Origin of the sequence: Paraeggerthella sp. LCP19S3_G8 (assembly GCF_052119225.1) — a bacterium.
GTDB lineage: Bacteria > Actinomycetota > Coriobacteriia > Coriobacteriales > Eggerthellaceae > Paraeggerthella > Paraeggerthella hominis.
This window is the reverse complement of the sequence record NZ_JBQKFQ010000001.1, coordinates 228,655-285,672: the sequence shown is the minus strand read 5'-3', so window position 1 is coordinate 285,672 and position 57,018 is coordinate 228,655. Positions and strand designations below refer to the sequence as shown.

The 57,018-nt window shown below is 64.4% G+C and carries 49 protein-coding genes and 1 pseudogene (2 of these 50 cut by a window edge); 8 read left to right on the top strand and 42 right to left on the bottom strand.

The window, feature by feature from the left end; all coding sequences use genetic code 11:
• The 3 genes in view from rffA to ACTQZK_RS01270 are tightly spaced (at most 2 nt apart) and all read left to right on the top strand, a layout consistent with a single transcriptional unit that may run on beyond the window.
• Nucleotides 1–1,079: the 3' portion of a dTDP-4-amino-4,6-dideoxygalactose transaminase gene (rffA, locus tag ACTQZK_RS01280; RefSeq protein ID WP_216528553.1), read on the top strand. It extends 61 nt beyond the left edge of the window; only the last 1,079 of its 1,140 coding nucleotides appear in the window; its start codon lies beyond the left edge, outside the window; its stop codon occupies nucleotides 1,077–1,079.
• Between the two features lie 2 nt (nucleotides 1,080–1,081).
• Nucleotides 1,082–1,483: an EamA family transporter gene (locus tag ACTQZK_RS01275; protein WP_231088156.1), complete on the top strand. Its 402-nt coding sequence runs from the start codon at nucleotides 1,082–1,084 to the stop codon at nucleotides 1,481–1,483.
• A complete protein-coding gene (locus ACTQZK_RS01270; protein WP_225749241.1) occupies nucleotides 1,470–1,829 on the top strand; it encodes a multidrug ABC transporter in 360 nt (119 codons plus the stop codon). The genes ACTQZK_RS01275 and ACTQZK_RS01270 overlap by 14 nt, the downstream gene beginning before the upstream one ends.
• Nucleotides 1,830–1,949: 120 nt before the next feature.
• On the opposite strand, the gene ACTQZK_RS01265 is transcribed toward ACTQZK_RS01270, so the two are convergent.
• From ACTQZK_RS01265 to ACTQZK_RS01220, 10 genes are all read right to left on the bottom strand, one after another.
• Entirely contained in the window at nucleotides 1,950–3,623 is a 1,674-nt protein-coding gene (locus ACTQZK_RS01265) for an AMP-binding protein (RefSeq protein WP_441898085.1), read from the bottom strand.
• Nucleotides 3,624–3,665: 42 nt separating this feature from the next.
• Nucleotides 3,666–4,367 (bottom strand): helix-turn-helix domain-containing protein, encoded by a 702-nt coding sequence (locus ACTQZK_RS01260; protein WP_441898083.1) that lies wholly within the window; start codon nucleotides 4,365–4,367, stop codon nucleotides 3,666–3,668.
• Nucleotides 4,368–4,440: 73 nt separating this feature from the next.
• Nucleotides 4,441–4,977: a 2-oxoacid:acceptor oxidoreductase family protein gene (locus tag ACTQZK_RS01255; RefSeq protein WP_441898081.1), complete on the bottom strand. Its 537-nt coding sequence runs from the start codon at nucleotides 4,975–4,977 to the stop codon at nucleotides 4,441–4,443.
• Complete coding sequence (locus ACTQZK_RS01250) at nucleotides 4,974–5,813, bottom strand: thiamine pyrophosphate-dependent enzyme (RefSeq protein ID WP_114565748.1); 840 nt, start codon at nucleotides 5,811–5,813, stop codon at nucleotides 4,974–4,976. The genes ACTQZK_RS01255 and ACTQZK_RS01250 overlap by 4 nt, the downstream gene beginning before the upstream one ends.
• 1 nt (nucleotide 5,814) lies before the next feature.
• Nucleotides 5,815–6,879: a 3-methyl-2-oxobutanoate dehydrogenase subunit VorB gene (locus ACTQZK_RS01245; RefSeq protein WP_114565749.1), complete on the bottom strand. Its 1,065-nt coding sequence runs from the start codon at nucleotides 6,877–6,879 to the stop codon at nucleotides 5,815–5,817.
• Between the two features lie 2 nt (nucleotides 6,880–6,881).
• On the bottom strand, nucleotides 6,882–7,088 hold the full coding sequence (locus tag ACTQZK_RS01240) for a 4Fe-4S binding protein (protein ID WP_114565750.1): 207 nt from the start codon (nucleotides 7,086–7,088) through the stop codon (nucleotides 6,882–6,884).
• A 101-nt stretch (nucleotides 7,089–7,189) separates the two neighbouring features.
• Nucleotides 7,190–7,909 carry a nucleotide-binding protein gene (locus ACTQZK_RS01235; protein WP_114565751.1) on the bottom strand — a complete coding sequence of 240 codons (720 nt, stop codon included), beginning with the start codon at nucleotides 7,907–7,909 and terminating at the stop codon, nucleotides 7,190–7,192.
• Nucleotides 7,909–9,687, bottom strand: a complete 1,779-nt coding sequence (locus tag ACTQZK_RS01230; protein ID WP_114565752.1) for an AMP-binding protein — start codon at nucleotides 9,685–9,687, stop codon at nucleotides 7,909–7,911. The genes ACTQZK_RS01235 and ACTQZK_RS01230 overlap by 1 nt, the downstream gene beginning before the upstream one ends.
• Nucleotides 9,688–9,808: 121 nt before the next feature.
• Nucleotides 9,809–10,393, bottom strand: a complete 585-nt coding sequence (locus ACTQZK_RS01225) for a helix-turn-helix domain-containing protein (protein WP_114565753.1) — start codon at nucleotides 10,391–10,393, stop codon at nucleotides 9,809–9,811.
• Nucleotides 10,394–10,651: 258 nt separating this feature from the next.
• Nucleotides 10,652–11,713, bottom strand: coding sequence for a nucleoid-associated protein (locus ACTQZK_RS01220; protein WP_441898077.1), 1,062 nt, complete (start codon nucleotides 11,711–11,713; stop codon nucleotides 10,652–10,654).
• 646 nt (nucleotides 11,714–12,359) lie between these two features.
• Here ACTQZK_RS01220 and ACTQZK_RS01215 point away from each other — a divergent pair.
• The gene (locus ACTQZK_RS01215; RefSeq protein WP_428422112.1) at nucleotides 12,360–12,851 is read left to right on the top strand and encodes a hypothetical protein; all 492 of its coding nucleotides are present in this window, start codon (nucleotides 12,360–12,362) and stop codon (nucleotides 12,849–12,851) included.
• Nucleotides 12,852–12,898: 47 nt separating this feature from the next.
• On the opposite strand, the pseudogene ACTQZK_RS01210 reads toward ACTQZK_RS01215, so the two are convergent.
• From ACTQZK_RS01210 to ACTQZK_RS01190, 5 genes and pseudogenes are all read right to left on the bottom strand, one after another.
• Nucleotides 12,899–13,186 (bottom strand): annotated as a pseudogene (locus ACTQZK_RS01210) (peptide chain release factor-like protein); the annotation flags it as partial.
• A 120-nt stretch (nucleotides 13,187–13,306) separates the two neighbouring features.
• Nucleotides 13,307–15,073 carry a thiol reductant ABC exporter subunit CydC gene (cydC, locus tag ACTQZK_RS01205; protein WP_441898075.1) on the bottom strand — a complete coding sequence of 589 codons (1,767 nt, stop codon included), beginning with the start codon at nucleotides 15,071–15,073 and terminating at the stop codon, nucleotides 13,307–13,309.
• 29 nt (nucleotides 15,074–15,102) lie between these two features.
• Nucleotides 15,103–16,830: a thiol reductant ABC exporter subunit CydD gene (gene cydD / locus ACTQZK_RS01200; RefSeq protein WP_441898073.1), complete on the bottom strand. Its 1,728-nt coding sequence runs from the start codon at nucleotides 16,828–16,830 to the stop codon at nucleotides 15,103–15,105.
• 115 nt (nucleotides 16,831–16,945) lie between these two features.
• Nucleotides 16,946–17,872 (bottom strand): UDP-N-acetylmuramate dehydrogenase, encoded by a 927-nt coding sequence (gene murB / locus ACTQZK_RS01195; protein ID WP_216528562.1) that lies wholly within the window; start codon nucleotides 17,870–17,872, stop codon nucleotides 16,946–16,948.
• A 41-nt stretch (nucleotides 17,873–17,913) separates the two neighbouring features.
• The gene (locus tag ACTQZK_RS01190) at nucleotides 17,914–19,407 is read right to left on the bottom strand and encodes a helix-turn-helix transcriptional regulator (RefSeq protein WP_216528563.1); all 1,494 of its coding nucleotides are present in this window, start codon (nucleotides 19,405–19,407) and stop codon (nucleotides 17,914–17,916) included.
• Between the two features lie 671 nt (nucleotides 19,408–20,078).
• On the opposite strand from ACTQZK_RS01190, the gene ACTQZK_RS01185 reads away from it, so the two are divergent.
• The gene (locus ACTQZK_RS01185) at nucleotides 20,079–21,122 is read left to right on the top strand and encodes a hypothetical protein (RefSeq protein WP_441898070.1); all 1,044 of its coding nucleotides are present in this window, start codon (nucleotides 20,079–20,081) and stop codon (nucleotides 21,120–21,122) included.
• A gap of 232 nt (nucleotides 21,123–21,354) precedes the next feature.
• Here the strand turns inward: ACTQZK_RS01185 and tatA are convergent, their stop codons facing one another.
• On the bottom strand, nucleotides 21,355–21,618 hold the full coding sequence (gene tatA, locus ACTQZK_RS01180) for a twin-arginine translocase TatA/TatE family subunit (protein ID WP_114565762.1): 264 nt from the start codon (nucleotides 21,616–21,618) through the stop codon (nucleotides 21,355–21,357).
• Between the two features lie 538 nt (nucleotides 21,619–22,156).
• Between tatA and ACTQZK_RS01175 the strand changes: the two genes are divergently transcribed.
• A complete protein-coding gene (locus tag ACTQZK_RS01175) occupies nucleotides 22,157–22,879 on the top strand; it encodes a hypothetical protein (RefSeq protein ID WP_441898067.1) in 723 nt (240 codons plus the stop codon).
• Between the two features lie 79 nt (nucleotides 22,880–22,958).
• On the opposite strand, the gene ACTQZK_RS01170 is transcribed toward ACTQZK_RS01175, so the two are convergent.
• From ACTQZK_RS01170 to uvrA, 9 genes are all read right to left on the bottom strand, one after another.
• Nucleotides 22,959–23,711: a formate dehydrogenase accessory sulfurtransferase FdhD gene (locus ACTQZK_RS01170; RefSeq protein WP_441898065.1), complete on the bottom strand. Its 753-nt coding sequence runs from the start codon at nucleotides 23,709–23,711 to the stop codon at nucleotides 22,959–22,961.
• An 88-nt stretch (nucleotides 23,712–23,799) separates the two neighbouring features.
• Entirely contained in the window at nucleotides 23,800–24,699 is a 900-nt protein-coding gene (locus ACTQZK_RS01165; RefSeq protein WP_441898063.1) for a formate dehydrogenase accessory protein FdhE, read from the bottom strand.
• Nucleotides 24,700–24,885: 186 nt separating this feature from the next.
• Entirely contained in the window at nucleotides 24,886–25,647 is a 762-nt protein-coding gene (locus ACTQZK_RS01160; protein ID WP_441898061.1) for a cytochrome b/b6 domain-containing protein, read from the bottom strand.
• Nucleotides 25,647–26,567 carry a 4Fe-4S dicluster domain-containing protein gene (locus tag ACTQZK_RS01155; protein WP_441898059.1) on the bottom strand — a complete coding sequence of 307 codons (921 nt, stop codon included), beginning with the start codon at nucleotides 26,565–26,567 and terminating at the stop codon, nucleotides 25,647–25,649. Before ACTQZK_RS01155 ends, ACTQZK_RS01160 begins: the two co-directional genes overlap by 1 nt.
• Nucleotides 26,568–26,582: 15 nt before the next feature.
• Entirely contained in the window at nucleotides 26,583–29,720 is a 3,138-nt protein-coding gene (locus ACTQZK_RS01150) for a molybdopterin-dependent oxidoreductase (protein ID WP_441898057.1), read from the bottom strand.
• Nucleotides 29,721–30,130: 410 nt separating this feature from the next.
• A complete protein-coding gene (locus ACTQZK_RS01145; RefSeq protein ID WP_114565770.1) occupies nucleotides 30,131–30,979 on the bottom strand; it encodes an alcohol dehydrogenase in 849 nt (282 codons plus the stop codon).
• 128 nt (nucleotides 30,980–31,107) lie between these two features.
• A complete protein-coding gene (locus ACTQZK_RS01140) occupies nucleotides 31,108–32,712 on the bottom strand; it encodes a GNAT family N-acetyltransferase (RefSeq protein WP_441898055.1) in 1,605 nt (534 codons plus the stop codon).
• 231 nt (nucleotides 32,713–32,943) lie between these two features.
• Nucleotides 32,944–34,494, bottom strand: coding sequence for a GNAT family N-acetyltransferase (locus ACTQZK_RS01135; RefSeq protein ID WP_441898053.1), 1,551 nt, complete (start codon nucleotides 34,492–34,494; stop codon nucleotides 32,944–32,946).
• Between the two features lie 159 nt (nucleotides 34,495–34,653).
• Nucleotides 34,654–37,533 (bottom strand): excinuclease ABC subunit UvrA, encoded by a 2,880-nt coding sequence (gene uvrA, locus ACTQZK_RS01130; protein ID WP_441898051.1) that lies wholly within the window; start codon nucleotides 37,531–37,533, stop codon nucleotides 34,654–34,656.
• Between the two features lie 229 nt (nucleotides 37,534–37,762).
• Between uvrA and ACTQZK_RS01125 the strand changes: the two genes are divergently transcribed.
• Nucleotides 37,763–38,107, top strand: coding sequence for a nitrous oxide-stimulated promoter family protein (locus ACTQZK_RS01125; RefSeq protein ID WP_441898049.1), 345 nt, complete (start codon nucleotides 37,763–37,765; stop codon nucleotides 38,105–38,107).
• Nucleotides 38,108–38,202: 95 nt separating this feature from the next.
• Here the strand turns inward: ACTQZK_RS01125 and ACTQZK_RS01120 are convergent, their stop codons facing one another.
• The 17 genes from ACTQZK_RS01120 to ACTQZK_RS01040 all read right to left on the bottom strand — a co-directional run bounded on the left by ACTQZK_RS01120 (nucleotide 38,203) and on the right by ACTQZK_RS01040 (nucleotide 56,012).
• Nucleotides 38,203–40,410, bottom strand: coding sequence for an ABC transporter permease (locus ACTQZK_RS01120; protein ID WP_441898047.1), 2,208 nt, complete (start codon nucleotides 40,408–40,410; stop codon nucleotides 38,203–38,205).
• A complete protein-coding gene (locus ACTQZK_RS01115) occupies nucleotides 40,400–41,239 on the bottom strand; it encodes an ABC transporter ATP-binding protein (RefSeq protein WP_441898045.1) in 840 nt (279 codons plus the stop codon). The genes ACTQZK_RS01120 and ACTQZK_RS01115 overlap by 11 nt, the downstream gene beginning before the upstream one ends.
• Nucleotides 41,240–41,374: 135 nt before the next feature.
• Complete coding sequence (locus tag ACTQZK_RS01110) at nucleotides 41,375–42,403, bottom strand: sensor histidine kinase (protein WP_441898043.1); 1,029 nt, start codon at nucleotides 42,401–42,403, stop codon at nucleotides 41,375–41,377.
• Complete coding sequence (locus ACTQZK_RS01105; protein WP_441898041.1) at nucleotides 42,400–43,068, bottom strand: response regulator transcription factor; 669 nt, start codon at nucleotides 43,066–43,068, stop codon at nucleotides 42,400–42,402. The genes ACTQZK_RS01110 and ACTQZK_RS01105 overlap by 4 nt, the downstream gene beginning before the upstream one ends.
• 75 nt (nucleotides 43,069–43,143) lie before the next feature.
• Nucleotides 43,144–43,614: a hypothetical protein gene (locus ACTQZK_RS01100; protein WP_441898039.1), complete on the bottom strand. Its 471-nt coding sequence runs from the start codon at nucleotides 43,612–43,614 to the stop codon at nucleotides 43,144–43,146.
• A gap of 380 nt (nucleotides 43,615–43,994) precedes the next feature.
• Nucleotides 43,995–44,966: a tyrosine recombinase gene (locus ACTQZK_RS01095; protein WP_441898038.1), complete on the bottom strand. Its 972-nt coding sequence runs from the start codon at nucleotides 44,964–44,966 to the stop codon at nucleotides 43,995–43,997.
• Nucleotides 44,956–46,380 carry a methylenetetrahydrofolate--tRNA-(uracil(54)-C(5))-methyltransferase (FADH(2)-oxidizing) TrmFO gene (gene trmFO, locus ACTQZK_RS01090; RefSeq protein WP_441898037.1) on the bottom strand — a complete coding sequence of 475 codons (1,425 nt, stop codon included), beginning with the start codon at nucleotides 46,378–46,380 and terminating at the stop codon, nucleotides 44,956–44,958. Before trmFO ends, ACTQZK_RS01095 begins: the two co-directional genes overlap by 11 nt.
• Before the next feature lie 122 nt (nucleotides 46,381–46,502).
• Nucleotides 46,503–47,423, bottom strand: a complete 921-nt coding sequence (gene dprA / locus ACTQZK_RS01085) for a DNA-processing protein DprA (protein WP_114565781.1) — start codon at nucleotides 47,421–47,423, stop codon at nucleotides 46,503–46,505.
• The gene (locus tag ACTQZK_RS01080; RefSeq protein ID WP_114565949.1) at nucleotides 47,420–48,913 is read right to left on the bottom strand and encodes a YifB family Mg chelatase-like AAA ATPase; all 1,494 of its coding nucleotides are present in this window, start codon (nucleotides 48,911–48,913) and stop codon (nucleotides 47,420–47,422) included. Before ACTQZK_RS01080 ends, dprA begins: the two co-directional genes overlap by 4 nt.
• Nucleotides 48,913–49,419 (bottom strand): YraN family protein, encoded by a 507-nt coding sequence (locus ACTQZK_RS01075; protein WP_441898035.1) that lies wholly within the window; start codon nucleotides 49,417–49,419, stop codon nucleotides 48,913–48,915. Before ACTQZK_RS01075 ends, ACTQZK_RS01080 begins: the two co-directional genes overlap by 1 nt.
• A 387-nt stretch (nucleotides 49,420–49,806) precedes the next feature.
• Nucleotides 49,807–50,595 carry a ribonuclease HII gene (locus ACTQZK_RS01070; RefSeq protein ID WP_123191365.1) on the bottom strand — a complete coding sequence of 263 codons (789 nt, stop codon included), beginning with the start codon at nucleotides 50,593–50,595 and terminating at the stop codon, nucleotides 49,807–49,809.
• Nucleotides 50,596–50,720: 125 nt separating this feature from the next.
• Nucleotides 50,721–51,068 (bottom strand): 50S ribosomal protein L19, encoded by a 348-nt coding sequence (rplS, locus tag ACTQZK_RS01065; RefSeq protein WP_114565784.1) that lies wholly within the window; start codon nucleotides 51,066–51,068, stop codon nucleotides 50,721–50,723.
• Between the two features lie 144 nt (nucleotides 51,069–51,212).
• Nucleotides 51,213–51,545, bottom strand: a complete 333-nt coding sequence (locus ACTQZK_RS01060) for an AzlD domain-containing protein (protein WP_114565785.1) — start codon at nucleotides 51,543–51,545, stop codon at nucleotides 51,213–51,215.
• Complete coding sequence (locus ACTQZK_RS01055; protein ID WP_441898033.1) at nucleotides 51,545–52,231, bottom strand: AzlC family ABC transporter permease; 687 nt, start codon at nucleotides 52,229–52,231, stop codon at nucleotides 51,545–51,547. The genes ACTQZK_RS01060 and ACTQZK_RS01055 overlap by 1 nt, the downstream gene beginning before the upstream one ends.
• Before the next feature lie 230 nt (nucleotides 52,232–52,461).
• On the bottom strand, nucleotides 52,462–53,505 hold the full coding sequence (locus ACTQZK_RS01050) for a deoxyguanosinetriphosphate triphosphohydrolase (protein ID WP_114565787.1): 1,044 nt from the start codon (nucleotides 53,503–53,505) through the stop codon (nucleotides 52,462–52,464).
• A gap of 148 nt (nucleotides 53,506–53,653) precedes the next feature.
• The gene (gene mtnA / locus ACTQZK_RS01045; RefSeq protein ID WP_441898031.1) at nucleotides 53,654–54,730 is read right to left on the bottom strand and encodes an S-methyl-5-thioribose-1-phosphate isomerase; all 1,077 of its coding nucleotides are present in this window, start codon (nucleotides 54,728–54,730) and stop codon (nucleotides 53,654–53,656) included.
• A 52-nt stretch (nucleotides 54,731–54,782) separates the two neighbouring features.
• On the bottom strand, nucleotides 54,783–56,012 hold the full coding sequence (locus ACTQZK_RS01040) for a (Fe-S)-binding protein (RefSeq protein WP_441898029.1): 1,230 nt from the start codon (nucleotides 56,010–56,012) through the stop codon (nucleotides 54,783–54,785).
• A gap of 192 nt (nucleotides 56,013–56,204) precedes the next feature.
• On the opposite strand from ACTQZK_RS01040, the gene ACTQZK_RS01035 reads away from it, so the two are divergent.
• Nucleotides 56,205–57,018: the 5' portion of a nucleoside hydrolase gene (locus tag ACTQZK_RS01035; RefSeq protein ID WP_441898027.1), read on the top strand. Its footprint extends 71 nt past the window's final position; 814 of the gene's 885 nt are visible here — the first part of the coding sequence; it begins with the start codon at nucleotides 56,205–56,207; its stop codon lies beyond the right edge, outside the window.

Here is a 57,018-nt window from a genome sequence, read left to right as displayed (position 1 = left end):
TCGAAAGCGGGAACGTCTGCGGGGACGGCCCCTACACGAAGCGCTGCAGCGAGTGGATCGAGCAGCGCTTCGACGTGCAGAAATCCCTGCTCACCACAAGCGGCACGGCCGCGCTCGAAATGGCGGCGCTCCTGTGCCGCATCAAGCCGGGCGACGAGGTGATCCTGCCCAGCTACACGTTCTCGTCCACCGCGACCGCCTTCGTGCTGGCGGGCGCCAAGCTTGTGTTCGTGGATATACGCCCCGACACCATGAACATCGACGAAGATCAGGTTGAGCAGGCGATTACCGAGCGCACTCGCGCTATCGTGGTCGTGCATTACGCGGGCGTGGCGTGCAACATGGACGCCATCAACGGCATCGCGCGCAGCCGCGGCATCCTGGTGGTCGAAGACGCTGCCCAGGGCGTTATGAGCACCTACAAAGGGCAGGCCCTGGGCACCATCGGGGACTTCGGCTGCTTCTCGTTCCATGAGACGAAGAACTACTCCATGGGCGAGGGCGGCGCGTTTTTGACCAAGGACCCCTCCTACAACGAAGCTGCCGAGATCCTGCGCGAGAAAGGCACCGACCGGTCGCGGTTCTTCCGCGGCCAGGTGGACAAGTACAGTTGGGTCGACTACGGCTCGAGCTACCTGCCCAGCGAGCTGAACGCGGCCTATCTGTGGGCGCAGCTCGAACGCGCAGACGAGATCAACGACGACCGTCTGGCCACTTGGAACGCCTACTACGAGGCGCTTGCCCCGTACGCCGAAGCGAAAGCGTGCTCGCTGCCCGTCGTACCGCCCGACTGCACCCACAACGCCCACATGTTCTACCTCAAGTGCAGGGACCTCGAGCAGCGCAGCGCGTTCATCGCGCACATGCGCGAACAGGGAGTTCTCTGCGTGTTCCATTACGTTCCGCTGCATTCCTCCGTTGCGGGCAAGAAGTTCGGAAGGTTCTTCGGAGAAGATCGTCACACCACGAAGGAAAGCGAGCGCTTGGTGCGCCTGCCCTTGTACTACGCGCTTCCCGAAGAGCATCGCGCGCACGTCATCGAAGCTGCGTGCGCGTTCTTCGCTTCTGCGGGTCGGTAATCGTGAAGCACGTCAACCTCAAATCGTTCGTTTCGCTGCACCTGCTGTTCGTGCTGTACTCGCTCACCGACCTGTTCGGCAAGATGGCCGCCTCGTTCGCGTTCGACGACGTGCGATTCTACCTGCTCTACGCCGCTGTGCTGGCGGTGCTGTTCCTGTACGCTATCGGCTGGCAGCAGGTGATAAAGCGCCTGCCGTTGACCACGGCGTTCTCCAACCGGGCCATCACGGTGTTCTGGGGACTGGTTTGGGGAGTGCTCTTCTTCCAAGAGGAGCTGAACTTCCTGAAGGTGCTCGGCGCGGCCATCGTCGTGGCCGGCGTGGTGCTGTACTCGCGCGCCGACGCAGCCGACGCGGATCAGCCCGAACCGGCGAAGGAAGCGGTCGACCATGCCCTTCGCTGAGATGATCCCCTACATCGCCATCGGCGCGCTCGGCGTGTTCGTCAGCTCCATCGCGCAGGTCATGCTCAAGAAAGAAGCGGTGAAGCCGCATGGCAGCTTCATGCAGGAATACCTCAACCCGCTGGTGATCGGCGGATACGTGCTCATGTTGGCGTCCACGTTCATGCTGGTGGTGTCGTTTCGCGGCATCCCGCTGTCCATGGCGCCGGTGCTCGAGGCGACCAGCTACCTCTACGTCACCGTGTTCGGCGTCTTCATCTTCAAGGAGCGGGTCAGCCGCCCCAAGGCGATCGCGCTCGCAGTCATCATGCTGGGCATCCTCGTGTACGCAGCAGGCTTGTGGTAGAAACGATTGTCGCCCGAAACGGACGGGTTTCGCTTGGAAACCGTACGGTTCGGGCGAAAATCTATCCGAGAGCGCCGTTGAAGCCGATCGGGCCGGGAAACGAGGCCGGCCCGATCGCCGTTAGTCCTCGATACCGTCGTTGTTGCGGATCAGCTTGCGCTTGATCTTGCCGCCGATGGTCTTGGGAAGCTCGTCGACGAACTCCACGATGCGCGGGTACTTGTACGGGGCGGTCACGTGCTTCACGTGGTTCTGCAGCTCCTTGACCAGCTCGTCGGACGGCTCGTAGCCCCGAGCGAGCACGATCGTGGCCTTGACCACCTTGCCGCGGATCGGATCGGGCGCAGCCGTCACGGCGCATTCGACCACCGCCGGATGCTCGATGAGCGCGCTTTCCACCTCGAAAGGCCCAATGCGGTAGCCCGAGCACTTGATGACGTCGTCGTTGCGGCCGACGAAGAAGCAGTACCCGTCCGAGTCGCGCCACGCCATGTCGTGCAGGTTGTAGTACGCGCCGCCCACGGCTTCGCGCGTACGCTCTTCGTCCTGGTAGTACCCTACGAACAGGCCCGGCGGATACGCTTCCTTCAGGCCCGTGACGCAGATCGCGCCCTCTTCGCCATCGGGAACCTCCACGCCGTCGTCATCGAGCAGCTTGACGTTCAAAAGCGGGGACGGCTTGCCCATGGAGCCGGGACGCGGATCGATCCACGGGAACGTCGCCAGCAGCACCGGGCCCTCCGTCTGGCCGAAACCCTCGCGGATCTTCTTGCCCGTCAGCCGCTCCCACGCAAGCGTCACCTCGGCGTTGAGCGGCTCCCCTGCCGTGGCGAACGTGTGCACGCTCGACAGGTCGTAGGCGCTCACGTCTTCCTGCAGCATGAAGCGGTACATGGTGGGCGGCGCGCAGAACGTGGTCAGCTTATGGTCCTGGATCTTCTGCAGCAGCTTTTCCGGCACGAACTTGTCCATGTCGTAGGCGAACACGGTGGCGCCGGCAATCCACTGCCCGTAGATCTTGCCCCAGCCGAACTTCGCCCAGCCGCTGTCGGTCACGCTCATGTGCAGCGCGTTCTCCTCCACCTGCTGCCAGTACTTCGCGGTGATGATATGGCCCAGAGGATGCGCGAAGTTGTGGCACACGGCCTTCGCCATGCCGGTGGTGCCCGACGTGAAGTAGATGAGCATGATGTCCTTGCTCGTGACGCCGGCTTCGCCCACGGGGCGCTCGAACTCGTCGGACTCGCCCTCGATCAGCTGGTCGAACGTGGTCCAACCGTCTCGTTGACCGGCCACGATGATGCGATTTGCGATGGACGGCGACTCGGGCAGCGCCTCTTCCATCTGCTCGCACACGTACTCGTCGTTCACGCATACGACGGCCTTCACCTGCGCGCTGGCCGCACGGTACACGATGTCCTTCTTCGTCAGCTGCAACGACGCAGGAATGATGGTGGCGCCCAGCTTGCACAGCGCCACGGCGCACACCCAGTACTCCCAGCGGCGGCGCAGGATCATCATGACCACGTCGCCCTTGCCGATGCCCAGTCGCGCGAAGCCGTGAGCGGCGCGGTTCGATAGACGCGCAAGCTCCTCGAACGTGAACGCATGCTCGGCATCATGGTCGTCGCACCACACGAGCGCCTGCTTGCCCGGCTCCACGCGCGCCCATTCGTCCACTACGTCGAAACCGAAGTTGAACGCCTCGGGCACGTCGATCTGAAAGTTCTCGTAAAAGTCCTCGTACGAATCGAACTCGATGCGCGAACAGTATTTCTTCAAGATGTGATTCACGGGCGCAGCTTTCCTTTCTCACGCCTTATCGGTCCAGCAAGGTCAGCGAGAAGCGCTGCGGTGGCTCAGATTGCCGTGAAAGCCCGAGGAAGCGTACCGTGGGTACGCGACGAGGGCTTGGAGCGGCAAGATGGGCCGCCGCAGCGCTTCGCAGCGTCGAGCGGATCCGCCGTTCGGAGAACGGCGGATCGGGCACTCCGCGATGATGGTGACGAACTTGGCGGGCACGTCGCTTCCGCAACGCTGACCGTGCGGATGCTCCGGGTTGAAGTAGATGCTGTCGCCGGCGTGCAACTCGAATTCCTTGTCCTCCCACGTCACGACGACCGTGCCCTCGAGGACAAGGTTGAACTCCTGGCCGGTGTGCGCAACCAGCTTCGCCGGCTCGTCCGACGGATCAAGCACCACCAGCAAAGGCTGCATGATCTTGCCGGTGTAGCGCCAAGCCAGATCCTCGAAGTGGTAGCCGGGGTAGCGATCGACCTCGCGGCCCTCCCCCTTCTTCACCACCTGATAGGTGTTCAGCTTCGCCGCGGTTCCCGTCAGGATCTCGGTGAATTCCACGCCGAAGGTGTGCGCCAGGTGGTAAATGGCGGAAATAGGCACGTCAGCGCCCGTTTCCTCCCATTCGAGGTACTTCTCCAGCGACACTTCAAGCTCGGCGGCCATGTCCTCGGGCGTGACGTCGCACGCCTCGCGCAGGCCCTTGATGCGCAGGCCGATCTCGGCCAGTTCAGCTACCATGTGGCTCCCTCCACCTCACTCGCCCGCGCCGCGCGCGGGCGGGGCGCTCTTGCGATGCGCCCCTCGGCACGACCTACGACTTCATTCCCAGCTCAAGCGCGGCAAGGTTCGCCGGGAGCTTCGCGATCTTCTTCGCGGGCACGCACTTCTCGACAGCCGCCTTAAGCGTCTCTTCGGAACAGAACCCGGTTTCGGCGAACAGCTTCCCTACCAGGATCACGTTCGCCAGGCCCTTGTAGCCGTTCTCTTCGGCCAGCTGCGTGGCCGGAACGGCGAACACGTTCACGCCGGGAAGCTCGGGGATGCGCTGCACCAGCGTGGAGTCCACCACCACGGTGCCGCCTTCCTGCACGCTGCCCTCGAACTTGTCGAGCGAAGGCTGGTTCATGACCACCAGCACGTCGGGCGTCAGCACGAGCGGGCTGCCGATGGGATCGTCGGCCAGGCACACGCTGCAGTTCGCGGTGCCGCCGCGCATCTCGGGACCGTAGGAAGGCAGCCACGAAACCTCGCGGTCCTCGATCAGGCCGGAGATGGCGATGATCTTGCCGGCGAACAGGATGCCCTGGCCGCCGAAGCCCGCCAGAACGGCGTTCATGGTGCGGCTCATCGCGCACCCCCTTCCGTCACCGGATGCGCCACCGGGCAATCGGCGTTGCGCGCCGACGCAGCCTCGGCTGCATTGGCGAACCCGTCGGCCACCACGTCTTTGTACACGCCCAGCGGATAGTACGGCAGCATGTTCTCGCGCATCCACGCAAACGAATCCTGCGGCGTGAGGCCCCAGTTCGTCGGGCACGTGGACACCACTTCGATCAGCGAGTACCCCACGCCGTCGATCTGGTTCTGGAACGCCTTCTTAATGGCCTTCTTCGCCTTGCGCACGTTCTTGGGGCTGTCCACCGTCACGCGCTCCAGGTACGCCACGCCGTCGAGCGTGCTCAGCATCTCGCACACGCGCACCGGGTAGCCCGCCGTGGACACGTCGCGGCCGTACGGCGAGGTCTGCGTCACCTGGTTCGGCAAGCTGGTGGGAGCCATTTGGCCGCCCGTCATGCCGTAGATGGCGTTGTTGATGAAGATGACGGTGATGTGCTCGCCGCGCGTTGCCGCGTGGATGGTCTCGGCCATGCCGATGGAAGCCAGGTCGCCGTCGCCCTGATAGGAGAACACTACGCTGTCGGGAAGCACGCGCTTCACCGCGGTGGCCACCGCCGGCGCGCGCCCATGCGCGGCCTGGACCATGTCGCAGGAGAAAAAGTCGGGGTTGGTGACGGCGCAGCCGACCGGCGCGACGCCGATCGTGTCGCCCTCGACGCCCAGTTCGTCGATGGTTTCGGCCACCAAACGATGCACGATGCCGTGCGGGCAGCCCGGACAGTAATTGGTGATGACGGGAAGGAGCGCATGCGGACGCTCGAACACGATCTTCTCTTCGGCGCTCATGCTACGCACCTACCTTTCCCTGCAGCTCCTCGATCTTGGCAAGCACCTCCACCGGCGTGGGGATGATGCCGCCCGTGCGGCCGAAGAACTCGACCGGAACGCGGCCCGCGGCCGCCAAGCGAATGTCGTCGACCATCTGGCCCATGTTCATCTCGACCGACAGGAACGTCTTGGCGGTGCCCATGACGTGCTCCAGCGCGTCGGTCGGGAACGGCCACAGCGTGATCGGACGGATGAGGCCGGCCTTGATGCCCTTCTCGCGAGCCGACACGACCGCGCTGCGCGCGATGCGGGCGGAGGCGCCGAACGCGACCAGCACGATGTCGGCGTCGTCGACCATGAACGACTCGGCACGCTGCTCGTTGGCCTTGATCAGGTCGTAGCGCTCGAACCGCTCGCGGTTGAGGCGCTCGAGGTCTTCCGCCTTGAGGTACAGCGAGTCCATGATGTTGTGGGCGCGGGCGTTCTTGTGGCCCGTGGTGGCCCAGGGCTTCTCGGGCAGCTGCTCTTTGCGCTCGGGAAGGACCACCGGCTCCATCATCTGGCCCAGCATGCCGTCGGCCAAGATCATGACGGGGATGCGGTACTCGTCGGCCTTGTCGAAAGCCAGGTAGGCGCAGTCGGCCATTTCCTGCACGGTTGAAGGCGCGTACACCATGATCTGGAAGTCACCGTGGCCGGTTGCGCGCGTGGCCTGCCAGTAATCGGACTGCGACGGCTGGATGCCGCCGAGGCCCGGGCCGCCGCGCTGCACGTTCACGATGACGCCCGGCAGATCGCAGCCGGCCATGTAGGAGATGCCCTCGCCCTTGAGCGAGATTCCCGGCGACGAGGAGGACGTCATGACGCGCGCGCCCGCAGACGCGGCGCCGTACACCATGTTGATGGCCGCGACTTCGCTTTCCGCCTGCAGGTACGTGCCGTTTTCCTTCGGCAAGCGCTTGGACATGTACGCGGCAAGCTCGGTCTGCGGCGTGATGGGGTATCCGAAGAAGAATCGGCACCCGGCGCGAATCGCGCTCTCGGCCATCGCCTCGTTGCCCTTCATGAGCACTTTCTCTGCCATAGCTACCTCACCACCGTAATCGCGACGTCGGGACACATGAGCGCGCAGGACATGCAGCCCGTGCAACGCTCGGCATCGATCAGGCGCGCCGGATGGTAGCCCTTCGCGGTGATGCGCTCGTGATCGAGTTCGATGATGTGCGTCGGGCACGCGTCGACGCACAGGCCGCACCCTTTGCAAAAATGATCGTCTACCAGTATTCTCGGCATGATGGAACCTTCCTCGTCTTGTAGGCTCCTGCGCCGCGCCGCGGGCACAGGAGCTCAACGCGCATCAGACGGACAAACCCGCTGAAACGCGTACTCTCGCATTATTCCCAAGGAGTACGTACATATACTTGCACAGGATAGAGCGTTTGCCGACCGTCATTCAGTCCAAAGAGGGCAGTTTTCCGGTCTGCGAGGCTTATCGGGACCGTCGTGCACGCCAAAGGCAGGCCCGCCTGCTCCGCGACCGCTTGCGCGAAGGGCACGCCCTGCCTCACCGTAGCTTCGTCGGTATCCTGCTTGAGGTGCGTGTTGTTCACGATCGCAGTGGCGCGCAGGTGGCATTTCTCCTCCACTTCGCGCAGCACGTCGACCGCCTCGGCCGGGTCCTGCGTAAGGTTGCGGCTGCGATTCACCACGTACAGCATCTCGTAGGGAGCCGCCGCAACCGAACCGGCAAACCGGCCGAGCGCCGTCGCGCCCACGTCGTCGCCCCCGGCGTCGATGATGAGCAGGCGCTCGCGCCCGTCGTCCTTGCGAGCCGACTCGACGGCCGGGCCGACGGCCCCGGACAAGCTGGGGCTGTCGAGCGTGGTTCCCGCCATCACCGGAGCGATCACGGAAATCCCCCGTTCTTCCAGCAGCGCGCGGTAGTCGCTCGAGCGGAAGTAGGGATTCACCACGTCCAAATCGACCAGGGTCACGTCCACGCCGCGCTCGCGCGCGTCAAAGGCCAGGTTGAGCGAGAAGTTCGTCTTCCCCACGCCGTAGTGGCCGCACACGACCACCACCGACGCGTCGGGGGCATAGCGCTGCGCGCTCATCACACGAGCCCTTCCACGGGCTTCGCGCTCTCGTCCACCTCGCGGATGGCCGCACGGCGGATCTTGCCGTTCACGGTTTTCGGCAGCGCCTCGACGTACTCCACGATGCGCGGGTACTTGTACGGGGCCGTGCGGTGCTTGACCCAGGTTTGCAGCTCGCGCGTGAGCGCGTCGGAGCCCGCGAACCCTTCCGCCAGCACCACGGTGGCCTTGACGGCCTTGCCGCGCACCGGGTCGGGCACGCCCGTGACCGCGCACTCGCGCACGGACTCGTGCTCGAGCAGCACGCTTTCGATCTCGAAGGGGCCGATGCGGTAACCGCTCGACTTGATGACGTCGTCGTTGCGGCCGACGTACCAGAAGTAGCCGTCCTCGTCGCGCCAGGCCGTGTCTCCTGTGTGGTACCAGCCGTCGTGCATGGCCGCCGCCGTCTTCTCGGGATCGCGGTAGTACTCCAGCATGATGCCGGGAGCCTTCTCGCGCACGTCGATGCACACTTCGCCCGTTTCGCCCGTTTCGCATCGCGAGCCGTCCTCGCGCAGGATCTGCGTGTTGTACAGCGGGATGGGCTTGCCCATGGAGCCGGGACGCGGAGAAGACCCCGTCAGGTTCGCGATGGTCAGCGGCGTTTCGGTCTGCCCGAACCCTTCGAAGATGGTGAGCCCCGTGTGCTCCTTCCAGAAATCGAACAGGTCGGGGTTGAGCGCCTCGCCCGCCGTGGTGGAGTACGCAAGCGTGGACAGGTCGAACGAATCGATGTCCTCGGCCATCATCATGCGGTACATGGTGGGCGGGCAGCACAGCGTGGTGATGCCGTAGCGCCCGATGAGCGAAAGGATCTCGGACGGATGGAACCGGTCGAAGTCGTACGTGAACACGCACGCCTCCATGAGCCACTGTCCGTAGTACTTGCCCCACACGGCTTTGCCCCAACCCGTGTCCGCGATGGTGAAATGCACGCCTTCGGGATCCACGTTGTGCCAATGCTTGGCCGTGACCAGGTGCGCGATAGCGTATTCGGAATCGTGCAGCACCATTTTCGGATTGCCCGACGTCCCGGACGAGAAGTACATGAGCATGGGATCGGCGGCGGCCGTCTCGCGGCGCGCGAACTCGTCGGAGGCGGCGCGCACCCCCGTGTTGAAATCGAGCCAGCCCTCGCGCACGGCGGGAGCCGCGCACACGCCCTCCGGCCCGGACAGGGCGGGGCCGATGAGCTCGCCTTCGGGCAGCACGATCGCACCCGTTTCGTCTTCGGGCGTCAAACCGCCGCCCGCGCCGTTCACCAGGATCTTCGCCGTGAGCGACGGGCACGACGCCTCCACGGCGTCGGTCACTTCGGCGATGTCGCCCAGCGACGTGGCGATCATGGCTTTGATGGAAGCGCCGTTCAGGCGATACTCCAGGTCGTGTTCCTTGAGCATGAAGGTGGCGGGCACCATGACCGCGCCCAGCTTCGCCAGCGCCGTGGCCACGAACCAGAACTGGTAATGGCGGCGCAGGATCACCATGACGTAGTCGCCGCGACCGATGCCGGCGTCCGCCAGGAAGTTGGCGGTCTTGTCCGACCAGCGCTTCATGTCGCCGAACGTGAACACGTGCTCTTCGCCTTCGGGGTTGCACCACACCATGGCGCGACGATCGGGGTCGTTCAGCGCGATGTCGTCCACCACGTCGTAGCCGAAGTTGAAGGCTTCGGGGCATTTGACCTGGAAATCGGACAGTTTGCCTTCGCAGTCGTAGGCTTCGTTCACGTAACGGAGGTTGATGTTTCTCATAGGTGTTCTTCCTTGCAGGATATGCGGCGGCCAGCCCGCCGCGAGACGGATACGATCATCGAATTGAAGGCGCTGTCAGGCGCGCGATCGCCCGCAGTGCGCGAGCGGCGGTCGGCAGCGCCTAGATAATCGTTTCCCCGTGGGGCTTCATGACAATGGCCAGAAACGTGCACGGCTCGCCTCCGGTGGCGATCATGCCGTGGCCGCGGCCGGAATCGTACATAAGCAGATCGCCGGCTTCCAACTCTTCAACATGGTCCTCGTACGCGAAGCGCATGCGTCCCGAGATGATGTAGTCGAGCTCTTGTCCCACGTGATAGGACAGGTGAATGGGGCGGTCCTGCTCCTCTTCCAGATAAGGAGCGGTTACCAGGAACGGCTCCGCCAGCTTGTTCTTGAAGTGAGGAGCCTTGTGCAGGTACTCGAAGCCTGCGCGGCGCTTGATGGACAGGCCATCGGCGGCGCGCGTGAGCGAGTAGCCGGACAGATGCGGGTTTTCGCCGGTCAGCAGCTCAATGACGTCGACGCCCAACCGCTCGGCGCACTTGTACAGAAACGTGAACGACAGGTCCTGATCACCGGATTCCTGCGCGGCGTACTCCGCCACGGAACGTCCGGTAGCATCCGCCATTTCCTGCATGGTGATGTCGAGGTCTTCGCGTAGCGCCCGAATGCGCCCTGCCACCTCTTCGATGTTCGGCTCCATAGTCGCTAGACCTCCTTCTGGCGAATCGCAGCATCGTCGCCAGCGAGCGTGGTCGGCGGTGCCTGTCGGATGAAAAGTTAATCTATTGTATAGCAACTTGATCGGAAAGAAAGGAGGAAGCCGGAAAACTCTGCCAGCGGCGCAGGGGCAGATGGACAAAATCCCAGAACCGACCGGGCAAGGCGCAGCAACGGGGCATCCCCCTCCCGCTTCGCCACGGCTCGATCGGTCCCTCGCCCCTCCTGAAGCCGCGGGCGCTTAGCGGTTCTCGATGCGCCCGATGTTCTTCAGCTCGATGGAGATCAGCCCGTTCGGCGCGCTGACGAACTCGATGAACTCGGGGCTTTGCGAGTATTCGGCCGGGAACTTCACCTCGATGCCCGTATCGGTAACGATCTTGTGGCTTTTCGCCACGCGCTGGGCCACCGCCTTCTCCACGACCACGCGCTCCGGCAGCGCTTCCTCGGCGAGCGCTTCCTCAAAGCGCTTCTGCAAAGGCTCGTCTTCGAACACCTCGTCAGCAAGATCCCACGGCGCAAGCTCGTCCGACTCCTCGGCGTTTTCGGCCACATAGGCCTTCGCCTTCGAAACCGCCATCGCCGTGTTGGCGCCGTATTCCTCGGCAACTTCTTCCACGATGCGGGCGACCGTGTCGAACACCTCCTTGCTCGACGCCTCCATGGAGCACTGCAGCAACCCGTCGGGGATGAGCCAGCGGTCTTCGCCAGCGATGGTGCGCTTCTTGTCGCAGAACAGCACCGCGAGCGACTTCGACTCGATCAACGCGTAGGAAGCAACCTTTTGTGAGGGGTTCGGAAGGATCGCATGGTGACGCGCCACGTCCACGCGCGTGCCGCCCTCCTCGCCGCGGCCCACCTCGTGCATGAACGCCTGCTTGCTTTCCAGCAGAAGGAGCGCGAAGTAGCGCTTCCCTTCGCCGCGATAGGCCGCCTCGGCCTCCTCGTCGGTCATGTTCCGCACGTTAGAGTCGGCGTCGTCCTCGAAGTCGATGACCAGAAGATCGGTCGACTCGGCCTTCTCCATGCGGCCCAGCTCGGTAGCGATGAACTCGGCTACCTGCACGGACAAGTCGATGAAGTCGCGCTGCCCCAGAAAATACGCGCGAATCTCTTCGGCGAACATGCTGTCTTCGGAGAACTCGCCGCGCTTGTTGTCCAGGTTGCCGAGCGCTTTTTTCGCATGGCTCGTCACGTAGCGCTTGGCGTTCTTACTGTCCAGGTCAAGCTCTTCCTGAGAGAAGACGTTGACGCACGAAACGAAATCGAAAACGTGCAGTACCGCACGGTTCACCTTGAGCATGGATGCCGTCCTTGAAATGTCGGGGTTCCTGTAAGCGACCAACAAGGATACCGGAGCGAGACCGACAAGGCGCAAAGTTCCAAGAATCACCAGACGCGCCGAAGCGGCGAATTACGCGCGCTCGGATGCGGCAGGCGAGCTGTGTGCGGCGAACGACGGGCGGGCTGCGTGCGGCGGCGTGCGGGATGCGCCGCGTGCGAGGATCGCTCGACGCCTGCGCGGCGCCCCGAGCAGCGAGATGCCGGGGCGCTTCGGGGCGCCTTTCGTGCTTGCGATCCGAAAACCCGGCAGGTTTTTCGGATTGAGCATGGGGATCGGCAAGGTTGGCGGGAACGCTTCAATTCGCCGCAGAGATTTCCAGGTTCTGTCAAAACGGACGAGTTTTGCGGGGATTTTCCGCCTCTCGCAGGCAGGTTGCAAAGGGGCATTTTTCATCATGCCTGGTCAGAGACTTGCGTGCTGCATTTATCCTGGTTTGAGGACCAGCAAAACTCGTTCATTTTGACAGAACCTGGACGAAGATGGCGCAGCGAGGCGCTCGCGCCTTTCCGCAGCACCCGGGATCATCTAACGTAAAACGTCATGGTTTCGCCGTTCGCCATCATGTTATGAGGTACGATGGCAAGCACCGAAGAAAGGACCCTCTATGGAGCAGATCAGGCGAAAGATCAAGCGGAACGCGACCATCGCGGCTGTCGCGCTCTTCATCTTGACGGCGGCAATCGCAATCGCCCTCGCGTTCTTCGGCCTACCCTCCCTGGCAAGCCTGAACCCCATTCCCGGAGACCGGCTTGTCGTGAGGACCGTCACCAGCTTGGTCCAGCTGGCGCTCCTTGCGATCCTGTTCGTGTACGTAGCCCTCACGCTCCTTCGCATCGCGCGCGAGCAAACCCCTTTCTCCAAAGAGCTGCCGCGCAAGATCAAAACGGTAGCCGTGCTGCTGCTCGCCGCCGTGCTGCTGCCGAGGTGGCTGGGATATGCGCTTCTCAGCTTCGTCACCGGCCAGACTCACTTCACGATATTCAACGAAACGGGCATCGTCGCCCTGGTTGCGGCGGGCATCATCTTCTGTCTTGGGCAGATATTCGAATACGGCTACCTCATCGAGCGCATCGACGACGAACCGGAGCGCACTTAGGGGGAAACCCGAGCGCCGCCCGTCCCAACGACTCGGCAAAACCGCAGCTACTCCCCCTCCACGCGCCCGCGCCGCGACTTCACCTGGGCGCGGCGATGCTTGTCGGCCAGGCGCGCCTCGCGCGCCCTTCGGGAAGGCTTCGTGGCATGGCGAGCCTTCGGGGGCATCGCCGCGCGCTCGAACGCGGCATGCAGCTTCTGCAAGCACAGCCGCCTATTGCGAAACTGGCTGCGCGACTCGCGCGAAACCACGACGATCCCGCTTGGGCGGTGCTCCATGCGCACCGCCGAGTCCGTGGTGTTCACGCATTGCCCGCCCGGCCCGCTGGCCCGAAACGCCTGCACCTCGCAATCGCGCTCGACCTCGTCGAGCGGGTGACGTGCCCATACGGCAAAGTCTCGGTATGTCGGGCGGTCTTGGTCCATGACTCCATACTAGCAGAAACCGCAAGCGCCTCAGCCCTCGCACGACTCGTCGACGTCTTGCAGCCGCCGCCCCCGGTCGAACGCGAGCAGGCGGCGATAGCGCGAACTCGTTCGCTCGAGCTCGCACGGAGCTCCGTCCAAAACCGCGCGGCCGTCCTCCACGAACACCACCCGATCGCAAGCCGAAGCGCCCAGCAGGTGATGCGTGATCATGATGACGGTGCGATCGGCCAGCGTCTTGAAGAGCGTGGACAGCAGGGCCTGCTCGGTCAAAGGATCCAGCCCGACACACGGTTCGTCCAAGATGACAACGGGCGCATCCTGCAAAAGCACGCGCGCAAGCGCGATGCGCTGCCTCTCGCCGCCCGAGAACCGCAGGCCAGCCTCGTCGACCATCGTGTCCAGCCCATCGGGAAGCCGGCCGACCATGTCGCGCAAGCCTACCTGCTCGAGAACGTTTCGCACCTCGTCAACGGACGCGTCGGGCCTCCCAATGCGCACGTTCTCCAAAAGCGTCATGTTGAACAGGTAAACGCGCTGCTGAATCACGCCGATGTACGCGCACGCGTCGTCGCCCAGGTCGCGCGTCGGCACGCCGCCGAGCGTAACCCGCCCCTCGTCGGGAGCGAGATCGCCTCGCATGAGCGATGCGAGCGTGCTCTTCCCCGCACCGCTGCGTCCCAGGATCGCGACCTTCTGGCCTGCGGGAACCTCAAGCTGCATCCCCTTGAGCACGGGCCGCGCAGATCCCGGATACGCATACGTTACGCCCTCCACCAGCATATCGAGGGGCGCGCACGGCTGCGCGGCTTGCTTCGCAGAGCGCTCGTCGGCATCCGGAAGCTCGTTCAAGCGCTCGAGCGAGTCGCCGTACGAGAACGCGTCGACCGCCGACGCCGACAGCGGCGCGAACGCGTCGATGAGCGGGAAGAAGCCCAGCACGAACGCTGCGATCCAGTTCGCCGTATCGGCGCCCTGCCCGCCGAAGTGCGAACCCGCCCAAACAAGGAGCAGGGCGGCCGTCACGGCGAACAGAACCTGCAGCACCACGTCGCGGCGGCGGGCGAAGCGCTCCTCGGCGGCGGCCAGCTCCCTCATGGAGCGCTCGGCCGCGCGGTAGCGCGTCAGGTACTCGTCGCCGCGCTGGGAGAACACCCAGTCGGACACGCCCAGCACGTTGTCGGTCAGCTCGGCGTACAGATCGTTTCGCAGCGCTTTGTAGCGCATGCGGCGCGCGCCGCATGCCAGCACCGAAACCGCAGGCAGCAGCAGGACCGCCGACCCTAGCATGACAAGCAGCATGCACGCCAGAAACGGCGAGAAGAACCCCGCAGCCGCCACCAGGGCGAACCACAGCGCCCAGGCGATCACCGTCGGGAACACCGTTCTCAAATAAAGGTTCTGCAAATGCCCGATATCCTCGGACAAAAGACCCAGCACATCGCCCGTACGATGCGTCGCGCGGAAGAACAGAGCATCCTTCTCAAGCGACCGGTACAGCTTCAGGCGCAGGTCGGACGTCATGCGCAGCACCCAGTCGTGGCTGCACAGCCGCTCCAGGTAATGAAGCAGCGGCTTGCCTATGCCGAATATGCGCACGAAGATGAGCGGCAAATTAAGGGCCAAAATGGATTCGGGCACACCGGCGGCGCCGCTTATCAGAAAGCCGGAGGTGAACATGAGGCCGGCCGCGAAAGCGAACGTCGCGAAGCCCAGGAACAGCGCGAGCGCAAGCACCTTGCGGTACCGCTTGAAGAACGGCACGACCCAGCGATCCTCGCGCCACGTCCTGCGCATAGCCCTCGCCCCCTTCGCATCCACGCCGCTCATGCGACATCACCGCCCAACCGAGACGCAAGCCGCGCATACGGCCCGTCGTGCACGGCCAGCTCTTCGGGACGACCCGCCTCCACCACGCGGCCCCCGTCGACCACCAGCACGTAGTCCATATCGGACATCCAATGCAGCCGGTGGGTGGCGAAAAACACCAGGCGCCCCTCCATGAGGGGCAGCATGCGCTCCTTGAGCTCCCATTCCGTCTCGATATCCAGGTGCGCCGTCGGTTCGTCGAACAAGAGAATCCGCCGATCAGCATCCAGAAACGCGCGCGCAAGGGCTATCCTTTGCGCCTGTCCGCCCGAAAGGGACCGGGCCCCCTCGCCGATAACCGTATCCAAGCCGTCAGGAAGCTGGGAAACCAGATCGCCAAGGCCCATCGCCTCGACTGCGCAGGAAACGTCCGCCTCGTCGGCATCGGGGCGGTAAAACGCGATGTTCTCGCGCAGCGTGGCATGGAACACGTACGGATTCTGGGGAATGTAGACCGTCTGCCGCTGCCAATCGACCCGATGCAGCCCGGCCGCAGTCGCGCCACCCACGCGAAACGACCCCGCACTTGGATCGGCGAAGCCGCCCAGCAGGTTGACCAGGGTGCTCTTGCCAGCGCCGCTCGCACCGACGATGCCCACGCGCGCGAAGCCGCGCACCTCGAACCGCACGTCCTCGAGCGCCTTGAAACCCGGGTACGAGAAACCCACGCCGCAGGCGGAAAACGTGCAGTCCGGCCCCCAGGTCGGCACGGGATCCGAAGCATCGTCGACGGGCGCGGCCTGCGGCTCGTCGACGATGCCGAGGATCGAAACCAGCGCGTTCTTTCCGTCGAGCGAGGCGTGGTAGTCGGCGGCGAACTCGCGCACCGGCTTGAAGTACTCCGGAACCATCACCAGCACCACGAGCGCCGGGAAAAAGGCAAGCGTCCCGTCCACCAGGCGAAACCCCAGCATGATCGCCACAGCCGCCAGCGAGCCGGTTGCGAACAAATCCAGCACGGTGCTCGACAGCGTGGCCACGCGCAGGGTTTTCATGGTTGCTTCGCGGAAGCGCTCGCTCGCCGCGTAGATGCTGCTGCCGTAGGAGCGACCGCGACCGAACAGCTTGAGCGTGTCGATGCCGCGCAGCGCGTCGATGAACGTGTTCGACAGCATCTGAAACGTCGCGTGCTGCTTGGCGGCCTCGTCCTGCGCCGTATGTCCCAAGATGACCATGTACAGGATAATGAAGGGAAACGCCACCAGCGCGATCACGCCCGAAACCCAATCGAGCGGGAATATCCAGCACAGAAGCACCAGGGGGATGACCACGACGCCCACGGCCTTCGGCAGAATCAGGCGAATATAGGTCTCCACCTGGTCGACGCCCTCTAAAACAAGGGTGGTCACGTTGCCCGTCCCGTGCTTCTGCACCACCGCCGCGCCCGTTTCGAACACGCGCGAGAGCAGCCGCTGGCGCAGTTCGTCGGCCCGCGCGGCCGCGTAGCGATCGAGGTACGTTTCCTGCGCGTACAAAAGAACCTGCCGCGCAACGAAGCATGCGACGAACAGCGCTATCCAGAAAACCTGGTCGGACACCGAAGCGCCCTTCCACAAATCCACGATCGCGGCAGCAAGGGCCCAAGCTTGCCCCACCACGGCGAACGCACGCGCGCAGGCAAATGCGACCAATACGACAAGCGCCGCGCGCACGCCCTGTAGCGCGAAGATAGCCTTGTCTATCAACGCCCGCCCCCTCGTCTGCGAAGCATCGTCGCTCTCGATTATTTGTTACTTCTTTTATATCATATAGAGACGGGCAGGCGCAAGCGCTTCGCCGGCACGCTGCTCGCAGCGTTCGTCAGCGCGCTTCCTCCCGAAAGCCCCACATCCGCACCTCGGGCTGCAGCCTAACGCCCGCGCTCGCCTGAACGCGATCCTGCACGTCGGCTATCACGCGGCGCACGTCCGCGGCGCTCGCTCCGTCCACGTTCACCACGAAGCCGCAATGCTTGGTCGAAACCTGCGCCCCGCCCACGCGATATCCTCGCAAGCCGGCATCCTGCACCAGCTTTCCTGCGAAGTAGCCCTCCGGGCGCTTGAAGGTGCTGCCCGCACTGGGCAGCTCGAGCGGCTGCTTCTCGGCCCGACGCCGCTCCAGATCCTCCATGCGCTCCGCAATGGCCGCGGGATCGTCGAAGGAAAGCTCCACAACCGCGGACAGCACCACGTAGCGCTCGTCGTCCATCATGCTGTGACGATACGACCAGTCCGCTTCCTCGGCGCTCACCTCCACGATGCGGCCATCCGGCGTCAGACAGCGCAACGACCTTGCCACGTCGCGAAACTCTCCCCCGTAAGCGCCGGCGTTCATGATGGCGGCGCCCCCGACGGTACCCGGAATTCCGCTGGCGAATTCGTATCCGGCCAGCCCGGCCTCGCATGCTACGCGCGCGACCTTCGCGTTCGAAGCGCCCGCGCAGGCGCGCACGATGTTGCCCGAAACGCTCACGTCCGACAGGTTGTCGGCGATGCGCACCACAACGCAGCGCAGACCCTCGTCGCTTACCAGCAGGTCGCTGCCCAGGCCCACGATGCGCACCTCGACGCCCGCCTCGCGGCACGCCCGCAACGCGAAGGCAAGGCCCTCTTCGTCGCGAGGCTCCACCAGGCAGTCCACCGGACCCCCGACGCGAAATGTCGTGAGCTGCGCCATGGGCACATCGAACCGCACGGCTTCGTCGCCCAAACGGCGAAGCAGCGCGCTCTTCAATTCTTCGTCAACCATGCAGTCCTCCTTGCACGCCGGGGCGAAAGCCCTGAAGCGCGCTACTTGCCGCCAAGGCGGCGCACCGTGCGCTCGCCCAGGTCAATGAGTTCCTGACGCCCATGAGTGCCCGTCTTCGCGTAAATGCGCCGCAAATGCGTGTCCACCGTGCTCTTCGAGATGAACAGCTCGCCCGCTATGCGCTCGCCGGTGCGGCCGCGCAGCGCAAGCGGCAGGATTTCGGACTCGCGCTTCGAAAGCGCATGATCCTGGGATATGGCCCGACACGCCTCGTCGAATCGATCGGCGTCGCGCACGATCACCGAGAGCGCGCGGAAGTCGCGCTCGGTGAACAGGAACAAATACGCGTACAGGGCCGCTAGCCCTGCGAACGCGGCGATAGCGTACGGAGCCTGCTCGACGGGCTCGAACAGCTCGATGGCGTTGCCCAAGGCGATTCCGGCCATCTCGCCCAAGTAGAGCATGGCGAAGCCCCGCGCGAAGGACAGCGCCGCATCCTGGCCGGTCAGCTTCGCCATCACCAGGAATAGGGAAACCAGCACGTACGTAAGCCCCAGATAGCCTGCCAGCATGATGGACTCGCCCGGAACCCCGAACGACCCCAGAACCGGCACGAACAGAAAGCCGGCCATCATCACCAGCACGGCAAGGCGGTACACGCCGTCGAGGGGGCCTTGCTGATCGGCGGCATCCGAACCCGCCGAAGCCCCGCTCGAGATCAGCTGGAGCGCCGCCACGCAGAACAGGACCAGCAGCAGCAAGCTGGCCGAGAACGCCGGCGTCGAAGCCATGCCCGGATCCGACGCGAACGTTTCCATGAAACCCGCGGTCAGGCCGAACAACCCGGTTCCCGCGATGATCTTCTTCGACAGGCGCGCCGTTTCGTCATGCTGCTCGCGCGTGGCGACCAGATCGCCGAACCTGAAGCTCTGCAGCCCGGCGGACGGCCCTTTGCGCGACGAAGCATCCTCTTCTCGCGCGAAAGGCTCCAAGCCGCGCAGCGCGAACGCGCTTCCCAACGGCAGCAGCTTGAGAGCGAGCAGCGCATGCTCGACCGGGATAAGGGAGAACACCAAGCACAACCCCGCAGCGACCGCCGCGGCAATGAACACCTCGGGCACGCAGCGATCAACCGGGCGAACACCGAACGCACGGCCCCAAGCAGCCAGCATGAACCCGGCGGGCACGCCCACGAGCAGCCCTTCCACGGCGATGCCCCATGCACCCGTCCCAGCCAAAGACGACACGACCGACCCCAGCACCAGCAGCCCCGCATAGCACCAAAGCAGCGTGCGGGACAGCAGCGCATCGCGCGCGCGAAGAGACGCGTTGCGCAGCATCGCGAACGAAAGCACCATGAACGCCAGGGTCAGAAGCAAATCGGCGCGCTCGAAAGCGAACTCCCCCTCCCCGAAGGCGCGGTTGGCGCCCAGGTAGAACAGGGAGAACACGAACCCCTGATTGCAGGCGAACCCCAAGATGGCCCGCACCGCGGACGGCTCGGTTATCCGGTCGAGTCGCAAGCCGAGCTGCACTGACCCCTCCATTCCATTCGATACGATACGCAGTACACATCCATGATAGCAGGAGATGGGAACCGCTCGCGGGAACCGTCCGAACTCCCGCGAGTCTCCGAAGTTCAAAAGCGCAGACGTGCCGGGAGCCCATACCCCTCCCCCCATGCGGCACGGCACGGCACGGCACGAAAGTTTCGTCCGCCTGCAAGCCCCGATAGGCCGCCGCGCACGAAAAACCGCCTTCGCTGGCAGGTTTTGACGGTTAGGGGTCGTCTCTTCCGCCCTTCGTTTTGCAGAGCGCAAGCGCTTCGACATCGTACCTGGTCAGAAGCCCGGTCGAAAGCAACGCCGGAGAAAGGATGCCCATAGCGCGCGCTCGACGACCTCAAACCGTCAAAACCTGCCAGCGAAGGCGGTTTTTCGTGCGCAACCACGCGAGGCGGCGAAAAAGAAGGCTCCTGGCGCGCAAGGGCATCCCTCCCCGAACCGCTGAAGCAGACGTGCTGAGAATACCCTGCAGAACGGGCCAATCGAACGATGTCGACAACAACCCGGCATCGAAACGCCCGAACCCGTAGGGGGATCATTCCGCCGCAGTCTTGACGAGGCGCTTTTTCGATAGCCTATAATCGTTTCAAGGGTCCTACGGAAACGCGACGCCTGCACCTTTCGCGATCAAAGGATTCGCCATGAAACGAGCTTCGATACTCTTTCTCGTTGGCACGATGGTCTTTGCAGCAATCGGCCTTTACGGCTGCGCTTCGAACGACGAACGGGATGCTTCCGCCAACGCCTCTATCGGCATCATCGAAACGCGCGAGACGGCCAAGACGAGCAGGGTCGTTCTGTACGATAAGGAAATGAACGAGGTAGCGCAGCTTCCTTTGAACTATGCGGCAGTGGGCAACGTCTTTTGCGATCCCCTGGTTTGCAACGGCAGCCTTTTCACCATGTCCCTGGGAAGGAGCAAGGCCAAAGACGGCAGCGCCGTGCTCCAAGTTGATCTAGACTCCCTCTCCACCAAGGCATACGCCGTAGACCAGCCGACCGTGAACGACGTAGCTGCGAGCGACGAATACGTCTTCACCTGCAACGCGACGAGCCACGCAACCCGCATCGATCGCTGCCGAATCGACGACGGGAGCGTATCGAGCGCGTCCGTCGAAGGAGTTTACGTGTCGAAGCTCGTTTGGCACGAAGACAGCCTGTACGCTTTCGCATCGTCTCTTGACGACGGCTCTTCGACGATCTTGCGCTACGACGAGAACCTGACCCTCGAGGAATCGATCGATTGCGGCGCCTACGACTCGGACGTCTACCGGACGGTTGCGCATGACGGAAGCATCTACTATTGCGGCACCGGCTTGACGGGAAGGCAGATCGGCGTGCTCGATACCGAAGACAACACGGCGGGCGCCATTCAATTGAGCAAGGGCGGCGCTTCGAGCATGGCCTTCGCGAACGGCAAGCTTTACGTCGCCCACTACAACGTCGTCCAGGGGCAAGACGACAGCGCGCTCAGCATCGTGGATCTGGCGACGGGAGCCATCGAGGAGCATGCTTTCCCGCATGAAGCGCAGCGCATGGTTGTAACCGAAGGCTCGATATACGTGCTTGGAGATTGGGCGATGCACCGATACGATGCCGAAAGCATAGAACCCCTCGGAAGCAGGTCGATCGAGAGCATGCCCGGCAGCCATGGCTATCTTTCGGGGCTGTTCTCCGTGAGTTAAGACCGCCGCCGAAACAACCCGCATGGCTGCGGCGCTCTGCCAAGCGACGCGAAAGACGATCCGTTCCCCATCGAACACGAACGAAAGCAGGAGCCTCGCGGGAGCCGCCCGAACGCCCGCGAGGCTTCCTGCTCCCGAAAACGCAACGCCCCGCGGCACGGATGCGGCGGGGCGTTGCGGGCGCGAGGGAGGGAGGGGTCGCGCCGAAAATAGAGAGTGATCAGGTTGGTTGCTAGGCGGTCTGCGAAGTCTTCTTCGCGCGCACCGTCTTCTTCACGGGCTGAGCGGCAGGCTCGTCGTCTTCCACGACGTCCTCGACCGCCAGCTCCACGGCGTCGGAGGCGTCGTCCTTGCCGCCGCCCATGCCTTCGCGCAGGTTCTTCACGGTCTTGCCCAGGGACGCACCCAGTTTGGGGAGGTTCTTCGGGCCGAAGATGAGCAGCACGACAGCCAGGATGATAACGAGCTCGGGAACACCCATACCAAGAATCTTCATGTAAAGCGCCTCCTACAGCGTTCTGGTGGCGCGCACCTCCTTGATGGGCCGCACCGGTTTCGATGGCGTTCACTATGCCCCATCGAAGGCGTACCGGCTATCATGCAAACCTGTGATTTTGTACTCAATACCCTGTTTTTCCTTGTCATGCAAACGGGGTACGATATGCGTCATACCAGGTCAGAACGCTGCGCAATGTACTGCTCACAAAACTTGGAACGCGCTTGCGCTTTGCCGCCCCCTGCCCGTGCCGCAATCTCCGCGCCTTCGGTTTTCGGACCGATCCCCCAACCCGAAACCGAAGCGCGCCCAACGGGAACGCGCCGCTCGGCGAACACGCTGCGCTCTCCGGCGCGAGAGCCCGCAGTGCAGGAGAGCCGTCGAAACTACTGTGAAGGATTCGAGGACTGCTTGTGACGGTTCCTCGCACATTCGCGCGCTTATGACATGGGGCGTTGCCGTTTTGTTACCATTTCGCCTCGCGGTCGCAACCACACCAGAACAACGAACCCTACGCGGCCGAGGAAAGGATGCTTGCATGGCATCGCGCTCTACCCGTTTCTCCTGCGCGGTCGGAACCGCGCTCGCCGTGGCGCTCGGCGCCGCGTGCGCGCCGGCCGCTTACGCCGCCGAACCGCAGCCCTTGTTCGGAAAAACCGGCGAATCCCTCCCGTTGAGCCAAGCGGCCTTCGTCGACCTTTTGCCGTTCGCGCACGAAGACTCGACCCCCGACCTCGATCAGGTGCAGGCTCTTGCCGAGCAGAGGATGGCCGAAGAGACCGCACGGGTCGCCGCCGAGCGATCCGACAAGCGGCTCGACTACGATCCCGCGCTCATCGCCGCCATCGGCAACCAGCTCAACGGCGGCCACACCATCTGCTGCCCCGCCTACGCGTGCGCTTACGGCGACGCGATCCTTACCGGCCAGGCAAACGGACACGAGGCGTACGGATGCGGGTGCTGCACCTGGCCCGGATGGGGCGGAGGAAACTCCTCGTTTCGCTCGCTCGGCTCCGACGCGGCCCTGCTGCGCGAAGCCTACGACGAGATCGCCGCAGGCAGGCCCACCGTCATACACGTATCGGGTCCGTACGGCGAGCATTGGATCTGCTTGATGGGATACCAAGACGTTCAGGACCCCGACAACCTGACGTTGGACAACTTCCTGGCCCTCGACCCCGCGAACGGAGAAGAGCACGTCGCCTCCTATCGCTACGCGCCGTACGGCGACGCCTGCCAGCACGTAAGCGACCTGCGCTGACGCATACATCGCGACGAAGGGCCGCCTCAGTGAGCGGCCCTTCGTTTCATCGTTTCATCGTTCGATCGCTTGGAATACCTTACCCCGCGATGCGCTCGGGGCACGACAGCACCCTCAGGCGGCCGTCGCGGCAATGCGAGACGAGCGTGACGCCCAAAGAAGCCGCGCGCCGGGCTGCTTCGTCGGTAGCCGACTTGCGCGACACCAGCACGGGACACCCGCCGCGGTACGCCTTGAGCGCCATCTCCGCGCTAATGCGCCCGGTGATGAACAGGGCCTTGTCGCGAACGTCCACGCGATCGAGCCACGCCTGCCCTATCAGCTTGTCCATGGCGTTGTGGCGCCCAATATCCTCGCGCACCAGCAGCAGGCGGTCCTCCCCCGGCGCGCCCAGGCCGCAGCCGTGCACGCACTCGCCCGTATTGCGCCGCGGGCTTCTTTCGCACAGCTCGTCCATGCAGGACAGGAGCGCGTCGGCATCGAAGCGCGCGGTCGTCGACAACCGCGCCGCATCCGGCACGCACGCTCCGCTGCGCATCAGCGCCGACTGCGCGCAGCCCGCCGACGTCACGCGATGCAGCGGCACGTAGCCGTCGGCCGCGCGCTCGCCGGAAGCCACGTACACCTCCGCCTTCTCAGGATCCGCCGTGACCTCGACCAGGCGATCGCGATCGCTCAGCAATCCCTCCGACAGCAGATAGCCCACGGCAAGCTCGTGCAGCCCGTAGGGGCTTCCCTGGCTGACCGCCACCGGGGCGTCGTTCAAGTAGATGCGAATAGGTCGCTCGGCCGTCTCCCGCGGGACGGGCGCGGCGTACTCCACGATGGCCACAAGCGGCCTCCTTTCGTTCGTTTTCCCTGCACTCGGCGCGCAGCCGAGCGCACTTTGCGCGCCCGCGGCTGCGGATGCGCCGATGCGATCAGCGCTCGCCCGCCGCTTGAGCGTTGGCCTGCTGATAGGCGATCAAGTCCAAGCGCGCCATCACCACGTCCTCTACCTCGAAGGAGAACGGCGCCAGAACGTCTTCCTGGTACACGGTGCGCACATAGCCGCCGCATTCGTCGCAGGTTGCTATACGGTGCGCGTCGTCGCCCTCCACGTTGAAGTAGTGCAGGTGCGCCTGGTTCTGCGTGCCGCACCGTGCGCAGCGAACCCGCTCGAAATCCCACGCGGTGCCGCACTGGCCGCACCACAGCTCTTTGCCGCGGCCCTGAACCGCCTGGGTGTCGCCCACGCGCGCCACCGTAGCGGCGCCGCCGCACACCGGGCAGCGCATCGGATGCGGCTCGGCCGCGCCCGCCTTGCGCAGCGCGGAACTGACCTGGGCCGCCGGCCCGTCGAGCAGCGCGCGCAACGCCAAGGATGCGGCCAAGGCCCCTACGCGAGCAGGGTCTTCGTCCATGCCGTCATCGCGCAGAAGCTCTCCGAACGACTCGACGTACGCAGCGGGATCGCTCCCCGCGCGCGCCACGTCGCTCGCCGCGACCACTCGATCCCATTTCGTGCGCGCGAACGCCTCCTGCACCGTAGCAGGAAAGCCGCCGCTGTCCAGCAGGCACGCCGCCGTGCGCTCGATTGCGTCGGCAAGCGTTTCCGAGTCGATCTCCACCGGCGCATGGGCGAGCACCGGCCCCGATGCGGCATGCCAAGCAAGCAGGTCCTCGGCGGCGGGCACCTCGTACGACAACGCGGCGGCCTCGGCTGCCACGTTGTCCTGCACGCCCCACACCTCGCGGAAGAACGCCAAACGGGCCGCGTCCGCGTCTTCAGATTTCGTCTTGTACGCGGCAATGGCCGCGTCGATCCGCTTCAGGTTCATTCCTGGTTCCCTCTCGTCGTATGTTCTCGTCATGCATCGAGCATCAGGTTATCCATCGGGACGCTCTGCGCGAAACTTCGGGCTTGCCCAACGGCAAGCGCTCGAGAGCGCCCCTGTGGAAGACCTGCGCCGTGCCGGGCGGGCGCGAACCCGCCCGGCAACGAAAGCCTCTACTTGTAACTACTTCTACTTCTCCACGATGTTCTTGCCGCTTGCGATCTCCTCGCGTGCCCAGTGGCCCCAGTGGTACAGGGCGTCGGACTCGGACACCATGCCGTCGCCGAACATCAGCTTGGCCGTGCCGCGATACGGCTGGAAGATGCCCGCGCCCAAGAAGATGTGCGCCAGGCCGAACACGGCGATGAGCAAAAAGCCCACGTCGTGCAGGAACAGCATCACGCCGTACACGCCGCCGCCGAAATCGAACACCGTCGTGCCCAGCAGCAGGATGACGCCCGTCACGCCCATGAGCGCGCCGGCGAACCACAGCATGCCGTCGGCGAAGCGCTGGCCGGACTTCAGCTCGCGCTGGTCGGGCATGTGGATCCACTTCGCCATGAACAGGTACGGGAAGAACAGCATCATCCACTTCTTGTCGTCGGAATCCCACCGATCGAACAGGTTCTTGAAGACGTGCTTCACGCCCTTCGGAGCCATGATGGCGCTGATCAGCGGCACCGCCACGAACACGACGCCCAGCACGCGGTGCGACATGCGAATGGCGAACACCGTGTCCGCGCCCACCGCAGCCGCCAGGGCCGGAACGAACACGAACAAGCCGGAGATGCACAGCAGGATGCACGCGATGATCGTGATGCCGTGCGTCAGGCGAGCCTGCAGCGAATGGCGCTTGATGTAGCGCTGCTTGCCGCTTGCCGCCATCTGGTCCAAGAAGGCCTTGTTCTTGGCGGCTTCCTCAGCGGAAACCGCAACGGGTCCCTTGCTCATCAGTTGCCTCCCTTCTTGCCCGGAAGGTTTTCGGTGATGTGCTCCATCACCGTCTCCTCGTCCTGGCCGTCGCCGTGCTTGAGCACGTTTCCGCTGTCGACGGACAACGTGTCCTCCGTCTCGGCGTTGTACGCCAGCTTGTCGCGCTTGTAGCCGATGCCCAAGACGAACATGGCGGCCAAGCCCGCAACCGTCAGGCCCGTAACGGCGCCCGTGACCGGCTTCATGATCTGGGTCAGACCAACCATGGGGTTGACCTGCGGGTTCTCAACCTGGCCATGAGCCTCGACACCATGCTTGAGAACCTGGATCACATGCAGGCCCCCGATTTCGTCCTCGCCGTACACGCACGCGTCCGCAAAGCCCTTGCCCTGCAGGTACGCCACGCGCTCGCGAGCGATGGCCAGCATCTCCTCGCGGTCGCCGAACTTGAGGGCCTCGGGCTGGCACGTGGTCACGCATGCCGGCTGCATGCCCTGCTCGACGCGGTCGAGGCAGCCCGTGCACTTGTTGATCTTGCTGTTGGGACCGTGGTAGCGCGGCACGTCGAAGGGGCATGCCGACTTGCAGTACTGGCAGCCGATGCACTTGGACTCGTCAACGGACACGAAGCCCGTTTCCTCGTCCTTGGCAAGCGCGCCGCCCGGGCAGATGGTCGCGCACGGAGCGTCCGCGCAGTGCTGGCACGAACGGCGCCCGAACGACCACATGACACCCTTGTCTCCGCCGGCCTCTTCATGGAAGCTGATCAGAAGACGCGTGTCGCCGTTCAGATCCATCGGGCTTTGGTACGACCCCGTCCAAGGGTTGCCGTTCTTTTCCAGCGTGGAGGGCAGGTTGTTCCACATCTTGCACGCCACCTGGCACCCACGGCACGCCGAGCACCGGGAGGAGTCGAACAGGATTGCTTTCTCAGTCATTTCTCATCCCCTCCCTTACGCCTTCTCGACGTCCACGAGGAACGCCTTGTACTCGGGTACGAACGTGTTGGGATCGCCCACGTTCGGCGGCAAGTCGTTCACCACGTCGCCCGTGCCGAACTCGCCCGCCCAACCGAAGTGATGGGTCATGCCCACCTGGTGAACCGTCTGGCCGTTCACCGTGAACGGCTTGAAGCGCGGCGTCACCAGCGCATGCACCTTGACCGAGCCGCGGTTGTTGAACACGCGCACCAGGTCGCCGTTGGCGATGCCCTTTTCGGCTGCCAGCTCTTCGGACATCTCGATGAACTGCTCGGGAGACGCCTCCAGCAAAGCCGGACAGCAGCGGGTCTGGCCGCCGGTCTGCCAATGCTCGGTGACCGAGTAGGTGGTCACGGCGATGGGATACTGGCTGCGGTCGCCCTTCTTCACCGACTCGTACTCGGCGAAGCGGATGCACGGCGAGTTCTGCGAGCCGTTCATCTGGTTGTCGGCCGGGCTCTCGAAGGGCTCGTAATGCTCGGGAACCGGACCGTCGTTCATGCCGTAGCTGATCAGACGGGCATTTTGCTCCCACAGCATGAAGAACGCCTTGTTGTTCGGCGGAACGGGAGTGCCGTTCTTGACCGTTACGAAGTCGGCCACGTCCACCTGGTCCCACTTCTCGCCGGTCCACTCGACCAGCTTCTTCTGCGGGTTCCAAGGCTTGCCCGCCAGGTCGGCGGACGCGCGGTTGTACAGGATGCGGCGGTTCGACGGCCAGCAGTACGCCCACTCGGAGTTCAAGCCGATGCCCGACTTGTCCTCGGTGTTGCGGCGGCCGATAGGCTGCTCGGCCGGATCGAGCGGGGCCTTCTTGTTGGCCCAGAAACCGGTGTAGATCCACATGGCGCACGCCGTGGTGCCGTCCGCCTGCAAATCGCCGTAGGTGCCCAGCAGATCCACATCGGCCTTGCCGAAGTCGGACGAGGCGATCTTGTAGCCGTTGAGCGCCCATGCCACGGGACGCGGGTCGATCTTGCCGTCCACGTAGTAGTCCCACTTCGCGTTCAGAATGGGATCGGGGTTGGCGCCGCCCTCCTTCTTGTACAGGTCCACGATGCTCGTCCACAGAAGGTCGCAGATCTCGTAGTCGGGCTTCGCTTCCTCCCACGGATCCACGGCCGCGTAGCGGTACTGCAGCCAACGGCCCGAGTTCAGGATGATGCCGGGCTTCTCGTAGATCAACGCGGCGGGAAGGAAGTACACCGTCGTGTCGATCTGGGAGGCGTCCATGTCGGGAGCTTCCCAGAAGGTGGCGGATTCCGTGATAACCCAGTCGGCCACGACCAGCCAGTCGAGCTTCGCCATGGAGCGGCGCACGTTTCCGGCGTTCGGAGCGGAGTGGCACGGGTTCATGCCCCAGTTGAAGTAGCCCTTGATAACGCCCTTGTTCATCAGCTCGAACGAGCTCATGATGGTGTAGTCCGGGCTCTTGGGAACCTTCGGCCACCAATCGTAGCCGTAGTCGTTCTCGACCGTGGCCGCGTCGCCCCACCATTCCTTGAGCGAGGACACCAGGAACTTCGGCTTGTTGGTGTAGTAGCCGTCGGCGTAGGTTTCCTTCTCGCACCAATCGCGCAGCGTGGGCGTGCCGTACTCGGTCGGCCACTTGAGGTAGGCCGGGTGCTCGTGCACCATCATGCCCATGTCGGTTGCGCCCTGCACGTTCGGCTCGCCGCGCATGGCGTTCACGCCGCCGCCCGGCATGCCCGCGTTGCCCAGCAGAAGCTGCAGGATGGACATGGCGCGGCAGTTCTGAGCGCCGTAGTGATGCTGCGTCTGGCCGAGCGCGTACAGGATGGTGCCGGACTTGTCGGGCGCGCCCGTTGCGGCGTACGTGGCGTACACCTTCTCGAGCAGGTCCTTGTCCATGCCGCAGATGCTGGACACCGTATCCAGGTCATAGCGAGAATAATGCTTCTTGAACTGCTGGAACACGCACATCGGATCCTGGAGGGTCTCGTCTTTCTTGGGCGTTTCCAGCGTCAGGGGCGTGAACGCCGGCGTGCCGGGCTTGTTCACCCACGCGTAGTCGCCCGCAGCCGAGGTGTCCCACTGCGTTTCGGACTCCACTTGGTAGTGCCAGCTATGATTGTTGTACGTGGCCGTCTTGTCGTCGAAGCCCGAGAAGATGCCCGTGTTCACGTCGAACGAGTATTCGGAATCGAGCAGGTACGAGGCGTTCGTGTAGTTCAACACGTACTCGTGCTGCCACAGGTCGTTTTCGATGATGTAGTTGTACAAGCCGCCGTAGAAGGCGATGTCGGTGCCCGAGCGGATGGGGCAGTAGATGTCCGCCATCTCGGCCGAGCGGGTGTAGCGGGGGTCGACGACGATCCACGTCGCGCCCCGGTCGAGCGCCTTCTGCACCCATTTCGCGGAAACAGGGTGGTTCTCGACGTTGTTGGAGCCGATCGTCATGATGACGTCGGCGTTCTGGTAGTCGCACCAATGGCCCGTCATCGAGCCGCGACCGAATGAAGCTGCCAGACCGGCAACCGTGGGGCTGTGTCAAACACGAGCCTGGTTGTCGATGGCTATCACCCCTAACGAGCGCATCATCTTCAAGATAAGGTACTCTTCCTCGGAGTTCTGCTGGCTGCCGCCCAGGCTTGCGATGCCGGGCGTGCGGTTGACCGTGACGCCGTTGGACGTCTCCTCGAACGTGGCGTCGCGCGTCTGCTTGACCCAGCGCGCGATCTCCGCAATAGCGTCGTCCCAGGTGATGTCTTCCCATGCGGAAGAACCGGGGCGGCGCACCAGCGGCTTCGTCTTACGGTTCGGGTTCTTGATGACCTCGCGCGTCTGAGGATCAACCACGTTGCGCAACTGGAACATCGTCGCGCCCTTCGGGCACAAGCCGCCCTGGTTGATGGGATGATCGGGGTCGCCTTCGAGGTTGATCAGCTCGCCGTCGCGCGTCGAGCAGATAACCCCGCACCCACCCGAGCAGTAACAGCAGATGTTCGTGTACTCCTCGGTGTTCACGAGCTTCCAGTCTGAAGACGGCTCTACCGCGAACGCCTCCGACTGAGAGGACAGCTCAAACGCCATGGTCGCAGCTGCCGCTGCGCCAGCGGCTTTGAAAAAGCCCCTGCGTGACAGGTTCATGTCCTCGTTCTCCTTCCTTCTCGTCCAGTGAATGCACGCTTCGGGAACCAACGAGCGAAACGGCGCCGAGGGCATGGGAGACGTCGTCTTGTTCGCATGGTGCCCGGTTCGCATGCAGGGCCGCGGGCAGCAGCCCTCCGCTGCCTCGCTGTCGCGATCGTACCATTTCGGCCGAAAGCCACCTCATCAGTTTCTGATGAAACGGGGGGCTTTATGCGCGTACATGCGTAACCGGGCTGTTTTTACTCGGTGAACGGCATTCCATCAAAAATGCCCTCTGACGAGGTGCGAAGGCCAACGGCGTGTTTCCGGTGGCAGACGGCGCGCAGGAAAACGGGAGCGGTAGCAGCGACCCTTCCGGGAGACGAACGAGGACTCGTCCGCGCATTGCATACAGCAAGAACGAGTTATTACAGGTCCTCGATGACCTTGGCGGAAACCACGTTGCTCGGCGATATGAGGATGGCGCCGACCTTGCCGATTTCCGGCGCGTCGACGTAGAAGGTTCCGGAAAGCGTTTCGCCCATGACGAACAGCCCCTCGTCCTGCGTCGACACCACGATGTCCACCCCGGATACTCCCTCGAGATGCGCCTTGTCGTTAGTCACCGCCACAATGAAGTCGACCTTGTGCTCGACGAAATACGCCACCTGCTTCTCGAGGGCGCGCTTCGACAGCGGGCGGTCCACGCTGAACACACCGAACCGGTGCGCGCCTTTCTTGAGGATGGTGCCCTCGGCGTAGCGCTCGGGAGATTCCGTATCCAGCTCGAACACCGTAGCGCCCTTGCCCTCGTAGCTTGCACGGGCTTCCTCGACCGTCAACGGCTTCTTCGCTTTCGATGCCGTAGAACTGGCCGCCGACGACGCCGTTTCAAGCGCGCTGTTCTTGCGAGCCGCTTCGTCAAGCGCCTCGGGCTTCGCGCGCGCGGCATCGGCCTCGGAAGCCGAAGCAGCTGCCGAAGCCGCCGATTGCTCGCCCTCGGGGCTCTTGGACGCTTCGGACTCTTGGGGAGAAGCCGACCCGACGCCCGCGTCCGGGACAAGCGCATCGTCAGCATCGGGGTCCTCGGGCGGGACCGTGCCCGCGTACACGATGGCCGTGTAGCCGTCCATGTTGCCGAACGTGTCGTCGATGTTGGAAGCCGCAACGTTCCACGAATGCCCGGCGACCAGGTACCATCCCAAGCCGCCCAAACTGAGCACGATCAAGGCGGCGAACACCGCCAGCGCTATTTTTTCACGTGATTGAGGAGACATAATGCCGGTTATTATACCCTTGCGCGCGCAGGCCGGCGGCGGATGCGCAAACCAGACAGAATCTCGACAGGTTCCAACGTTGGCGCGCGCCTTTGCCGATACGTCCGACCAAGGCGCGCGCTAACCTGCTACCAGCACTTTTCGTAGACCACCCTGCGTTTCACGCGGCCCAGCCTATCGCGTATCTCGATATCGCCGCAGAACACGTAGCCGCACTTCTCAAGCAGCGCGCGCATGGGTTGGTTCTCCGGGTACACGTCGGCGCGCACGCTGCGCCGTCCGGCATCGCGCGCAATGCGCTCCGCCGTGCCCAGGATATAGGCGCCCACGCCGCACCGGCGCGCCTTCTCCTGAACGCACACCCAGTGCAACGCGGCGTAATCAGGCTCGCCATCAGGCGGCTCGGGCGAATCGGTGAGCCATCGCGCGCCCGTCGCGCGCCCGTACGCGGGATCTCCCGCCGGGTTTACCGCGAACATGCCCAGCACGCGCTCGGCGGGCTTCTCCGAATCGCCGTCGCTCGCCTCGCCCGCCGTCACCACCACGTACGTCTTGCCGGCGTCGATCGAGCGCATGATGCGCCGCGACGACGGGTACTTTTTCAGCCCTTCGTCAACTCCAAGGCGCGCGATGGCGCGATGGGTCTCCTCCTGCAGCAACTGCACGCGCCTGAAATCGTCGCGCGTCGCCCGGCGCGCGGCGTAGTATCCCAGCTCGGACGCACGGCCTTGGAACAGCGGAAGATCTTCGGAGGCACCGTCGTAGGCAGCCGCCCCCTTGCCGTTGCCGCTGCCGCGATCGGTGACCAGAAACACCATGGCGATGATCATGATGCAGCCCACGATGTCGAACATGCCAACCGGCGTGCCCAGCCATACCGCGGAGATGACCGTTGCCGACACCGGCTCCACGCACCCCACCAACCCGGCGCGCACGGGACCCGCGTCGGTGATGCCCTGCAGGTAGAACAGGTACGCGGCGAACGTGCCCACGATCACCATGGCGGCCATGACGCCGACCATCATGGGGCTCACGGTCACGGGAATAGTCCACGGCTGCACGAACACCGTCGCCACCACGCCGCCGATGAGCATGGCCAAACCCGTCACGATGAAGCTTCCCCACTTCTCGAGCACCTTGCCGGGAAGAAGCGTGTAGAACGCCAGGGCGAGCGCGGAAACAAGGCCCCAGAACAGGCCTTGCGCAGGAATGGCCAGCGATCCGAGGTCGCCCTTCGTGGCTATGACCACCGTGCCCGCGATGGCCAGCACCAGGCCGGCGGCCTCGCTCATCCTGGGCAGCCGCCGCGTGCGTAGGCACACGTAGAACATGATGAGGATAAGGCCGAGCCGCTCCAAAACGGTGCCGGTGCCGGCGTTCGTGTAGGAGATGGCCGTCAGATAGCTTATCTGGGTGAGCAGCACGCCGAGCAGCGCGAACGCGGCGATGCGTCCGACCGAGCGCACGTCGCGCAGGGCCGCGAACAGGTTGCGCGGCTCGCGCACCATGCACACCACCAAGAAGATGACCGCAGCCGACAGCAGGCGCACGCACGTAATCCACGAAACGGGAACGGCGGCGTCCCCGGTGAGAAACTGGGCGCAGGTGCCGGAGAAGCCCCAGCAGATACCGCCCAGCGCGGCGAACACGACGCCTCGAAAAATGCGCCCGCGCGACTGTTCGCTCGAAGAACCCCCATCGTTCGCGCTCGTCGCCTCAGCTACCTGGCTCATTCCGACCCTCCCCTCGTGCATTCCGCCACGCCGAGCGAGGCGCTTCGGGGCATGAGGTCGGGGTGCGTGCTCTCCGGCTGACTGTCCATCGATTCGTCGCGTTCGATCGGGGTGGCGCTTGCCTGTTCGTCAGCACATTCTCGCACGCGCGAACAGCTCCGGTAAAGAACTTTCTGCATACTTTGGAAACTTTTTTGCAGTTGAGCGAAAACTCCCCGTCAAACGGCCGTTTTAGAGCTGCGAGCGTAGAACCCTCTCGTAGGCCACGCGATGCTTCTCCCGCCCGAACACGTCGCGTATCACCATGGCGCCGCATCGCTCGTAGCCGTGCTTCTCCAAGAGCTTCTGCATGGGAAGGTTCTGCGGGTACACGTCGGCGCGCACGCTCGAACGGCCTCCCGCGCGCGCGATCTGATCCGCCTTGTCCAAAATGAACATGCCCACGCCGCGCCTCCGCGCATGCCGGTCAACCGAGACCCAGTGCAGCTCGGCGTAGGGCTGCGGGCTGGCCTTCGTGTCGGTGAGCCACGCGCCGTCAAGCTCGTTGTCGTAGTTCTTGTCGGGCGAGAACGACACCGCGAACACCGCGATGACGCGGCCGTTGCCGTCCTCGATCACGTGCGTGGTGCCGTTCTTTATGCTGTGCATGAGACGGCGCGCCGAGGGGTACTTCTTGCTGCGCCCCTCGTCGATCCCCAGTTCGGCGAACGTCTCGTGCCCCACGTCCAGCAGCGCCGCAACGCGATCGAAGTCCTCGCGCGCGGCAGGGCGCGCGGAGTAGTAGCCCAGAACCGACGCCCGGCCGGCGAACAGCGGCGGATCGTCGAAATCCGCAGCCAGCGCGCCTGCCGCATCGCCGGGCGCCGCTTTCGGCTCGCGCTCGGTCACCAGGAAGATCATGACCACGATCATGGCGCAGCCCAGCATGTCCCACGCCGAAACGGGGGTATGCAGCCAAAAGAGCGCCAGCAACGTAGCCGACACCGGCTCCACGCAGCAGAGCAGGCTCGCCTTCACCGGGCCGGCATCCGCCACGCCCTGCAGGTACAGCATGTACGCGCCCAGCGTGCCCACCAGCACGATGGCCACAAGCGCCGCCAGCGCGCCGCCCGAAAGCTGGACCGGCACCGTCCAGGGCTGGAACACCGCAGAGGCCGCCGAGCCGCCGAACAGCATGGCCAGGCCCGTCACCAGCATGGCGCCCCATTTCTTCAGGACGCGCACGGGCATGAGCGTGTAGAAGGACAGCGCGACGGCAGACAGAAGGCCCCAGGCCAGGCCCTCCACCGGAATGGCCAGGCCGCCGAAGTCGCCCTGGGTCGCGATGACCAGCATGCCGCCAAGGGCAAGCAGCAGGCCGCCCGCTTCGCGCAGCTTCGGGAAGCGGCGCTTGCGCAGGCACACGTACAGCATGATGAAGACGAGACCCACCTGCTCGAGCGTGGTGCCCACCCCCGCGCTCGTGTACTCGATGGCGTACAGGTAGCTGATCTGCGTGAGCACGACGCCGAACACCGCGAAGGCGGCTATCTCGGCAAGCGAGCGCCAGTCGCGAAACACCGCCACCAGGTCGCGCCAGTTGCGCATGGCGGTTATGGTCAGGAAGAATGCGGCGGCTATCAGCATGCGCACGCAGGTGATCCATGTTGCCGGCGCGCCGTACTCCATGAGCAACTGCGCGCAGGTACCCGAAAAGCCCCAGCAGATGCCGCCCGCCAACGCGCACGCCACACCGCGCGCCACATGGCGCCTTCCACCCGTCGCCGCTACCGCTTCCGCCACGTCTCCTCCGACTCTTGATCGATTCCGAATGCTTCCCCGGCGCCGTCAAGCGCCAAGGCCGCCGCGTATAGTCTCACGCGCGACGGCCTTGGTAAAGACAAGAATCGGTAAATTCTCGCAATATATGCATTGCGCCGCATAAACGGCGCGATCTGCCCGTTAGCCGAGCATGCGCTTCACGAACGACCCGGTGTGGCTGCCCTCCACCTGGGCCACTTCCTCCGGCGTGCCCTGCGCCACGATCGTGCCGCCGCGGTCGCCGCCTTCGGGACCCAGGTCCACGATGCGGTCCGCGCACTTGATGACGTCCAGGTTGTGCTCGATGACGAGCACCGTGTTGCCCGCGTCCACCAAGCGCTGCAGCACGATGAGCAGCTGGCGCACGTCCTCGAAGTGCAGGCCCGTGGTGGGCTCGTCCAGGATGTAGAACGTCTTGCCGGTTTGGCGGCGCTGCAGCTCGCTGGCCAGCTTGACGCGTTGAGCCTCGCCGCCCGACAGCGTGGTGGCGGGCTGTCCCAGGCGGATGTAGCCCAGGCCCACGTCGAACAGCGTTTGCAGCTTGCGCTTGATGCCGGGGATGTTCTCGAAGAACGCCAGGGCGTCCTCAACGGTCATGTCGAGCACGTCGGCGATGTTCTTGCCGCGGTACGTCACCTGCAGGGTCTCGCGGTTGTAACGCGCGCCGCCGCACACTTCGCACGGCACGTAGATGTCCGGCAGAAAGTGCATCTCGATCTTGATCTGGCCGTCGCCCTTGCACGCCTCGCAGCGGCCGCCGTTCACATTGAAGCTGAAGCGTCCGGGCCCGTAGCCGCGCGCCTTCGACTCCTGCGTCGAGGAGAACAGCGCGCGAATGTCGTCCCACAAGCCGATGTACGTGGCCGCGTTCGAGCGCGGGGTCCGCCCGATGGGGCTCTGGTCGATGTTGATGACCTTGTCGATCTTGTCCAGGCCCGTGATCTTGCGGTACGCTCCCGTGCGGCGATGCGCTCGGTTCACGCGGTTCGCCAGCGCCGGGGCCAGCGTGTCGGTGACCAGCGAGCTTTTGCCCGAGCCCGACACGCCCGTCACCACGGTCAGCGTGCCGAAGGGGATTTCGAGGGTGACGTTCTTCAGGTTGTTCTCGGTCGCGCCCGTCAGCTTGAGCGACCCTCTGCGCGGCTTGCGGCGCGTTTCGGGAACCGCAATGGCGCGACGCCCCGACAGGTAGTCGGCCGTGAGCGACCCTTCCGTGCGCATGACCTCCTCCGGGGTGCCGGCTGCCACCACTTCCCCGCCGTGCTCGCCCGCGCCCGGGCCCATGTCCACCACGAAGTCGGCGCTTCGGATGGTGTCCTCGTCATGCTCGACCACGACGACGGTGTTGCCTAGGTCGCGAAGGTGCTCGAGCGTGGCGATAAGGCGCTCGTTGTCCCGTTGGTGCAAGCCGATGGACGGCTCGTCCAGAATGTAGAGCACGCCCATGAGGCCCGCGCCGATCTGCGTGGCCAGGCGGATGCGCTGCGCCTCGCCGCCCGACAGCGTGGCCGTGGCGCGTTCGAGCGTCAGGTAGTCCAAGCCCACGTCGACCAGGAACTTCAGGCGAGCCTTGATCTCCTTCACGATAGGCCCGGCGATATGGCCGTCCTGGCCGTCGAAGGAAAGCCCCTCGAAGTACTGCAGGGAATCCGCCGCGCTCATCTCCGTTACGTCGTGGATCGACTTCCCGCCCACGGTCACGGCGAGGATCTCCGGCTTCAGGCGCTTGCCGCCGCACGTCTGGCACGGCACCACGGCGAAGTAGGTGGCCAGCTTCTCGCGCTGGGAATCGCTTTGAGCCTCCTGGTAGCGGCGCTGCACGGCGGCGAGCGCGCCCTCCCACTCGATGTACCAGTAGGTTTCGCGCCCGTCCACCGTCACGTAGTCGACGCGCACCTTCTGACCGTCCAGCCCGTGCAAGATGGCGTCCTGAGCCTTCTTGGGCATGTCCTCCCACGGGGTGTTCTCGTCCGTGCCCATGTGCTCGGCCACCGCGCGCAGCACCTGGGGATAGTAGTTGCCGGTCTTGAACGGGGCGATCACGCCCTCGGCCAAGGTGAGCGACGGGTCGGGAACCACGAGCGACGCGTCCACCTCCTCGCGGCTTCCGATGCCCAGGCAATCCGGGCAGGCGCCGTAAGGGGCGTTGAAGCTGAAATCGCGCGGCTGCAGCTCGTCCATGGAATGGCCGTGCTCGGGACACGCGAGCGCCAAGGAGAAGATATGCTCCCCCTCGCCCAAGCCGCCCGTGGCGCCGCTCGACTTGCCGCCGCCCTCGCCGAGCGGCTTTCCGTCCTCGCCCAGCACCTGCACGAGCACGCGCCCCTCCGCCAGCTTCGTCGCCAGCTCCACCGCTTCGGCGATGCGGCTCGTCGCGCTCTCCTTCAACTGCACGCGGTCCACCACCACGTCGATGAAGTGCTTGATCTTCTTGTTGAGCGTGCGCGGCTCGCCGTCGAGCTTCACGATCTCGCCGTCGATGCGAACGCGGCTGAAGCCCTCCTTCTGCAGATCGGCGAACAGCTTCGTGAACTCGCCTTTGCGGCCGGCCACCACCGGCGCCATGATGATGGCCTTCGCGTTGGGCGCGAGCGCCAGGATCTCGTCGGTCACCTGGTCGGTGGTCTGCTTCTTGATGACGCGCCCGCACTCGGGGCAATGCGGCACGCCCACGCGCGCGAACAGCAGGCGCAGGTAGTCGTAGATCTCGGTGGTGGTGCCCACCGTGGAGCGCGGGTTCTTGCTCGTGGTCTTCTGATCGATGGACACCGCCGGCGACAGGCCGTCGATGCTGTCCAGATCCGGCTTGGACATCTGGCCCAGGAACATGCGCGCGTAGCTCGAAAGGCTCTCGACGTAGCGGCGCTGGCCTTCGGCGTACATCGTGTCGAACGCGAGGCTCGACTTGCCGCTGCCCGACAAGCCCGTGATGACGACCAGCTCGTCACGGGGAATTTCAAGGTCGACGTTTTTCAGGTTGTGCTCGCGGGCACCTTTGATAACGATAGCGTTCTGTCCCATATGCGCTTCCGCTCTTTCTTCCTGTATCGTTCGACAGGCATCCTCCGCCCCCGGTTCAAGGGGGCAAATATAGATACCTGGAAACTATCATTTCCATGCAATCGATCATTGTAGCGCACGCCGCGCGGAGATGGTGCAAAAACATTTGTTCGTATGTTCTTGTTCAAGGTTTGCGCACATTTCGTTCGATACGGAGCCGCAGCGCGCAAGCTGTGGTACAGTGCCGCCTATGGAAGACACCCCCCGAACAGCCAAGCGGCGCGAGCGCGAGAAGCGGACCATTTCCCAGATGGTCGCCCTCTACTGCGCGGAAAACCACGGAAGCGCCGAGCGCACAGAGCGCGCGCACTGCGGCGAAGCCGTATGCCCCGCATGCGCGCACCTCGACGAGTACGCCGCGCTGCGCACCGAGCGCTGCCGCAAGATGGACGTGAAAACCTCGTGCGAGAAATGCGGCAACCAGTGCTACAAGCCCGAAATGCGCGAGCGGATCCGCACCGTGATGCGCTACGCCGGTCCTCGCATGCTGAAAAAGCATCCCGTGGCCGCCATTCGGCACCTGCTTGGGAAATAAGCCGTCGGCCCCCTCGCCTCTGTGAGACAAGGGGGCCGACGACATGATGCGGGACGCCCGAACGGACGCCCCGCACGTTCGATCACGCAGAGAGCCTATCCCAGAAGCTTCGATCCGAGCGATCCCTTGATGACGCCCCGGCACGTGAAGTACGTCACCGCCAGGTAGCTTCCGTACACGAGCACGGTCAGCGCGCCCGTCATCAGAATGGGGCCGCTCACGGACACGCCCAACAGGTCGAACATGCTCGAGCCGATCACGCTGACGGCGCACACCGCGTGGCATACGGCAAGCCCAAGGGGCGCCAGGAAGTACACGAGCACCTGCGTGCGCAGCGACCCTAAGATCATGCGGCGATCGCAGCCGATCTGCGCGAGCACCCTGTAGCGCGGCAGGGAGTCGCTCGTCTCCGACAGCTGCTGGATGGCCAGCATGGCCGCCGTGGTGATCAGGAAGGTGAACCCGATGTAGAGCGCCAGGTACGTGATGAGCATGTTCATGCCGCCCGCCTGCTCGATCACCTCGGCCTTGGTCATGACCGTGGTCACGGGCCAAGGCTGCGACCCGTACGACCAGCCGGCGTTCGCTTGCTGGTCGTCAGGCGGAAACGCCTGAGCCAGGGCATCGTTGAGCATCTTGTCGCCCTGCGCGTCGTCCACGGAGTAGTTCACGTCCAGATAGCTCACGTAAGGCATCACTTCGGACGCGCGCACCTCGGCGATCACGGAGTCGGGCACGACCACGATGCCCGCATCGTTGACGAACGGAGACGTGGCCAGCACCTGTTCCACGTACGCGCCCGTCGCCGTGAGCGTACGGTCCGCCACGTTCACCTGGCGTCCCTCTTCCGCCATCGCGCGCGCCAGCTCCTTGATCGCGGTCACGGCGTTGCTCACCGCATAGCCGTCCTCTCCCACGCTCACCGGGTCTTGGCCGGTCAGCGTGCGCACGGCGTTGAACTGCGACTCGCCCACGACCACCAGCGATTGAGAACGCATGCCGCTGTCATTCAGGGAATTGCCCGTGCCCACCTGGTAGCGGTCCATGAACTCGCCGTACGTGGTGGTTCCTTCGGTCGGCTGGTACAGGTCGGCCTGAACCGATTCCTTCACGAAGTCGTTCCACGAAGGAACATCGGCGGAAATGCGCGCAGCGATGTCCCAGTTCCAGGATCCGCCCTCTTCGCGCAGCTGTTGAGCGCGCTCCTTTTCCCGCTGAAGGTAGGCCTCGGCCTCCGCGGGATCCTCCTCGCGCATCCTTTCAAGGCGATCCTGCGCCAAATCGCTATGGCCCAAGTACACGTTGGCCGTAAGCGTGGCGTCGAACTGCGTGCTTCGCTCGAGATCCCCCGTGAACACGCTCACCAAGCCCGTTCCCGTGGAGAACACGGTCAACGAGAAGAACAGCATGACGCATATCACCGAAAGCGACAGGAACGCCGTGTTGACCTTGCTGGCGATCTGGCGCATGGTGAACATGGCCAGCCCCTTGAAGTACACGCTGCGCGTGCGCTCGACCACGATGAGCGCGAACCCGGCCGACGACCAGAAGAACAGGAGCGTTCCCGCCAGCATGAGCGCGGTCGCCAGATAGAACTGCCATCCGAGGTCCACGAACCCGCAATCGATGAGCGTCTTGTACGCCGCAGCCAGCAGCGCCACGGACGCGACGAACCCGATCAGGCTCACCCAGGGGCTGCGCACGCGGAAACCCTCGTTGCGGCTTTTCGCCGACAGCAGGTCGATCAACTTGTAACGCCTGATAGACAGCGTATTGAACGCCGCAACCACCACGAAGATAATCGTGAAGCACATAAGCGTCTGGGCGAACGCCTCCGGAGAGAATACGAACCGGTACTGTTGCATGGGAATGTTGAAGAGCCCCGCCGTGAAAAACGACAGCCCCTGCGACAGCGCCACGCCCAGCACGAGGCCCACGACGAGCGACACCGCGCCCACCGCCACCGTCTCCATGAGCACGATGGCCGACACCTGCCCGGGCTGCATGCCCAGAAGAAGGTAGGTGCCGAACTCCTGCTTGCGGCGCTTGATGAGAAACCGGTTCGAATAGATCACCAGAAAGCCCAGAACGAAGGCGATCAGAACCGAGAACATGCTCAAGAACTGGCCCGTCAGGTTGAAGATGCTCTCAGTTGACGCGCCCTCCAAATCGAACAGGATCGACTGGCTCTGCACGGAGTTGAACGCATAGAACACCGCCACGCCGAACACGAGCGTCACGAAGTAGATGGCGTAGTCGCGCACCGAGCGGCGAACGTTGCGAACAGCGAGTTTAGCCAGCATCGCGCACGTCACCGCCCAGGAACGTGACCACTTCCATGATGCGCGCGAAGAAGGCCGACCGCGACGTGTCGCCGCGTCGGATCTCGTTGAACACCGCGCCGTCCTTGACGAACAGGATGCGATCGGCGAACGAGGCCGCGAACGAGTCGTGCGTGACCATCATGATGGTGGCGCCCAGGTCGCGGTTCATCATGGTCAGCGTGTCGAGCATGGCCTGGGCGCTGCGCGAATCCAAGGCGCCCGTGGGCTCGTCGGCCAAAACGATCTTGGGATCGGCCACGATGGCGCGCGCCGCAGCGACGCGCTGCTTCTGGCCTCCCGACATCTGGTAGGGATACTTGCCCAGCACTTCCGACACGCCGAGCGTGCGCGCCACGGCCTCTACTTTAGGTTTCACCGTGGAAGCCGGCTCGCCCTTGACGGTGAGCGCCAGCGCGATGTTCTCGAACCCGGTCAGGGTATCGAGCAAGTTGGAATCCTGGAACACGAATCCCAGATCGTCGCGGCGAAACTTCGCGAGCGCACGGGAGCGCAGCGTGGTGATGTCGCGCCCGCCTACCAGGATATGCCCGCTCGTCACCGTATCGATGGTGGCGACGCAGTTCAGCAGCGTCGTCTTGCCGGAACCCGAAGGTCCCATGATCCCCAGAAACTCGCCCGGCATGACGTCGAAACTGATGTCGTTGATGGCATGCGTCACGGAATCGCGGCTGCCGTAGACCTTCTGGATCTGGCGAACGGACAGAATGGGTTGCGCGCCTCCTACGGGCGCGACTTTGCCGTAGCCGCCTGCGGCGGCATCCTGCGGCGTCGCGTACACTTCAGTCATGGTTGCTCCTTTGCGTTTTTCGGACTGCAACGATAGTACGCCGCGTGGAAACGAAGAGCCATCGGGCGAACTTACACTGCCCTTACGAATTTGAAAGGTTCGAAGTCGCGCGGAAAAGGCGCAGATGATCAGCGGCTACCGGCTTGCATCCAGACGGCGGCGGTCGTGCGGGAACCGCATCAGCACGCGCGTGCCAACCCCCTCTTCGGAAGCGATCGCCACGCCCAAGCCCATTTTGCGGCACATCTGGGACACCAGGTACAGGCCCATGCCGGTGGAGCTCCCCCGCTCGCGACCGTTCGAACCGGTGAATCCGCGCTCGAACACGCGCGGCACGTCGGCAGCGGGAATGCCGCGACCGTCGTCGGCGATCTCGAGCATCGAGCACGCGTCCTTCGTGCCCGCATCGACCTCGCGCAGCGAGAACCGAACCGAGGTCGCCCCGTACTTCGCCGCGTTCGACAGCACCTGCCCGATGATGAAACCGAGCCACTTGCCGTCTGCGAACACCCGCACGTCGTCGTCCAGCTCGATGATCGGCAGGGTCCCCCGCTCGATCAGGTAGCGGGCGTTCTTCTTGCAAGCTTCGCGCACCACCTGGGCAAGCGCGGTCTCGCGTATGGCGTAATCCCGCTCGACCGACGTGGAGCGGGCGTAGTACAGGGCCTGCTCGACATAGGATTCGATGCGGTCGATCTCTCCCTTGATCCTGGATCCCTCGCTTCCGTGAAGCCCCGACGCCATGAGCGCGGCAGCGGCGATAGGCGTCTTCACCTCGTGGATCCACAGCTCCACGTACTCGCGGTAGGCCTCGGCTTCCTGCTTGTGGCTCGTCACGTCGTCGGCCGCCGCCTTGCCCACCCGTTCGAGCGCGCGATAGGCAAGCCGGCCCTCCAGAAACGACGGCTCCTCCATGAGCGCCGAGGCGTAATACGCCTGGTCGAGCTCTTCGGACAGAGTTTCGAGCTCTCGGCAGAAGCGCCGGCGACGGGCGTAGTCCAGCGCCAAGGCGATCGCCCAGCACGCTCCGACGAACGTTGCGGACAGAACCGCCGCATCGACGCCCTGGCCCAGCACCGCGAACATGCCGGCCACCCCAAGGGCGCACGCCGCCCCGACGACGATGAACACCGCCCGGTCTTTGCAGTAGGAACCCGGCGTCATACCAGGTAGCCCTGACCCCGCCGCGTAACCAGGAAATCGTCGGGCACCCCGATAGACGAGAGGCTTTTCCTCAGGCGGTTGATGTTGACGGTCAGGGTGTTGTCGTCGATGAACGCATCGGATTGCCACAGCTCCATCATGAGATCCTGACGCGAGATGATGACGTCGCGATTCGACATGAGAAGGTGCAGGATCTTCAGTTCGTTTCGCGTGAGCTCGGTGGATTCGCCCTCGTACGAAACCCGCCCGCGACCGGCATCGAGCACGACGCCTTTGTGCTCAATGCGAGAAGGCGGCTCCTGTCGCTGGACCCGCCGCAGCACCGACTGGATGCGGGCGAGCAGCACAGCGGGATTGTAGGGCTTGGTCACGTAGTCGTCGGCACCCAGGTTCATGCTCATGACCTCGTCGAACTCGCTGTCGGACGAGGTGAGCATGATGATGGGAACCTGGCTGGCCCGCCGTATGTCTCGGCATACGGCATGCCCGCCGGGCCCCGGCAGCTTCAAGTCCAAGATCACGCAATCGGGATCGTCGGCAAGCGCCGCCTCAGCGATCCGGCCGAAGTCCGTGCTCGTCGAGGCGAAGTGCCCCTGCAGCTCGAGCAGGCGCATAAGCTCCTCGCGCAGCGACGCATCGTCTTCGACCACAAATATCCGAGCCATGATCCTCCTCCGAGCAGCGCCCGACGGCGTTCGCTTCCCAGAACCGCGTCGAGAAGCCTTCCGCAGTCCGAAACGCTAGTCCTTGTCGTGATGCGCGTACGTTTTCGGCAGCACCGGGCAGCCGGCTTTCGCGCTTTTGAAGTACCGCAGGACGAAGCTCACTCCCGCCACCGCCAAGGCCGCGCCCAGCCCGGTGTAGAAAAACGCGATGAACCAGTCGGGCACCAAGCCCGAAGCGCGCAGGGCGATGCCAAAGCCCATCATGCACGCCATGACGATGTAGCCCTTCTTGTCGAAGAACTTGAGAACGTGCGTTTTGTCCTCGCTGTAGCCCCGGATGCGCTCGGCGTGCTTGCCCACCATTTTCGAGAACACGAAGATGTGAAACAAGGTGAAGATCAGCAACGTCCCGCCGACCAAGGCCCAGAACAGCCATCCCGTTTCCTTGAAGTACGCGGCAATGCCGATGTTTGCGATGTTGATGCCCGCGACGAACCACACGACGCCTGCCACCAGCAGGAGCTTCTCGGTCGATATCTTCAGCATGAGCTCGTCCCTTCACCGCGGCAAACCCGTCATTGACGCTTCGCTATTATAGGCTTCTTGCGCATGCTTGCAAACAGAAGCGCGCGTCCGGCAGGCTTGCTCGGCAGGTCCGTTTCGGCGAGTTTCGACGCCCGATCAAAGCCAGAACGCCGAGCAGCCGCCGAGAAACGGGACCAGGGAAAGCACCGCTGCCGCCGCGCAGCCGAACGCCCTCATCTTCCTGCTCATACGCTTCCTCCCGCCGATTCGCCCGGATTCTCCCTGTGCGCGGCGAAGCCGCCAGACCCAGTATGAAGGGTGCGGATCCGCAGCCTACGCGCCGGCGGCAAAGCGTCAAGCAGCAGTCACGAGACCGCAACCAGCTTGGCGAAAACGAGAGGTCACCCGCGCGGGTGGGCCTGCGCGTGAACCTTCTTGAGGCGACCGGGCGTCAGGTGGGTGTAGATCTGCGTCGTCGACAAGCTGGCGTGCCCGAGCATTTCCTGCACGGTGCGCAGATCCGCGCCGCCCTCCAGCAAATCCGTAGCAAAGGTGTGCCGCATGTCGTGGGGGGAAAGCGTCCCGTCCAGCCCGGCCTGGCGCACCGCGTCCTTGAACATCTTGCGCATGGCGTCCGTGCCCATCCGGTTTCCGCGCGTCGACACGAAGAAGTAGTCACAGGCGCGATCGCCCAGAAGGTTGGGGCGCGCGATCAGGGCGTAGGTGCGCATCGAGGCCACCGCCATGTCGTGCAGCGGGATGATGCGCTCCTTGGATCCTTTGCCGAACACCTTGACCTGGCCGGTTGCGAAGTCCACGTGCGCCGAGAGCAAGCCGGACGCCTCAGAGACGCGCGCGCCGCACGCGTACAGGAATTCGAGCAGCGCTTGGTTGCGCATGTCCGAATACGACTGGCCGCGCACGTTGCCGGCCGAGTCCCGCTTCCCGTACACGGAGAGCAGCTTCACCATATCGGCAGGTCGGATCACGTGAGGCAGGCTTTTGGGCTGCTTGGGGCCCTGCAGCACGCTGGCGGGGTCCTCGTCGGCCGCGCCCGTCACGTTGAGCCAGCGAAAGAAGCTGCGCAGAGCCGACAGCCGCCGGTTGATGGTGGTGCGCGAGTACTGCGCGTGATCGAGCTCGCCCAGATAACGGCGAAGCTGGCGATGGCTCGCATGCAAGGGATCGATGTCCTCGCGCCATGCCCAGCGCGCGTAGTCCATCAGGTCGATCCGATAGGCGCGCACCGTGTGGACCGAGGCGTTGCGCTCTACGCGCATAGCCTCGCAGAACGCCTCGACCATGGCTGCGGCAGCCGGGTCGCACTCAGGCCGATCGACGGCGTCAAGCGAGCCGCCGATCTCAGCGGGCATCGACGCGCGCCTCCCCATGGCCTGCTTCAACGTCGGCTTCGGCCGACGGCAGCAAACCGCAAGCGGCAAGGCTGTCGCGATACGCCAGCAACGCCCGCTCGCCGCGCTCAGCGTACGCAGCGTAGCGATCGCGCTTGTTGCGGATATGCTGGTCGAGCGGAGCCATGATGCCGAAGTTCACGTGCATGGGCTGGTAGTCCACCGTAGCAGGATCGGTCGCGTAGGCCATAAGGGCACCGAACGCCGTGTCGCGCGGAAGCTCGGGCAGGTTCTGCCCCTTCAGGAACGCCGCCGTCGACAGGGCTACGTGCAAGCCTGATCGGATAGCCTCGCAATACCCTTCGGTGCCGGCAAGCTGTCCGGCAACGAACACCGGGACCGTCGAACCGGGCAGCGCGTCAAGGCGAAGACGCAGCTGCGCATCCAGCAAGCGCGGGGCATCGACGAACGTGTTGCGATGCATCACGCCGTAACGCGCGAACTCCGCGTTCTCCAAACCGGGGATCATGCGAAACACGCGACGCTGCTCGGGAAACGTCAGGTTCGTCTGGAAGCCCACCAGGTTGTAGCTCATGCCCTGCGCGTCTTCCGCCCGCAGCTGCAGGGCGGCCCAAGGCCGCCGGCCCGTGCGGGGGTCGGTCAACCCCACCGGCTTGAGCGTTCCGAACCGAGGCGCGTCCGCGCCCTTGCGGGCGATCTCCTCGATAGGCTGGCACGCCTGGAACAGGTCGCGCGTCTCGAAGTCGCGCTTGATGACGCGCTCCGCGTTCACCAGCTCTTCGATGAACGCCTCGTACTCCTCGCGGCTGAACGGCGCGTTGAGGTAGTCGCCCGCGCCGGCTTCGGCGTCCTCGTAGCGGCTCTGGCGAAACAGCTTGCTGAAATCAAGGGAATCGGCCATGACGATGGGAGCGGCGGCATCGTAGAACGCCAGATGCTCTCCGCCCGTGAATCGAGCAAGGTCCTCGGCAAGCGCATCGGAGGTGAGCGGGCCCGTGACGACCACCAGGGCGTCCGTTCCCTGCGCGTACGCCGCAAGGCCGGTCGCTTCCTCCCGAACCAGCTCGATCAAAGGATGCGCCGCGATCCGCTCGGTCACGTCGGCGGAAAAAGCGGCGCGATCGACCGCAAGCGCGCCGCCAGCGGGAACCGCGTTGCGCTCGGCTGCCGCATAAACCTGCGAGCCAAGCAGGGCAAGCTCGCGCTTGAGCATGCCGGCGGCGCTTTGCGGCTTCGTGCTTTTGAGGGAGTTCGAGCACACGAGTTCAGCGCAGTCCGACGACACATGGACGGGCGTAGACGAAACCGGGCGCATCTCCACAAGCCGGACGCGAACGCCGCGGTCGGCAAGCTGCAGCGCGGCCTCGCTTCCCGCAAGCCCGGCTCCAAGTATGGTTACCGTTGAATTAGACATGCCTGCAAGGATACCAAACCCCGGCCGCGCACAAGGCAAAAACCGCGAAACTCCCCCGCTTCGCCGCAACAGCCCCTTCGAAGCCGCCGAAACCGGGCATGAGACCGCTCCGAACACGCGCGTCATCGGACCACCGGTCCCCACCGGCCGTCCGGATGCCGCGCGAAAAGGCCCGCGCGCTCGCCTTCGACAAGCCGTTGCATGAGCCAAGGAAGCGCGTCCTCCCCGTCGCAGCACTCGCGCGCAAGATCCATCAAGCGCTCCATGCCCAAAGACTCCGCGCGCAAGGCGGCCGCCACCGGATCCTCGTCTTCCGCGCTTGTCCCTTCCGGGCAAAAGCGCTCCTGCTTCAAGCAGCCGAACAGCGAGAACAGCGCGTCCTCGAAAGTCTCGTCGTCGATCACCGGCGTCGCGCCCTGATAGAGCAATCGATTGGCGCCGCGCGACGAAGCCGCTGTGATGGCGCCGGGAACCACCAAGACGTCGCGGTTCGCAGCCAGCGCCTCGTCGGCGGTCGAGAACGTCCCGGACGGCAGCCCCGCCTCCACGATGAGCGTGGCTCGCGCGAGTCCCGCTATAAGGCGGTTCCTCGTGCGGAACTGATGAGGCAAAGGCGGTTTTTCCCATTCATGCTCGGATGCCACCGCACCGCCGGCATCGACGATCTGCTGGAACAGGCCGCTGTGCTCGGCAGGGTAAGGGCGATCGCATCCTCCGCCCAGAAACGCGACCGTAAGCCCTCCCGCATCGAGCGCCGCTCGATGGGCGGCGGCGTCGCAGCCGCGCGCGCCGCCCGACACCACGCACACGCCGCGTTCGGCGGCAATACGCGCGAACCGCTGGGCGCAGCCACGCCCATAAGGGGTGGCCTTGCGGGCTCCCACGATGGCGATCCCCTCCTGCAAAGCATCTGCGCTGCCAACGACGTACAGCTTCTTCGGCGGGTTGGATACGACCGCAAGGGCCTTCGGGTAGGCACCTCCGCCCAGCTCGAGCACGTGCCGCGGACCCGAAAGAGGCCGCCCCTGCACGCGCGCGCTCATGATTCCCCTTCCCGAAGCCTGAATCCCACCGCTTCGCACAAATGCCGTCGCTCCACGCGATCGCGCTCCTCCATGTCCGCCACCGTGCGCGCCAGCGCAAGCGTGCGCATGATGGCCCGGCCGCTCATGCGGCTCGCCTGGGCAACCTCTTCGAGGAACTTCTCGTCGTCGTCCGAAAGGCCGCAGGCCCGCACAAGGGCCTCCGACGTATCGGGCCTGCTCTCGGCGGCTCGCGCGCGCCTCCACGACGAGAACTCCCGCGCCCGCAGCACGTCGCGGCGCAGTTCTTCGGAGCCGGTCCCGCACCCGGTTGCCAGCACCTCGCCTGGAGGTATGCGGCGCACGTCGATATGTACGTCGATGCGATCCATGATGGGCCCGCCGATGCGCCCTTGGTACAACTTGATCTGACGCTGAGAGCACGTGCACGGCTCCTCCTCGTCGCCGTAGTACCCGCATGGGCACGGGTTCGACGCCGCCACCAGCATGAACCGAGCCGGAAAGTCGATGTTGCCGTCCGCCCGCGTAACCGTAACCCGGCCCGCCTCCAAAGGCTGGCGTATCCCCTGAAGCGCCGAAGGCGAAAACTCCGCCAACTCGTCCAAGAACAGAACGCCGTTGTGGGCCAAGGTTATCTCGCCCGGGCGAACGGGAGACCCGCCTCCGACCAAACCCGCCAGCGTAGCCGAGTGATGAGGCTTCCGAAACGGGCGCGCGCCACCGAGCACGGCTTCCAGGCTTTCCCCCGCCACCGAATGCACCACCGCCGTTTCAAGCGCCTCGTCTTTCGACAAAGGAGGCAGAATGGAGGGCAGCCTCGAGGCCAGCATCGTCTTGCCCGAGCCGGGAGGACCCATCATGAGCACCCCATGGCCTCCAGCCGCAGCTATTTGCAAGGCCCGCTTCGCCATGCTGTGGCCCGCAATGTCGCGAAAGTCGGGCAATGCCTCGCTGCCCTTGGCAAGCCGCCCGGTCATGACGGGAAACGGAAGCGTGCGGAAGTCGGAAAGGCTCTGTACACAGCGATGCACCACGCCTTTGACGGCGTACAGCCCCTCGGAGGGCGCGGCAGCCAACGCGCAGCCTAACCGCTTCGCGCACAGCGCGTGAGCGAGCAGGCCGGCAACCGGCCTGACCGCACCCTCCAACGACAGCTCCCCCACGAACAAGACCCCTTCCGCCGCCTGCGGGTCCACCTGCCCCGTAGCGCACAAGATGCCCGCAGCAATGGGCAGGTCGAACCCCGTTCCCGTCTTCCTGAGCGTGCCCGGAGCAAGGTTCACCACCACTTTGCTCGCAGGCATCGTAAACCCGCATGACCGCAGCGCGGCCTTTACGCGCTCCCGCGACTCCTGCACCGACGCGTCGGCCATCCCCACGATAGCGAAACCGGGGATCCCGTTCGAAACGCTTACCTCGACGTCCACCGCCACCGCCTCGACGCCGCGAACCGCAGCGGCGCGAACCGTGCAGCGCCCCCTCGCAGCCATCATGACGAATACGCGTTGATGTGATGGCGGATCATAGCGCGATCGGGCGCAACCAGCACGATGGAGACCACGTCGAAGCGCACCGGCACGTCGACCACGTCGTAGTCCCTCAAAAACAAAGCTGCTATGTTCTCGTAGCGCTTTCGCTTTTCAGGGTCCACCGCCTCCGAGGGAAACCCCTTCTCGCAGCTCGACCGCGTTTTCACCTCCACGAACACCACCCACTCTTCATCTCGCGCGATGATGTCGGCTTCCCCTGCCGAGCACGTCCAATTCCGCTCGACGATCTCGTAGCCCCGTCGATACAGGAACCGGGCAGCGGCATCTTCGCCGCGCTTCCCAAGCTCGATGTTGTGCGAGTCGGCGCCCGCAGCGGCGCCCGATCCCTTCTTGCGCCCCCGACCTCGCTTCCTCCCCCGATCGTCCCCTGAACGAGCCTCCAGGCTCGTTTCCTCGTCGCGCGCCGGCGCCGCAACCCGCTCGGCAACTCCCGTTCGATCTTCCATGACCGTTCCCCCTTTCGTCGTGGCTCTATCATAGCGAGCGCACCTAGCGGAAACATGACGTGCGTCTAGCGCCGACCCTGCGCGAATCTGCTCGAATCAGCGCGGGTTCCAGCCAAGATGCAGCGCGTTTCGCGCGCGAACCCAGCAAGAATCCAGCGCGTTTCCAGCGCGCTTCCAGCACGAATCAAGCAGGATTGAAAACATCCAGGTCAGACAAGGGGAAACCAAAAGGATGCCGTCCGGGGGCCGCGGTTGATGCAGTCCGGCGCGCGAAGCCCTGCGCGCCGCATTCCGCGCTCTGCGTCAACGCCCGATCAACCCCGGCAGCGGCGGGCGGAAATGCAACGAGCCCCGTCGAAGCATCCGACGGGGCTCGGGGAGAAACCGTTAGAACAAAGCAGGCTGCGTGAACGCCGTGCAGAACGAGACGCGATGGATGGGCGTCAAGCCGTACCGCTTGATTGCCTCGATATGCGCGGCGCTCGCATACCCTTTGCACGAATCGAATCCGTAAGCCGGATACTCTTCGGCGTAACGGCACATGAGCGCATCGCGCTCCACCTTGGCCACAATGGAAGCCGCAGCGATGGAGGCGCAGCGGCCGTCTCCCTTCACCACGTTCACTTCGCGCGGATCCATGCGCAAGGGATTGCCGTCAAGCAAAACCACATCAGGACGCGCGCCCGCGCGCTCCACGCTTGCAACGGCCCTCCGAAAAGCGGTGACCAAACTTGCAGTCATGCCGCACGCATCGATGTCGGCAGGCTCCACGTACTCGACCGTCCAAGCAAGCGCCGTCTCTTTGATCTGAGCGGCTATACGCTCCCGCGCTTCGGGCTTGACCTGCTTCGAGTCGTTCAATCCCTCGATAACGGGCTTGTCGGGGAGCACGACCGCCCCTACGGCCAACGGACCCGCCAAAGGACCTCGCCCCACTTCGTCAAGCCCCACGATCACCTGCGCGCCGCGCGCTGCGGCCAGCTCGCGCTCGTACGCGTACATCGAAGCCAATCGCTCGCGCTCGGCAGCCTGCGCCGCAAGACGCTTGCGCGCGCTCTCCATAGCGGCGAGCACCCCTTTGCGCGTCTCAGCCGCCAAAGAGCGCTCCAGCACGGCGAACTCGGCTTCGTCAGCCTGCTGCAATCGTTGCTTTATGTCGGCCACCGTCAGTCCCATGCGTTCCCTCTCCCTCTCCGATTTCTATCGGCGCTCCCGCATCATAGCAGAAGCGCCGCATGCAAAAGAAGAACCCCTCGCTCCGTGTGAAACGAGGGGTTCTTGTACAGGTTGCTTCGCAGAGCTTAGCGGAAAGACTTCTCCTTGATTTTGGCAGCCTTGCCCACCTTGTTGCGCAGGTAGTAGAGCTTGGCGCGACGCACGTCACCGCGACGGACGACCTCGATCTTCTCGATCTTGGGGGAATGCACGGGGAAGGTGCGCTCCACGCCGATGGAGAAGCTGATCTTGCGGACGGTGAACGTCTCGCGGTTCGAAGCGCCCTGGCGGCGGATAACGTCGCCCTGGAACACCTGAACGCGCTCGCGGTTGCCCTCGACGATGCGGTAGTGGACCTTCACGTTGTCGCCCACGTTGAATTCGGGGACGTCCTGCTTGATCTGCTGCTGTTCAATGGCGCGAATGATATCCATGACCCGTTCCTTCTTATATGTTCAGTGAAAACTCGTTCGTGTTGTCTCATAAAGACACGATTGGACAGTATACCTCGATGTGCTTCTGCTTGCAAGGCAATTCCTTGCCTTATTCGGAAAAACTTGCCTACCTCCAAACCCCGCCTAGAAAAGCATGAGCACCGCGTACGCGGCGACGCCCGATACGGCGCACCACAGAAGAGACTTGGTCTTCCATGCCACCAGCGCAACCACCAGCGCGGCAACCAAAGGAGCGGCGGCAGGCCAGAGGCCCGCGTCGAACATCCCGGGCGTGAGCAGGTCGTTCGCCACCAATGCGGCAAACGCCGCCGGCGGTATGAACCCAAGCGCGCGCTCGACGTTTTCGGGCAGGTTGCGCCCCTTGAGCACGAACAGGGGAACCACGCGACATATCAGCATGGTCACCGCGCAGCACGCGAACACGACGAAGAAGTCGCCCCATCCCATGGCTTCCATTATCCGCGCCCCCTTGCCCACGTGAACAGCAGCGCCGCAGCAACGCCCGCAAGCGACCCCACGAGGATCGCCGGACCGCCGAAGCCCGCAGCCTTGCACGCGAACACGCCCAGCACGGCCACGCCCGCGGCTATCACGTTAGCGGCCGACACCTTCTGGGTGACCAGCAGGCAGATGAAGATGGAGGTCATGGCGAACGCCGCAATGGCCAGCGGAATGCCGATGGCGTTGCCCACGAGCACGCCCACCACGTTCGAAAGCGCCCAAGAGCTTTGGGAGAACAGGTTCACCATGGTGGCGCGGCCGACCGACCACTCCCCCTCGGCGAACTTCGACACGTTCACCCCGTAGCTTTCGTCGGTCACGGTAGCCGCGAACAGAAACGACAGGCGCTTCTTCACGCCGCGGCACGCCGGCGCGAACGCCGCCGAGTAGAGCATCTGGCGCGTGTTGACCAAAGAAACGCTCGCGATGATGGATGCGACGGGCGAAGCCGCCAGCCACATATTGGGAATCATGAACTGGCCCGCACCGGAATAGAACAGCGCCGAGAGCAAGAACACCTGCAAGGCGTTCAGTCCGATGGAGTCGCACAGGATGCCGCAGGGAATGCCGATGGCAACGTAACCCAACATGATGGGCAACGCCGCTTGAAACGACTGTTTTATGTGATCCCCGGTAAGCATAGCGTCCCGATTATACAAGTTTTGTGCAGATGCGCAATGGGGGAATCTCGCTTGCCGTCAGCTTGCCGCCAGGAAGCCCGATTTGCAGCGAACGCAACGGATTGTCGCCCGAAACGTACGGAATCGAAGAGAAAAGCGTACGTTTCGGGCGACAATCCGCCAGCGTGAACGCATCAGCGCGAAACGGCCGCGCAGGGCGAGCAGCAAACCGCGTACCAACGCGCTGCGCATCAAAAATGCAGGGAATGCGGAATGAAAAGCTGCTGGTAGAGGTTCTTGGCGTAGCGGTCGGTCATGCCGGCCACGTAATCGGCCACGGCGCGCAGGTCGTCGCTTTCGGGAATGTCGCGGTACTCGCGCGGCACCTCTTCCACGTGATCGACGTAGTAATCGAACAAGTCCTCGATAAGGTGCGTCGCCTTCTCCACCTCGACCGTGACGGTCGGCGCGGTGTACACGCGCTCGAACAAAAACTCCCGCAGCTCCATCATCGCGTCCCATACCGTGCTGCTCATGCGAATGTCGTCGACCGCGGCGGAGGTCTCCACCATGTCGCGCACAAGGGTCTCTATGCGCGTAGAGTGGTCGGACCCTAAAACGGCGTGCGTGGCGGCGGGCAGGTCGGACTCGGAAAGGACGCCCGCGCGAATAGCGTCGTCGATGTCGTGGTTCACGTAGGCGATCCGATCCGCCGTGCCGACGATGCGGCCCTCCAGCGTTTCAGCCCGCAGATCGCCCGTGTGGTTGAGGATGCCGTCGCGCACCTCGGCCGTGAGGTTCAAGCCCTTCCCGCCGTTTTCGATGCGCTCGACCACGCGCAGGCTCTGCTCGTTGTGCCGGTACAGCGCCGCTGCCTGAGAAGACGTCGGATCGATGCCCTTGTGGCGGGCAAGGCAGCGCGCCAAGGCCGACTCTCCCGTATGCCCGAACGGCGTGTGCCCCAGGTCGTGCCCGAGCGAGATGGCCTCGGTAAGGTCTTCGTTCAAGCCCAGGGAACGCGCGATGGTCCGCGCGATCTGAGCCACTTCGAGCGTATGCGTGAGGCGCGTCCGAAAATGATCGCCCTCCGCCGCCAGGAACACCTGGGTTTTATGCGAGAGCCGGCGAAACGCCTTCGTGTGCAGGATCTTGTCGCGGTCGCGCTGGTAATCGGTGCGCAGAACGTCCGGCTCGGCCGAGCGATCCCGGCCTTCGCTCTGATCGGCGAACGCCGCATCTGCGGAAAGCGTCTCGTGTTCTCGCTGCTCTTGGTCTTCGCGATGGATGACATGCATGGAATCCTCCTTGCAACCGACGTCCTGAACGGCATTGTACCAGATGCAGCGCCGTTTCATCAGGGGAAACGAAACGACGAGACAGGACTTGAAGCGGGCTTGAAGCGAAGCAGGAGGCAAGCTGGCGGCCCCTGCCCCGCCTTGTCGCCTAGTCCGACAGCTCGTGCGGCAAGAAGACGCCTCGCTCGGTGACGATGCGGGAAACGTAGCGCGCGGGCGTCACGTCGAACGCCGGGTTCCACACGTCTACGCCGTCGATGGGGCAAGGCAGCACTTCGGACGGATCGCGCTCCTCGATGGGGACGAGCGAACCGTCCGAAATGGAGAAATCGATGGTGGAAGTAGGAGCCGCCACGTAGAAGGGAACGTTGTGCTCGGCGGCCAGCACGGCAACGCCGTACGTGCCTATCTTGTTGGCCACATCGCCGTTGGCGGCGATGCGATCGGCCCCAACGACAACGGCGTCCACCTGGCCCTTCGCCATGAGGCTTGCCGCCATGCCGTCGCAGATGAGCGTGGTGGGAACGCCCGCGCGGGAAAGCTCCCAAACGCTCAGTCGCGCGCCCTGCCCCACCGGCCTGGTCTCGTCCGCGTACACCCGCTCGATCCCGCCGCGCTCGGCCGCCGCGTACACCACGCCGAGCGCCGTGCCGTAGAACACGGTCGCCAAGCTGCCGGCGTTGCAGTGGGTGAGCACCCGCGCGCCCGCAGGAAGCAGGGATGCCCCGTGCGCGCCGATGGCCCGGTTCGCCGCCTCGTCCTCGACTTCCATGCGCTTCGCTTCGCCGAACAGGGTCTCGGCGACCTCGGACGGAAGCGCGCCCTCCCGCAGCGCCTCGCGCGCAAGAGCCGCGACGCGCTCGACGCCCCAGGCAAGGTTGACCGCCGTGGGCCGAGCGCCCGCAATCCGCTCGGCAACCGACTCGAGCAGCTCCCAGAAGCGCGGACCTTGCTCGGCGCATCCATGCGACGCGGCCTCCGATGCTCCTTCGTTGCATGCCCACGCAGCCACCGCGGCCGCCCCCGCTACGCCGATAGCCGGCGCGCCGCGCACCGCAAGCGTCTCGATAGCCCGCACGGCGGCACGCCAATCATGCGTGCGGACTATGGAAAGCTCGCCCGGCAGCAGGCGCTGGTCCACGTACGCGAAGCACGCGCGACCGTCGCCGTCGCGTTCGAGCTCGACGGTGCGCGGCAATCGGTCAAGACGGAGGGGCTGGCTCATGAAAGGTCCTTTCTTCGGTTGCAGCATTGTAGCGCACCACAAGCCTCGCGCGCTAACCGAGAAGCTGCTGGCAGACCCACGCGCCGTATTCCCCCGACCACATGGTTTCAAGCTGGTAGAACGCCAAATCCCAATCGAACCCGTTCTCGAACGCAAGCTCCAGGTAGTTGAGGGACCGCACGGGCGCATCGGCCGCGCCCGCCCGCTCGTCGGCGCGCAGCTGCGCCGCAAACGTGTAGGAGCACGTGGGACAGTTCGAAACCAGCACGGCCGCGCCGACGCTCGAAGCCTCGTCGTCGAGGATGCGGTGCGCCCGCCGCGCGCACAGGTCGGGGTCGACAAGGGAAACGGCGCCGCCCGCGCCGCAGCAAAGGGCGCGTTGACCGCAATGGGGAAGCTCGCAAAGCGCGCCTTCCTCGAACAGGGAGCGAAGCGGACCCCCGAACGCGCCGTCGCGGTCGTGGCAGGAGTCGAACACAGCCGCGCGCGCCATCGCGCCCGTCGACGAACCCGCCGCAGCAAGCACGCGGTCCTTGCCTATCTTCACGCCAGCATCGGCCAAAAGCCGAGGAAGGGCGACGAACTCCATGCCCTCCGATTCTTCCGTTTCGGAAAACTCGTCGCGGCAGCCCGGACACGCGAACACGACCTTCGCGATACCGGCCTCGCGCGCACGGCGCACCATATCGCTCTTGTAAGCTCGGACGCGCTCTCCCAGCCCCCCGGACTTGAGGGGGCTTCCGCAGCAATCGGTAGAGATCACGGGATTCATGCCCCGATCCTGCAAAAACGAGAACACCTCCCGCGTCAGCTCGGGCGCGTAGCTCGCCAGCGTGCAGCCGGGAAAGAACAAGGTGTCCGATCCCAGCTCGCGCGCGCTTTCCCAAGAGGGAAGGTCCGCGTAGCCTATGCCGTGAACGGCCCGGTACACCGAAAAGATATGCCATTCCTTGTCGACCTGCGTAGACTCGAACCCCTCCATGGTGGTCGCGCCAACGCGGGCGAGCACTTCGCGCAAGCTCGCAAGAACGCTGCGGGCGTCGACGTCCGTCGGGCAGGAGCACGTGCAGGAACCGCACATGCAGCAGCGCCTGACCGCAAGCGCAAGCTCCGGCACGCTGTGCACCGCGTCAAGGGACGGCTCCCCTCTGAACGGCTCGATCAGATCCCGCAACGACGAGATCCCGGCATCGCTCAGAACCTCGCAGCGGTCGACGCAGGCCCCGCAACCCGAGCACGCCGAAAACGCGCGCTCCAACCGATCGAACACGATATCGCCCATCGAGATCCGCCCCCCACGGTCTGCGCCCGAATCGCCTCCCGCGGCAAGCCGCGCGACGTCCGAGCAGCAAGGGCTGCGAACACCGTCGCAGCCCCGCCCCTTTACTATAGACTGTTGCAAGTATAAGATATGATCTAGTATTTCACAATGCTCTTCATGCCCAAGCCGCACGTGCTGCCAGAGAGGAACATCATGAGCGCACTAACGCCGAAACGCGTCATCGTCGACTTCGACAACACCATGGGGGTGCCCCGATGCGACGTCGACGACGGCCTTGCCCTCCTCTACCTGCTCGGCAACCCCGATGCGGTCCGGGTCGAAGCCGCATGCACTGCGTACGGGAACTCGTCCATCGACGTCGTGCACGAAAACACGACGCGCATCTTCGCGGAATGGGGGCTTGACGTGCCCATTCTGAAAGGCTGCGCGAACCCCCTCGACGAAACAAGCGAAGCATCGCGCTTCCTTGCGCAAGCGGCGGCGGACGACCGGGGCGCATTGAGCGTTCTAGCGCTGGGATCGCTGACGAACCTGAAAGGGGCCGCGCGCATCGACCCCGGCTTTTTCGGAAACCTGCGCGAAACGGTGCTCATGGGAGGAGTCACGGAAAGTCTGGTCATCAACGGACGCACCATGAACGAGCTCAACCTCTCCTGCGACCCCCAGGCAACGCTCGAGGTGCTGTCGTCGCCGACGCCGGTCAGCATCGCCACGTCGCAGAACTGCCTGCCGGCGACCTTTTCCCGCAACGACTTCCTGGCGCGATTCGGCGGCGACTCGTGGATCGCGCGCACGTGCGACCCTTGGTTCTCCACCATGGAGAACGCGTACAGGCTGGACGGCTTCACCTGCTGGGACCTTGTGGCCGCCGCCTATCTGGCCCAACCGGACCTCTTCGACCAGCAGCGGCAAGACGTGTCGCTCAACGCCGCGTTCCTCTCCGTCGGCTACCTCGAGAGCGCACGGGCAACCGCGCCTCGAGCGTCCATCGGCGTTCCGCGAATAA

What these genes read in the sequence shown, in the direction of transcription:
- ACTQZK_RS01270 (WP_225749241.1), top strand. Translation starts at nt 1,470, where the DNA reads ATGCCCTTCGCTGAGATGATCCCCTACATCGCCATCGGCGCGCTCGGC.
- ACTQZK_RS01260 (WP_441898083.1), bottom strand. Translation starts at nt 4,367, where the DNA reads ATGGTAGCTGAACTGGCCGAGATCGGCCTGCGCATCAAGGGCCTGCGC.
- ACTQZK_RS01255 (WP_441898081.1), bottom strand. Translation starts at nt 4,977, where the DNA reads ATGAGCCGCACCATGAACGCCGTTCTGGCGGGCTTCGGCGGCCAGGGC.
- ACTQZK_RS01250 (WP_114565748.1), bottom strand. Translation starts at nt 5,813, where the DNA reads ATGAGCGCCGAAGAGAAGATCGTGTTCGAGCGTCCGCATGCGCTCCTT.
- ACTQZK_RS01245 (WP_114565749.1), bottom strand. Translation starts at nt 6,879, where the DNA reads ATGGCAGAGAAAGTGCTCATGAAGGGCAACGAGGCGATGGCCGAGAGC.
- ACTQZK_RS01240 (WP_114565750.1), bottom strand. Translation starts at nt 7,088, where the DNA reads ATGCCGAGAATACTGGTAGACGATCATTTTTGCAAAGGGTGCGGCCTG.
- ACTQZK_RS01235 (WP_114565751.1), bottom strand. Translation starts at nt 7,909, where the DNA reads ATGAGCGCGCAGCGCTATGCCCCCGACGCGTCGGTGGTGGTCGTGTGC.
- ACTQZK_RS01230 (WP_114565752.1), bottom strand. Translation starts at nt 9,687, where the DNA reads ATGAGAAACATCAACCTCCGTTACGTGAACGAAGCCTACGACTGCGAA.
- ACTQZK_RS01225 (WP_114565753.1), bottom strand. Translation starts at nt 10,393, where the DNA reads ATGGAGCCGAACATCGAAGAGGTGGCAGGGCGCATTCGGGCGCTACGC.
- ACTQZK_RS01220 (WP_441898077.1), bottom strand. Translation starts at nt 11,713, where the DNA reads ATGCTCAAGGTGAACCGTGCGGTACTGCACGTTTTCGATTTCGTTTCG.
- ACTQZK_RS01215 (WP_428422112.1), top strand. Translation starts at nt 12,360, where the DNA reads ATGGAGCAGATCAGGCGAAAGATCAAGCGGAACGCGACCATCGCGGCT.
- cydC (WP_441898075.1), bottom strand. Translation starts at nt 15,073, where the DNA reads ATGCGCAGGACGTGGCGCGAGGATCGCTGGGTCGTGCCGTTCTTCAAG.
- murB (WP_216528562.1), bottom strand. Translation starts at nt 17,872, where the DNA reads ATGGTTGACGAAGAATTGAAGAGCGCGCTGCTTCGCCGTTTGGGCGAC.
- ACTQZK_RS01185 (WP_441898070.1), top strand. Translation starts at nt 20,079, where the DNA reads ATGAAACGAGCTTCGATACTCTTTCTCGTTGGCACGATGGTCTTTGCA.
- tatA (WP_114565762.1), bottom strand. Translation starts at nt 21,618, where the DNA reads ATGAAGATTCTTGGTATGGGTGTTCCCGAGCTCGTTATCATCCTGGCT.
- ACTQZK_RS01175 (WP_441898067.1), top strand. Translation starts at nt 22,157, where the DNA reads ATGGCATCGCGCTCTACCCGTTTCTCCTGCGCGGTCGGAACCGCGCTC.
- ACTQZK_RS01165 (WP_441898063.1), bottom strand. Translation starts at nt 24,699, where the DNA reads ATGAACCTGAAGCGGATCGACGCGGCCATTGCCGCGTACAAGACGAAA.
- ACTQZK_RS01160 (WP_441898061.1), bottom strand. Translation starts at nt 25,647, where the DNA reads ATGAGCAAGGGACCCGTTGCGGTTTCCGCTGAGGAAGCCGCCAAGAAC.
- ACTQZK_RS01155 (WP_441898059.1), bottom strand. Translation starts at nt 26,567, where the DNA reads ATGACTGAGAAAGCAATCCTGTTCGACTCCTCCCGGTGCTCGGCGTGC.
- ACTQZK_RS01145 (WP_114565770.1), bottom strand. Translation starts at nt 30,979, where the DNA reads ATGTCTCCTCAATCACGTGAAAAAATAGCGCTGGCGGTGTTCGCCGCC.
- ACTQZK_RS01140 (WP_441898055.1), bottom strand. Translation starts at nt 32,712, where the DNA reads ATGAGCCAGGTAGCTGAGGCGACGAGCGCGAACGATGGGGGTTCTTCG.
- uvrA (WP_441898051.1), bottom strand. Translation starts at nt 37,533, where the DNA reads ATGGGACAGAACGCTATCGTTATCAAAGGTGCCCGCGAGCACAACCTG.
- ACTQZK_RS01125 (WP_441898049.1), top strand. Translation starts at nt 37,763, where the DNA reads ATGGAAGACACCCCCCGAACAGCCAAGCGGCGCGAGCGCGAGAAGCGG.
- ACTQZK_RS01120 (WP_441898047.1), bottom strand. Translation starts at nt 40,410, where the DNA reads ATGCTGGCTAAACTCGCTGTTCGCAACGTTCGCCGCTCGGTGCGCGAC.
- ACTQZK_RS01115 (WP_441898045.1), bottom strand. Translation starts at nt 41,239, where the DNA reads ATGACTGAAGTGTACGCGACGCCGCAGGATGCCGCCGCAGGCGGCTAC.
- ACTQZK_RS01110 (WP_441898043.1), bottom strand. Translation starts at nt 42,403, where the DNA reads ATGACGCCGGGTTCCTACTGCAAAGACCGGGCGGTGTTCATCGTCGTC.
- ACTQZK_RS01105 (WP_441898041.1), bottom strand. Translation starts at nt 43,068, where the DNA reads ATGGCTCGGATATTTGTGGTCGAAGACGATGCGTCGCTGCGCGAGGAG.
- ACTQZK_RS01100 (WP_441898039.1), bottom strand. Translation starts at nt 43,614, where the DNA reads ATGCTGAAGATATCGACCGAGAAGCTCCTGCTGGTGGCAGGCGTCGTG.
- ACTQZK_RS01095 (WP_441898038.1), bottom strand. Translation starts at nt 44,966, where the DNA reads ATGCCCGCTGAGATCGGCGGCTCGCTTGACGCCGTCGATCGGCCTGAG.
- trmFO (WP_441898037.1), bottom strand. Translation starts at nt 46,380, where the DNA reads ATGTCTAATTCAACGGTAACCATACTTGGAGCCGGGCTTGCGGGAAGC.
- dprA (WP_114565781.1), bottom strand. Translation starts at nt 47,423, where the DNA reads ATGAGCGCGCGCGTGCAGGGGCGGCCTCTTTCGGGTCCGCGGCACGTG.
- ACTQZK_RS01080 (WP_114565949.1), bottom strand. Translation starts at nt 48,913, where the DNA reads ATGGCTGCGAGGGGGCGCTGCACGGTTCGCGCCGCTGCGGTTCGCGGC.
- ACTQZK_RS01075 (WP_441898035.1), bottom strand. Translation starts at nt 49,419, where the DNA reads ATGGAAGATCGAACGGGAGTTGCCGAGCGGGTTGCGGCGCCGGCGCGC.
- ACTQZK_RS01070 (WP_123191365.1), bottom strand. Translation starts at nt 50,595, where the DNA reads ATGGGACTGACGGTGGCCGACATAAAGCAACGATTGCAGCAGGCTGAC.
- rplS (WP_114565784.1), bottom strand. Translation starts at nt 51,068, where the DNA reads ATGGATATCATTCGCGCCATTGAACAGCAGCAGATCAAGCAGGACGTC.
- ACTQZK_RS01060 (WP_114565785.1), bottom strand. Translation starts at nt 51,545, where the DNA reads ATGGAAGCCATGGGATGGGGCGACTTCTTCGTCGTGTTCGCGTGCTGC.
- ACTQZK_RS01055 (WP_441898033.1), bottom strand. Translation starts at nt 52,231, where the DNA reads ATGCTTACCGGGGATCACATAAAACAGTCGTTTCAAGCGGCGTTGCCC.
- ACTQZK_RS01050 (WP_114565787.1), bottom strand. Translation starts at nt 53,505, where the DNA reads ATGCATGTCATCCATCGCGAAGACCAAGAGCAGCGAGAACACGAGACG.
- mtnA (WP_441898031.1), bottom strand. Translation starts at nt 54,730, where the DNA reads ATGAGCCAGCCCCTCCGTCTTGACCGATTGCCGCGCACCGTCGAGCTC.
- ACTQZK_RS01040 (WP_441898029.1), bottom strand. Translation starts at nt 56,012, where the DNA reads ATGGGCGATATCGTGTTCGATCGGTTGGAGCGCGCGTTTTCGGCGTGC.